Source organism: Geobacillus sp. 47C-IIb (genome assembly GCF_014679705.1).
In the GTDB taxonomy this organism is placed as follows: Bacteria; Bacillota; Bacilli; order Bacillales; family Anoxybacillaceae; genus Geobacillus; species Geobacillus thermodenitrificans.
On the sequence record NZ_CP061473.1, the window covers coordinates 998,682 to 1,056,352 of the forward strand.

General features: G+C 51.1%; 57 protein-coding genes, 1 pseudogene and 1 other annotated feature (1 of these 59 only partly in view). Of the genes and pseudogenes, 3 read left to right on the forward strand and 55 right to left on the reverse strand.

Annotated features, from left to right (window positions below):
• The 8 genes from ysxE to hemA form a co-directional block, all read right to left on the reverse strand.
• Positions 1 to 502, reverse strand: the 5' end (the start) of a protein-coding gene (gene ysxE, locus IC804_RS05080) for a spore coat protein YsxE (RefSeq protein ID WP_008881098.1). 530 nt of this gene lie to the left of the window's left edge; 502 of the gene's 1,032 nt are visible here — the first part of the coding sequence; the start codon lies at positions 500 to 502; its stop codon lies off the left edge, out of view.
• A gap of 43 nt (positions 503 to 545) precedes the next feature.
• Positions 546 to 1,610 carry a stage VI sporulation protein D gene (gene spoVID, locus IC804_RS05085; protein WP_008881099.1) on the reverse strand — a complete coding sequence of 355 codons (1,065 nt, stop codon included), beginning with the start codon at positions 1,608 to 1,610 and terminating at the stop codon, positions 546 to 548.
• A gap of 118 nt (positions 1,611 to 1,728) precedes the next feature.
• Entirely contained in the window at positions 1,729 to 3,018 is a 1,290-nt protein-coding gene (gene hemL, locus IC804_RS05090; RefSeq protein WP_008881100.1) for a glutamate-1-semialdehyde 2,1-aminomutase, read from the reverse strand.
• 15 nt (positions 3,019 to 3,033) lie between these two features.
• Positions 3,034 to 4,008 carry a porphobilinogen synthase gene (gene hemB / locus IC804_RS05095; protein WP_011887919.1) on the reverse strand — a complete coding sequence of 325 codons (975 nt, stop codon included), beginning with the start codon at positions 4,006 to 4,008 and terminating at the stop codon, positions 3,034 to 3,036.
• Complete coding sequence (locus IC804_RS05100) at positions 4,009 to 4,779, reverse strand: uroporphyrinogen-III synthase (RefSeq protein ID WP_008881102.1); 771 nt, start codon at positions 4,777 to 4,779, stop codon at positions 4,009 to 4,011.
• A complete protein-coding gene (hemC, locus tag IC804_RS05105) occupies positions 4,779 to 5,708 on the reverse strand; it encodes a hydroxymethylbilane synthase (RefSeq protein WP_008881103.1) in 930 nt (309 codons plus the stop codon). Before hemC ends, IC804_RS05100 begins: the two co-directional genes overlap by 1 nt.
• A gap of 15 nt (positions 5,709 to 5,723) precedes the next feature.
• Positions 5,724 to 6,539 (reverse strand): cytochrome c biogenesis protein, encoded by an 816-nt coding sequence (gene ccsA, locus IC804_RS05110; RefSeq protein WP_008881104.1) that lies wholly within the window; start codon positions 6,537 to 6,539, stop codon positions 5,724 to 5,726.
• Positions 6,540 to 6,549: 10 nt separating this feature from the next.
• Positions 6,550 to 7,917: a glutamyl-tRNA reductase gene (hemA, locus tag IC804_RS05115; protein WP_011887920.1), complete on the reverse strand. Its 1,368-nt coding sequence runs from the start codon at positions 7,915 to 7,917 to the stop codon at positions 6,550 to 6,552.
• Between the two features lie 164 nt (positions 7,918 to 8,081).
• Between hemA and IC804_RS05120 the strand changes: the two genes are divergently transcribed.
• Positions 8,082 to 8,567: a hypothetical protein gene (locus tag IC804_RS05120; protein WP_008881106.1), complete on the forward strand. Its 486-nt coding sequence runs from the start codon at positions 8,082 to 8,084 to the stop codon at positions 8,565 to 8,567.
• 73 nt (positions 8,568 to 8,640) lie between these two features.
• Here the strand turns inward: IC804_RS05120 and yihA are convergent, their stop codons facing one another.
• From yihA to IC804_RS05245, 25 genes are all read right to left on the reverse strand, one after another.
• Positions 8,641 to 9,228, reverse strand: a complete 588-nt coding sequence (gene yihA / locus IC804_RS05125; protein WP_008881107.1) for a ribosome biogenesis GTP-binding protein YihA/YsxC — start codon at positions 9,226 to 9,228, stop codon at positions 8,641 to 8,643.
• The gene (gene lon, locus IC804_RS05130; RefSeq protein WP_011887921.1) at positions 9,225 to 11,567 is read right to left on the reverse strand and encodes an endopeptidase La; all 2,343 of its coding nucleotides are present in this window, start codon (positions 11,565 to 11,567) and stop codon (positions 9,225 to 9,227) included. Before lon ends, yihA begins: the two co-directional genes overlap by 4 nt.
• Before the next feature lie 112 nt (positions 11,568 to 11,679).
• Complete coding sequence (locus IC804_RS05135; protein WP_158083257.1) at positions 11,680 to 11,823, reverse strand: hypothetical protein; 144 nt, start codon at positions 11,821 to 11,823, stop codon at positions 11,680 to 11,682.
• A gap of 13 nt (positions 11,824 to 11,836) precedes the next feature.
• On the reverse strand, positions 11,837 to 13,513 hold the full coding sequence (gene lonB, locus IC804_RS05140; protein WP_008881109.1) for an ATP-dependent protease LonB: 1,677 nt from the start codon (positions 13,511 to 13,513) through the stop codon (positions 11,837 to 11,839).
• 140 nt (positions 13,514 to 13,653) lie between these two features.
• Positions 13,654 to 14,919, reverse strand: coding sequence for an ATP-dependent protease ATP-binding subunit ClpX (gene clpX / locus IC804_RS05145; RefSeq protein WP_011887922.1), 1,266 nt, complete (start codon positions 14,917 to 14,919; stop codon positions 13,654 to 13,656).
• Between the two features lie 229 nt (positions 14,920 to 15,148).
• Entirely contained in the window at positions 15,149 to 16,435 is a 1,287-nt protein-coding gene (gene tig, locus IC804_RS05150; protein WP_008881112.1) for a trigger factor, read from the reverse strand.
• A gap of 165 nt (positions 16,436 to 16,600) precedes the next feature.
• A complete protein-coding gene (locus tag IC804_RS05155) occupies positions 16,601 to 17,584 on the reverse strand; it encodes a tetratricopeptide repeat protein (RefSeq protein ID WP_081156939.1) in 984 nt (327 codons plus the stop codon).
• Positions 17,585 to 17,938: 354 nt separating this feature from the next.
• A complete protein-coding gene (gene leuD, locus IC804_RS05160; RefSeq protein ID WP_008881114.1) occupies positions 17,939 to 18,532 on the reverse strand; it encodes a 3-isopropylmalate dehydratase small subunit in 594 nt (197 codons plus the stop codon).
• An 88-nt stretch (positions 18,533 to 18,620) separates the two neighbouring features.
• Entirely contained in the window at positions 18,621 to 20,036 is a 1,416-nt protein-coding gene (gene leuC, locus IC804_RS05165; protein ID WP_008881115.1) for a 3-isopropylmalate dehydratase large subunit, read from the reverse strand.
• A gap of 19 nt (positions 20,037 to 20,055) precedes the next feature.
• Positions 20,056 to 21,171 carry a 3-isopropylmalate dehydrogenase gene (leuB, locus tag IC804_RS05170; RefSeq protein WP_008881116.1) on the reverse strand — a complete coding sequence of 372 codons (1,116 nt, stop codon included), beginning with the start codon at positions 21,169 to 21,171 and terminating at the stop codon, positions 20,056 to 20,058.
• Positions 21,172 to 21,187: 16 nt separating this feature from the next.
• A complete protein-coding gene (locus tag IC804_RS05175) occupies positions 21,188 to 22,735 on the reverse strand; it encodes a 2-isopropylmalate synthase (RefSeq protein ID WP_008881117.1) in 1,548 nt (515 codons plus the stop codon).
• On the reverse strand, positions 22,722 to 23,747 hold the full coding sequence (gene ilvC, locus IC804_RS05180) for a ketol-acid reductoisomerase (protein ID WP_011887925.1): 1,026 nt from the start codon (positions 23,745 to 23,747) through the stop codon (positions 22,722 to 22,724). The genes IC804_RS05175 and ilvC overlap by 14 nt, the downstream gene beginning before the upstream one ends.
• Before the next feature lie 33 nt (positions 23,748 to 23,780).
• Positions 23,781 to 24,299 (reverse strand): acetolactate synthase small subunit, encoded by a 519-nt coding sequence (gene ilvN / locus IC804_RS05185; protein ID WP_008881119.1) that lies wholly within the window; start codon positions 24,297 to 24,299, stop codon positions 23,781 to 23,783.
• Complete coding sequence (gene ilvB / locus IC804_RS05190; RefSeq protein ID WP_029760640.1) at positions 24,278 to 26,011, reverse strand: acetolactate synthase large subunit; 1,734 nt, start codon at positions 26,009 to 26,011, stop codon at positions 24,278 to 24,280. The genes ilvN and ilvB overlap by 22 nt, the downstream gene beginning before the upstream one ends.
• Before the next feature lie 71 nt (positions 26,012 to 26,082).
• Positions 26,083 to 26,349: a binding site (T-box leader), on the reverse strand.
• 22 nt (positions 26,350 to 26,371) lie between these two features.
• Positions 26,372 to 27,271 carry a branched-chain-amino-acid transaminase gene (ilvE, locus tag IC804_RS05195; protein ID WP_081156926.1) on the reverse strand — a complete coding sequence of 300 codons (900 nt, stop codon included), beginning with the start codon at positions 27,269 to 27,271 and terminating at the stop codon, positions 26,372 to 26,374.
• Between the two features lie 282 nt (positions 27,272 to 27,553).
• Positions 27,554 to 28,063 (reverse strand): metallophosphoesterase family protein, encoded by a 510-nt coding sequence (locus tag IC804_RS05200; RefSeq protein ID WP_081156924.1) that lies wholly within the window; start codon positions 28,061 to 28,063, stop codon positions 27,554 to 27,556.
• Entirely contained in the window at positions 28,060 to 28,674 is a 615-nt protein-coding gene (locus IC804_RS05205; RefSeq protein ID WP_060476089.1) for an XTP/dITP diphosphatase, read from the reverse strand. Before IC804_RS05205 ends, IC804_RS05200 begins: the two co-directional genes overlap by 4 nt.
• A complete protein-coding gene (gene rph, locus IC804_RS05210) occupies positions 28,671 to 29,438 on the reverse strand; it encodes a ribonuclease PH (RefSeq protein ID WP_029760637.1) in 768 nt (255 codons plus the stop codon). Before rph ends, IC804_RS05205 begins: the two co-directional genes overlap by 4 nt.
• A gap of 228 nt (positions 29,439 to 29,666) precedes the next feature.
• On the reverse strand, positions 29,667 to 30,743 hold the full coding sequence (locus tag IC804_RS05215) for a GerMN domain-containing protein (protein ID WP_011887928.1): 1,077 nt from the start codon (positions 30,741 to 30,743) through the stop codon (positions 29,667 to 29,669).
• A gap of 105 nt (positions 30,744 to 30,848) precedes the next feature.
• Positions 30,849 to 31,643, reverse strand: coding sequence for a glutamate racemase (gene racE / locus IC804_RS05220; RefSeq protein ID WP_081156922.1), 795 nt, complete (start codon positions 31,641 to 31,643; stop codon positions 30,849 to 30,851).
• 9 nt (positions 31,644 to 31,652) lie between these two features.
• Positions 31,653 to 32,096, reverse strand: a complete 444-nt coding sequence (locus IC804_RS05225) for a MarR family winged helix-turn-helix transcriptional regulator (protein WP_008881128.1) — start codon at positions 32,094 to 32,096, stop codon at positions 31,653 to 31,655.
• 213 nt (positions 32,097 to 32,309) lie between these two features.
• Positions 32,310 to 32,534 carry a helix-turn-helix domain-containing protein gene (locus tag IC804_RS05230; RefSeq protein WP_008881129.1) on the reverse strand — a complete coding sequence of 75 codons (225 nt, stop codon included), beginning with the start codon at positions 32,532 to 32,534 and terminating at the stop codon, positions 32,310 to 32,312.
• Between the two features lie 259 nt (positions 32,535 to 32,793).
• Positions 32,794 to 33,555 (reverse strand): succinate dehydrogenase iron-sulfur subunit, encoded by a 762-nt coding sequence (gene sdhB, locus IC804_RS05235; RefSeq protein ID WP_008881130.1) that lies wholly within the window; start codon positions 33,553 to 33,555, stop codon positions 32,794 to 32,796.
• 1 nt (position 33,556) lies between these two features.
• Positions 33,557 to 35,314, reverse strand: a complete 1,758-nt coding sequence (sdhA, locus tag IC804_RS05240; protein ID WP_008881131.1) for a succinate dehydrogenase flavoprotein subunit — start codon at positions 35,312 to 35,314, stop codon at positions 33,557 to 33,559.
• Positions 35,315 to 35,480: 166 nt separating this feature from the next.
• Positions 35,481 to 36,089, reverse strand: a complete 609-nt coding sequence (locus IC804_RS05245) for a succinate dehydrogenase cytochrome b558 subunit (RefSeq protein WP_008881132.1) — start codon at positions 36,087 to 36,089, stop codon at positions 35,481 to 35,483.
• A 245-nt stretch (positions 36,090 to 36,334) separates the two neighbouring features.
• On the opposite strand from IC804_RS05245, the gene IC804_RS05250 reads away from it, so the two are divergent.
• A complete protein-coding gene (locus IC804_RS05250; RefSeq protein WP_029760636.1) occupies positions 36,335 to 36,787 on the forward strand; it encodes a YslB family protein in 453 nt (150 codons plus the stop codon).
• A gap of 99 nt (positions 36,788 to 36,886) precedes the next feature.
• Here the strand turns inward: IC804_RS05250 and uvrC are convergent, their stop codons facing one another.
• The 22 genes and pseudogenes from uvrC to zapA form a co-directional block, all read right to left on the reverse strand.
• Complete coding sequence (gene uvrC, locus IC804_RS05255) at positions 36,887 to 38,659, reverse strand: excinuclease ABC subunit UvrC (protein WP_008881134.1); 1,773 nt, start codon at positions 38,657 to 38,659, stop codon at positions 36,887 to 36,889.
• A 192-nt stretch (positions 38,660 to 38,851) separates the two neighbouring features.
• Positions 38,852 to 38,992 carry a hypothetical protein gene (locus tag IC804_RS05260; RefSeq protein ID WP_157663127.1) on the reverse strand — a complete coding sequence of 47 codons (141 nt, stop codon included), beginning with the start codon at positions 38,990 to 38,992 and terminating at the stop codon, positions 38,852 to 38,854.
• A gap of 76 nt (positions 38,993 to 39,068) precedes the next feature.
• Positions 39,069 to 39,221, reverse strand: coding sequence for a hypothetical protein (locus IC804_RS18470; protein ID WP_223812893.1), 153 nt, complete (start codon positions 39,219 to 39,221; stop codon positions 39,069 to 39,071).
• An 11-nt stretch (positions 39,222 to 39,232) separates the two neighbouring features.
• On the reverse strand, positions 39,233 to 39,415 hold the full coding sequence (locus IC804_RS18475; protein ID WP_223812894.1) for a hypothetical protein: 183 nt from the start codon (positions 39,413 to 39,415) through the stop codon (positions 39,233 to 39,235).
• A 205-nt stretch (positions 39,416 to 39,620) separates the two neighbouring features.
• On the reverse strand, positions 39,621 to 40,745 hold the full coding sequence (gene ssuD / locus IC804_RS05270; protein ID WP_029760634.1) for an FMNH2-dependent alkanesulfonate monooxygenase: 1,125 nt from the start codon (positions 40,743 to 40,745) through the stop codon (positions 39,621 to 39,623).
• 42 nt (positions 40,746 to 40,787) lie between these two features.
• The gene (ssuE, locus tag IC804_RS05275; RefSeq protein WP_008881136.1) at positions 40,788 to 41,303 is read right to left on the reverse strand and encodes an NADPH-dependent FMN reductase; all 516 of its coding nucleotides are present in this window, start codon (positions 41,301 to 41,303) and stop codon (positions 40,788 to 40,790) included.
• Between the two features lie 22 nt (positions 41,304 to 41,325).
• Complete coding sequence (locus IC804_RS05280) at positions 41,326 to 42,120, reverse strand: aliphatic sulfonate ABC transporter substrate-binding protein (protein WP_223812895.1); 795 nt, start codon at positions 42,118 to 42,120, stop codon at positions 41,326 to 41,328.
• Between the two features lie 189 nt (positions 42,121 to 42,309).
• Positions 42,310 to 43,092: an ATP-binding cassette domain-containing protein gene (locus IC804_RS05285; RefSeq protein ID WP_008881138.1), complete on the reverse strand. Its 783-nt coding sequence runs from the start codon at positions 43,090 to 43,092 to the stop codon at positions 42,310 to 42,312.
• A 34-nt stretch (positions 43,093 to 43,126) separates the two neighbouring features.
• Positions 43,127 to 43,912, reverse strand: a complete 786-nt coding sequence (gene ssuC / locus IC804_RS05290) for an aliphatic sulfonate ABC transporter permease SsuC (protein ID WP_081156918.1) — start codon at positions 43,910 to 43,912, stop codon at positions 43,127 to 43,129.
• Positions 43,913 to 44,198: 286 nt separating this feature from the next.
• Positions 44,199 to 45,195 (reverse strand): annotated as a pseudogene (locus IC804_RS05295) (sulfonate ABC transporter substrate-binding protein).
• Between the two features lie 247 nt (positions 45,196 to 45,442).
• Entirely contained in the window at positions 45,443 to 45,757 is a 315-nt protein-coding gene (trxA, locus tag IC804_RS05300; RefSeq protein ID WP_008881141.1) for a thioredoxin, read from the reverse strand.
• Positions 45,758 to 45,914: 157 nt separating this feature from the next.
• Positions 45,915 to 46,892 (reverse strand): electron transfer flavoprotein subunit alpha/FixB family protein, encoded by a 978-nt coding sequence (locus IC804_RS05305; protein WP_011887935.1) that lies wholly within the window; start codon positions 46,890 to 46,892, stop codon positions 45,915 to 45,917.
• A 74-nt stretch (positions 46,893 to 46,966) separates the two neighbouring features.
• Entirely contained in the window at positions 46,967 to 47,743 is a 777-nt protein-coding gene (locus IC804_RS05310; protein ID WP_008881143.1) for an electron transfer flavoprotein subunit beta/FixA family protein, read from the reverse strand.
• 65 nt (positions 47,744 to 47,808) lie between these two features.
• Positions 47,809 to 48,582 (reverse strand): enoyl-CoA hydratase, encoded by a 774-nt coding sequence (locus IC804_RS05315; RefSeq protein WP_008881144.1) that lies wholly within the window; start codon positions 48,580 to 48,582, stop codon positions 47,809 to 47,811.
• Positions 48,583 to 48,608: 26 nt separating this feature from the next.
• Positions 48,609 to 49,196, reverse strand: a complete 588-nt coding sequence (locus IC804_RS05320; RefSeq protein WP_008881145.1) for a fatty acid metabolism transcriptional regulator FadR — start codon at positions 49,194 to 49,196, stop codon at positions 48,609 to 48,611.
• 66 nt (positions 49,197 to 49,262) lie between these two features.
• Entirely contained in the window at positions 49,263 to 50,957 is a 1,695-nt protein-coding gene (locus IC804_RS05325) for a long-chain-fatty-acid--CoA ligase (RefSeq protein WP_008881146.1), read from the reverse strand.
• A gap of 82 nt (positions 50,958 to 51,039) precedes the next feature.
• Entirely contained in the window at positions 51,040 to 51,204 is a 165-nt protein-coding gene (locus IC804_RS05330; protein WP_008881147.1) for a hypothetical protein, read from the reverse strand.
• A gap of 15 nt (positions 51,205 to 51,219) precedes the next feature.
• On the reverse strand, positions 51,220 to 51,627 hold the full coding sequence (locus IC804_RS05335; RefSeq protein WP_008881148.1) for a DUF350 domain-containing protein: 408 nt from the start codon (positions 51,625 to 51,627) through the stop codon (positions 51,220 to 51,222).
• Positions 51,628 to 51,641: 14 nt separating this feature from the next.
• Complete coding sequence (locus IC804_RS05340; RefSeq protein ID WP_144038730.1) at positions 51,642 to 53,996, reverse strand: endonuclease MutS2; 2,355 nt, start codon at positions 53,994 to 53,996, stop codon at positions 51,642 to 51,644.
• A gap of 22 nt (positions 53,997 to 54,018) precedes the next feature.
• Positions 54,019 to 55,746, reverse strand: a complete 1,728-nt coding sequence (gene polX / locus IC804_RS05345; protein WP_008881151.1) for a DNA polymerase/3'-5' exonuclease PolX — start codon at positions 55,744 to 55,746, stop codon at positions 54,019 to 54,021.
• A 42-nt stretch (positions 55,747 to 55,788) separates the two neighbouring features.
• A complete protein-coding gene (locus IC804_RS05350) occupies positions 55,789 to 56,328 on the reverse strand; it encodes a CvpA family protein (RefSeq protein WP_008881152.1) in 540 nt (179 codons plus the stop codon).
• Complete coding sequence (gene zapA, locus IC804_RS05355) at positions 56,321 to 56,596, reverse strand: cell division protein ZapA (RefSeq protein ID WP_008881153.1); 276 nt, start codon at positions 56,594 to 56,596, stop codon at positions 56,321 to 56,323. Before zapA ends, IC804_RS05350 begins: the two co-directional genes overlap by 8 nt.
• A gap of 102 nt (positions 56,597 to 56,698) precedes the next feature.
• On the opposite strand from zapA, the gene rnhC reads away from it, so the two are divergent.
• Entirely contained in the window at positions 56,699 to 57,640 is a 942-nt protein-coding gene (gene rnhC, locus IC804_RS05360) for a ribonuclease HIII (RefSeq protein WP_008881154.1), read from the forward strand.
• The last annotated feature ends 31 nt before the right edge of the window (positions 57,641 to 57,671 follow it).

A 57,671-nucleotide genomic window follows, 5' to 3' on the forward strand; every position in this document is an offset into this window, starting at 1 on the left:
GAAAATACGTACAGCACTGCAGCTGAAACGGTGACATGTACCAGGCAGTTTCATACTGCTCGATCCGCTCTTCCCAAACCGTCCGCTCCCGCTGCCATTCCTCTTTTTTTTGTTTTCGATAAGCGGCGACCTCTTCCTCGCTCACTTCGACGGTGCGAACGGTAGCGCGATGGAGACGAGACAGTCCGTGAAAAAAGGCACGCACTGTTTCCTCCCTTGCTCTCGCTTCTCCATCCTGCCATGCGTGTAAATAATAAAGGCGGCCCCCCTCCGCCGCAAACAGCGACCGATGCCTCGTCCAATAAACCGGAGGGCAATGGCGGCCATAATAGTGAAGCGACTGCCAAATGGCGGCCGCCTCCTGCTCGCCGTCGAGCATTTTTAAGGCAAAAATACCGCGATCAGTGTACACTTTCGCCGCTTTGCCCCGCTGTTCGATGCGCTGTGGTTGAAGCCCATACTGATGAAGTACGGCGCGGTACGTTTCAGACCGTATGGCCATTGTTACGCCCCCTCACCGGCAAAAGAAACGGAAAGCGTTCCTTTCACGAGAAAGGACGGCTTCCCGCCAAGGCCGGAATATATAACAGCTGCCCTTCATGCACGTCCTCCGCGCTTTCCAAATCGTTGGCGCGCAAAAGTTGGGAGATCGTCACATCATACCGTTCAGCAATCTTGTCCAACGAATCTCCTTGTTGGACGATGCAAATTTTGACGGTTGTAAACTCTTCCGCTCCACTTTTGGCAAACAGCTTCGTTAAGTAAAGGGCGTTTTCACTTTTCACTTCCGTTTGTTGTTCTTCCTCGTCCTCTTCATCCATCGCTTTTTTGGCTGCGCCAATCGATACTTTCGCCTCCGTTGGCGGCGACAGATTATCAAGTTCCTCTTCTGCTTCCGCACTGACAGCTTTCGTTTCCGTCTCAATTGGCAAAAATGGCTCTTTTACGTCCTCTTTTTGATCAGACGGCGTTTCTTCATGGCGCACAGCCGCCAGTTCAAGCTCGGAAGACGGCGTTTCACTGACTGCAGCAATAGGCTGTTCGTTCACCTCATTAGCGGGGCGATCTTCCGATGCGAATGCTTCATCGTCGGTTGCCTCTTTGCGGGCGATTGACTCAAATGGGGTAAACAGCGGCTCCTCATCTTCGTCATCATCCGGTAAGTCATCGACGAGCGGCGCCTCACTAATCCCGCTGATCGAAATGTCTGCAGTCACAAGCAGCCTTCCGTTGTCACCTAAATCATAGTCGAATGATTCGACTGTCACGTATACATCGTCAAGTTCGCGAATACGGTTTTTCGGAATCGTAATATCAATTGGAAAACGGTGCAACAGTTCGCTAATGCCGTCTTCACGCACCGAAATGTGTTGAATGAATCGATAGCTTGCCGATTCAAACGTATCATCATCCACGTCCCTCTGCGGCGATTCGTCCGCTTGACGGAATTCTCCGCTTAACTCGAGCGCGCCGCGAATCGTAATATATTGGTCGTACTCGTCGACGGAAATGACCGGATCAAGAGAGATGGACAAAAACTCGGCGACTTCCTGTCCGCTTTTAAACCAGACTGATTCTTCCAATGAAAAACGCAAATACGATTGCTCCAACCGGGCTTCCTCCTTCCGTCCCCTCGACAAATAGTTTCTATGACATTATCCATTGTATGAACGGAAAAGAGGCGGTATGATAAAAAAATCGGGCTGCCCATACAGCAGCCCGATGGATTTAGCCGCGCAGACGAGCAAATACCCGCTCGGCAGCGGCGATCGTATATTCAATGTCTTCATCGCTATGAGCAGTCGACAAAAACAGCCCTTCAAATTGTGACGGCGGCAAGAAAATGCCTTCGTTCGCCATCTCCCGGTAATAGGCGGCAAACAGTTCCAAATCCGACGTTTTTGCCGTCTCGTAATTGATGACCGGCTCGTTCGTAAAGAAAAAGCCAATCATCGATCCAGCGCGGTTGATGGTATGCGGAATCTCATATTTTTCGGCAGCTTGATGCAGCCCTTCTTCAAGGCGCGCTGCCTTCCGACGAAACTCTTTATACGTTTCCGGTGTCAGTTGGCGAAGCGTTTCATAACCGGCTGTCATGGCAAGCGGGTTGCCGGACAACGTACCGGCCTGATACACCGGCCCGCTCGGTGCAACTTGCTCCATAATTTCTGCTTTACCGCCATACGCTCCAACCGGCAGGCCGCCGCCGATCACTTTGCCGAGGCACGTCAAATCCGGTTCAACGCCGTAATACCCTTGTGCACAATGGTAATCGACACGGAATCCGGTCATCACCTCGTCAAAAATCAATAGAGCGCCGTATTGTTTTGTCACGTCGCGCAGCCCTTCCAAAAAGCCAGGGACTGGCGGAACAACGCCCATATTGCCGGCTACCGGCTCGACAATCACCGCCGCAATGTCTTCACCAAACCGCTCAAATGCATAGCGCACGCTGTCCAAATCATTGTACGGAACGGTGATGGTATGCTGAGCGACTGATTGCGGTACGCCTGGACTATCCGGTAAGCCGAGCGTCGCCACACCGGAGCCAGCTTTAATAAGCAACGAATCACCATGACCATGGTAGCTGCCTTCAAACTTGATGATTTTGTTGCGCTTCGTGTAGCCACGCGCCAAACGGAGGGCGCTCATCGTTGCTTCCGTTCCGGAGTTGACCATTCGTACGATCTCGACGGAAGGCACCCGCTCGATCACGAGTTTGGCCAACTCGTTCTCAAGCAACGTCGGAGCGCCGAAGCTCGTCCCTTGTTCGGCTACCCGTTTTAACGCTTCAACAACTTGTGGATCGGCATGCCCTAAAATGAGCGGTCCCCATGACAACACATAATCGATATATTCGTTGCCGTCAATATCGTAAATTTTCGCACCTTGGCCGCGCGCCATAAAAATCGGCGTCATCCCGACCGATTTGAAGGCGCGAACCGGGCTGTTTACCCCACCTGGCATTAATGTCACTGCTTCTTCATAAGCCGCTTTCGACCGTTCATAACTTCGCACGATTCCGCCCCCTCTCTATTCAGCCAGCCAGCGAGCAACATCTTTCGCAAAATATGTGATGATTAAATCAGCGCCGGCTCGCTTCATTCCTGTCAGCATTTCCATCACAACTGATTTTTCGTCAATCCAACCGTTTTGCGCTGCCGCTTTCACCATCGAATACTCACCGCTCACGTTATAGGCAACAAGCGGAAGCGGAAACCGGTTTTTGATGTCGCGAATAATGTCCATATAGGCAAGCGCCGGTTTGACCATTAAGAAATCAGCGCCTTCTTTTATATCGGATTCTGCCTCGCGAAACGCCTCAAGACGATTGGCCGGATCCATTTGGTACGTTTTCCGGTCGCCAAATTGCGGTGCGCTGTCCGCTGCATCGCGGAACGGGCCGTAAAATGCCGAGGCGTACTTAATTGCATAGGACATGATCGGCACGTTCTCAAACCCCGCTTCATCAAGCCCATGGCGAATGGCGGCGACAAACCCGTCCATCATGTTCGACGGTGCGATGATGTCGGCACCAGCTTGCGCTTGGCTCACTGCCGTTTTGACGAGCAACTCGAGCGACGGGTCGTTGAGTACTTGCTCATTTTCGACGACGCCGCAATGACCATGGCTCGTATATTCGCATAAACATGTATCGGCAATGACGACCATCTCCGAACGTTCAGCCTTGATTTGCCGGATTGCTCGCTGGACGATCCCAGTTTCGCAATACGCCTGCGAACCGACTTCATCTTTTTCGTCCGGCACACCAAACACCATGACCGCCCGGATGCCAAGCTTCGCGATTTCATCGATTTCTTCCGTTAGACGATCAAGCGATAAATGGTATACCCCAGGCATCGATGGCACTTCGCGGCGAATGCCGCTTCCTTCGACGACAAACAGCGGATAAATAAGATCATCAACGCGAAGATGCGTCTCGCGTACCATCGCCCGAATGGCGGCTGTTTGCCGCAGGCGACGATGGCGGTCAAATGACAATGACATTTATCGTCCCTCCGTGGAAAAATATTGTTCCATCGCTTTCATTATACCATCAGCCGTGTAATCAGCTGGACAAATATGTACTGCTATGCCTTCCTGCTCGGCTGCCTTTTTTGTCACCGGTCCGATGCAGGCGACGGTGACTCCGGAGAGAAGCTCGTTCGCTTCTCCGCCAAGAAGACGGGCAAGGCTGCGGACTGCTGATGGGCTCATCAAAGTGAGTACATCCAACTTCCGTTCGCGCAGCAGTGTCAACAACTGCTCTTCTCCGCTCGTATCCGGCATGGTGCGATACACAATAAACTCATCAACTGTTGCCCCAGCCTCTCTTAACGCCTCAGGCAGCGTCGGGCTCGCCAAGTCCCCCTTGACAAACAGCACCCGTTCGCCCTGTTTCAAGCGCGGTGCAAGCATGGCAGCGAGCCGTTCAGCGGTGAAATCATCCGGCACGAGCACCGGTGAAACACCGTACTCAGCGAGGGCAGCTGCCGTCTTCCGTCCGACGACAGCGATATTCGGCAACGGCCGCGACAACGAAACGTGCGGAAAAAAGAAGCGAATGGCGTTCGCGCTCGTCAAGACGAGCCATCGGTATTCCTCAAGCCGTTCGGCGAGCGCGGCAATCGCTTCCGGTGTCGCCGCTGGCCGGATAGCTATGAGTGGGATTTCGATCGGCACCGCACCAGCGTCGCGCAGCTTGGCGGAAAACGATGCCGCCTGCTCCTTGTCACGGGTTACAAGCACTGTCTTGCCAGCCAGCGCACGATTGGTCATTAGTTGCCCAGCTCCTTTTTTACGCGCTCGATCAGCTCTTTGGCCCCTTGCTCACTCAGGAGGGCAGCTGCCTGTCGGCCGACCTCTTCCGGATCAGCGCCAATGACGATTTCTTTGTATTTCTCTTTGCCGTCTGGGGAGGCAACAAGCGCAGTAAGATGCACCATTCCCTCCTTCACTTCCGCATAGCCGGCAATCGGCACTTGGCATCCACCTTCCATCTGCTGCAAAAAGGCGCGCTCCGCCCGAACTGCTCGTTCCGTCTGTTCATCATTCAGACGGCTCAGCCACTCGCGCAACTCCACATCATCTTCACGGCATTCGACAGCAAGCGCTCCTTGGCCAACCGCCGGGACGCACACATCCGGCGACAAATATTCGCTGATCACGTCATCGCTCCAGCCCATACGCGCCAAGCCGGCAGCCGCCAGCACGATGGCGTCATAATCTTCGTTTTTCAGCTTCGCCAGCCTTGTGTCAATGTTGCCGCGGATCCATTTGATCGTCACATCCGGCCGATAGGCGAGCAACTGTGCCGAGCGGCGCAGACTGCTCGTACCGATGACCGCCCCGCTTGGCAAATCGGAAAGCGACAGATTCCCCTTGCTGACGAGCACATCACGCACATCCTCACGCCGCGGAACCGAGCCGATCACCAATCCGCTCGGCAGTACTGCCGGCATGTCTTTCATACTGTGGACGGCCATATCGATGCCGCCGGTCAGCATTTCATGCTCAATTTCTTTCACAAACAGCCCTTTGCCTCCTACTTTGGAGAGCGTGACATCGAGCACGCGATCTCCTTTCGTGACGATTTCTTTTACCTCAAACGTAAACGGCGCCCCGAGCCGCTTCAATTCGTTAATGACCCAGTTCGTCTGAGTCAAAGCAAGCTTGCTGCGCCGCGAGCCAACGACGATGTTTCGCATTTCGCTCCTCCTCAATTACGCATACCAAAAATGGAATTCTGACAAACTGCCAAACAAGAAAAAGTTGATAAGCAAAAATAAAAATGAACCGATATTCCATAGCGCGATCGTCTTCCCTTGCACCTGTCGGACGATCCGTTTGTAAAAATAGACGCCATAAACGAGAAGAACGACAAATGATCCAAGCACTTTCGCGTCATACCAATGGAAATAATCGATTTGAATATACGCCCAAATCATACCGAGAATAAGCCCTAATAACAACATAGGCAAACCGAGCAAATTTAAAACATACGACGAAAAATCGAGCTTCGACAAATCAGCCATCCGCCAAAGACGAGCGTTCCACTTTTTCTTTTTCAACAGACTGTATTGCAACATGTAAAGCACCGAGAAAAGAAATGACAGTGTAAACGCTGCATATGCCCCGAAGGAAAGGGTAATATGGATGACCAGCAGTTCGGAGACAAGCCGTTTGGCGACAGCCGGCGATTGCGAGGACGGCACGAACGTATGAATGGCCAAAATAAAAAAAGCGAGTACGTTCGTAAAAAAGACGATAAAATCAACACGCAACAGCCGGTTGATGACAAGCGACAGCGTGATAAGCAGCCAGGCGTAAAAATAAAGCCCTTCCGACATCGTTAAAATCGGAAAGCGCTTTGTTTCCATGATGCGGAAGGCGAATGTCAATGTTTGCAACAGCCAAACGACAGAAAGCAACCAGAAGGCGGTTTCATTCGCCTTCCGGTTTTGCTGCAAAAAATCGATAAAATAGAAAAGAATCGAAGCAATGTAGAGCAAAATAGACAGTTCATACAACGCCACCATCTATCCCACCTTACAGCTGCCATGATGGGCGGGCGGCGCGAACCGCTTCCGCTTGCTGTTCATCCCTCAACTGCACTTCTGCTCGCTGCGCGCTCCGTTGCTCTGCTTTGACTGCATCTTCGATATTAAAAATTTTCATAAACAGCTGAAGCGCTTCGTCAGCGTTCGGACCAGCGGCAAGTTCCTTCACCTGCAAAATCGGGTCGCGGAGCAGCTGGTTAATAATGCTTTTCGTATGTTTGTTCAACACTTTCCGATCGCGCTCCGACAAATGCGGCAACTTTCGCTCCAAGCTTTTCATCGTTTCCGCCTGAATGGCGAGCGCTTTTTCCCGCAGCGCCGCGATGACTGGCACAACGCCGAGCGTCTGCAACCATTGGCCAAACGCCACTAGCTCCCCTTCAATCATCTCCTCAATGAGGGCGGCAGCTTTTTGCCGTTCCGCCAAATTCGCTGCGACGACGTCTTGCAAGTCATCAATGTCGTACAAAAAGACCGTCTCTAGTTCAGCGAGCGCCGGGTCTAAATCGCGCGGCACGGCAATATCGACCATAAACAACGGGCGGCCTTTACGCATTTTCTCAAGCGGAGCCATCTCCTCTTTCGTTAACATGTAGCCTTTCGCTCCCGTCGAGCTGATGACGATATCCGCTTCAAGCAGTGCACATGACAATTCGCCAAGCGACTTCGCCTCACCGTCAAACTGCGCCGCGAGCTGCTTCGCTTTTTCAAGCGTCCGGTTGACGACGGTCACTTTACCGACACCGTTGCCGTACAAGTTTTGCGCCGCCAACGTCCCCATTTTGCCGGCACCGATAATCAAAACATGCTTGCCGTTGAGATGGCCGAAAATTTTCTTCGCCAACTCGACAGCTGCATAACTGACCGACACGGCATGCGCACCGATCCCGGTTTCCGAATGGGCGCGTTTGGCAAACGTCACTGCCTGTTTAAACAGGTGGTTCAAAATCGTGCCGCTCGTTCCAATCTCTTGAGCGAGCAAATAGCTCCCTTTCACTTGTCCTAAAATTTGCGTTTCTCCAAGCACCATGGAGTCAAGGCCGGCTGCTACGCGGAACAAATGCCCCGCGGCCGCTTCCCCTTCGAGCACGCGCAAATACGGGGCGATCGCCTCCGCTTCGATGTCAAACCATTCGGCTAAAAATGCTTTTATATAGTAACGGCCGGTATGCAGTTGATCGACGACCGCGTAAATTTCCGTCCGATTGCATGTGGAAACGATGACGTTTTCGAGGATGCTTTTTTGCTTGGCGAGCTGTTTCATCGCCTCGCCGAGCTCTGCCTCACCAAACGCCAACTTTTCACGAATTTCTACAGGGGCAGTTTTATAATTGACGCCAACTACGATGATCTGCACGGTGCAATCCCCCCTTCTTAGCCCAATCCCTTCCACTATTATACCATAAACGTCTATCATTCCGATTTGAAAAAATTGTGAACATCCCTCACGAGCTATGTTAAACTGTATACAGTGAACATTCTATCATAAACATGTCTAAATGGGAAACGGGGGGCACGATCGTGAAAAACAGAGCTGCTTTCTCCGGCATATTGTTCATCGGCCTCGGATTATATTTTCTTGCCGGACAGTTAGCCATTCCATTGCTCCGCTTCCTTCAAGGATGGCCGGCTTTGCTCGCCATTTGCGGCGCCGCCTTGCTTGGGCAGGCGTATTCGGCGCGCGAGTACCATTATGTTTTCCCGGGCTTTCTTTTGCTCGGCTTCGGTGTTGAGCTTTTGCTTGCCAGTGCCTTTCCGTCTTGGCCCCATGGCACAAACATCTTTTTTTTCATCATTGCACTCTCTTTTTTCGCCAGCAGTCGCAAGCAAAAAAGCGGAGCCGGCTTCGGCGCATTTTTTTTGCTTCTTGCTATTGTGCTGTCGTTTTCCGACCGCGGCCAGCCGCTGTTCCATCTCGTCCAAACCGGCCTTTCTTCCATCTGGAAGTTTTGGCCGCTCGGACTCATCGCCATCGGCATTTACGTATTATGGGCCAAACGGAGGTAGTTGGAGGTGAACAAAAGGTGTCTCGAAGGATCGAGACACCTTTTTCATCACCAAATATGAGAACACTTTTTTATCACTCGGTCAAAAACGGCAAGAGCGCCGCCCACGCTTCCTCTTTTCCTTGCCCGGTCTCGGAGGAAAACAAAATGAGGGAGTCACCGGCTGCCAGACGCAACGTTTCGCGTGCGATTTTCGCATGCTTTTGCTGCTTGCCACGCGGGACTTTATCCGCTTTCGTCGCAATGACGATCACAGGAATCTCGTAATGTTTGAAAAACTCATACATCATGACATCGTCTTTGGTTGGCGGGTGGCGCAAATCGACAAGCAACAGCGCCGCTTTGAGCGTCTCGCGCGTCGTGAAATACGTCTCCATCATTTTTCCCCATTTTTGCCGCTCCTGCTTCGACACGCGGGCAAAACCATAGCCAGGCACGTCTACAAAGTAAAACGAATCGTTAATCAAATAAAAGTTCAACGTCTGCGTTTTCCCTGGCTTTGATGAGGTGCGCGCCAAGTTCTTCCGATTGATCATTTTGTTGATAAATGACGATTTGCCGACGTTTGAGCGACCAGCAAGCGCCACTTCCGGCCGCCCACTATCCGGATATTGCTCGGGTTTGACAGCACTGATGACGAGCTCTGCTTTTGTGATGTTCATCGTTCCCACCCCACCAACGCATGTGGCAGCACCTCATCGAGATGGGAGACGAGCACAAAGCGCAAGTCGCGCTTTACTGTATCCGGAATGTCGGCCAAATCTTTTTCATTATCTTTCGGTAAAATGACCGTTTTCAGTCCGGCGCGGTGGGCGCTTAGCGTTTTCTCTTTTAAGCCGCCGATCGGGAGCACACGGCCACGCAGCGTAATTTCCCCGGTCATACCGACAAACCGGCTGACCGGCTTACCTGTTAAAGCGGAAATGAGCGCAGTCGCGATCGTAATACCAGCAGACGGTCCGTCTTTTGGCACCGCTCCTTCTGGAACGTGAATATGGATATCGTACGTTTCATGAAATTTCGGGTCAATGCCGAGCTCCTCGGCGCGTGAACGCACATAGCTGAACGCTGCTTGTGCCGACTCTTTCATTACATCTCCGAGTTTTCCGGTCAAGACAAGTTTGCCGTTGCCTTTCGCAAGCGACACTTCGATGGCGAGCGTATCACCGCCAAACGCGGTATACGCAAGACCGGTGGCTACCCCAATTTGATCTTCTGCCTCCGCCTGACCATAGCGGTATTTTCGTTTCCCTAAAAATTCTTCGATATTATTTTGTGTAACCACAACCCGCTTTTTCTCCCCAGAGACGATGAGGCGAGCCGCTTTCCGGCAAATGGCGGCAAGTTGCCGTTCAAGCTCCCGAACGCCGGCTTCGCGCGTATAATGACGGATGATATCCAACATCGCATCATCCCGAACCTGGAGCGCTGCCTTTTTCAGTCCATGCTCCGCCAGCTGCTTCGGCAGCAAATGCCGTTTGGCGATATGCAGCTTTTCGACCTCTGTATAGCCTGGAATGTGAATGATTTCCATCCGGTCCAACAACGGCTGCGGAATCGTCGCCAAATTGTTAGCGGTAGCGATAAACATTACTTTCGATAAATCGTACGGCTCTTCGATATAATGATCGCTGAACGTATGGTTTTGTTCCGGATCGAGCACCTCAAGCATAGCCGCGGATGGGTCGCCACGGAAATCGCTTGACATTTTGTCGATCTCATCAAGCAAAAAGACCGGATTGATCGTGCCTGCTTTTTTCATGCCTTGAATGATGCGACCCGGCATCGCTCCAACGTACGTGCGACGATGGCCGCGAATTTCCGATTCGTCGCGCACGCCGCCAAGCGACATGCGAACGAAACGACGGCCGAGTGCTTTGGCAATCGAGCGGGCAAGCGATGTTTTTCCGACCCCCGGCGGTCCGGCAAGGCAAAGAATCGGTCCTTTTAACGATTGGGTCAACTGCTGCACGGACAAAAATTCAAGCACCCGCTCTTTCACCTTATCAAGCCCGTAATGCTCCTCGTTTAAAATCGTTTCCGCGCGTTTAATATCGTGGATGTCTTTCGTTTCTTTTGACCATGGCAAAGCAATGAGCCAGTCTAAGTAGTTGCGGATGACCGCACTTTCCGCTGATGTTGCCGGAATTTTTTCATAGCGGTCGAGCTCCTTGAGGGCCGTCTCTTTCACATGTTCTGGCATGCCGGCTGCCTCGATTTTCTCTTTGAGCGCCTCGACTTCACCCGTTTTTCCTTCCTTTTCACCGAGCTCTTTTTGAATGGCTTTCATTTGCTCGCGCAAATAATACTCTTTTTGCGTCCGCTCCATTGACTGTTTGACGCGAGCGCTAATTTTTTTCTCGAGCTGGAGCACTTCTTTCTCGTTGTGCAAAATTTGAATAATTTTATTCAGCCGTTCTTTCACATCGATCGTTTCTAAAATACGCTGTTTTTCTTCGAGCTTAAGCGGCAAATGCGAAGCGATAATATCGGCCATCCGCCCCGGCTCATCAATGTCGACAATCGAGGCATAAATGTCCGCCGACAGCCGCTTGGATAAATTTATGTATTGCTCAAAATATTCGAGCATCGTCCGCTTGAGCGCCTCATCTTCCAAGTCTTTCGATGCCCGATCAGCGAATTTTTCCACCTTGACGGAAAAATACGGCTCCTCGCTGACGACTTCGGTGATGAGCGCCCGGGCAATGCCTTCGACAAGCACACGGAACGTGCCGTTCGGCAATTTCAACAACTGCTTAACGCGCGCAATCGTCCCCATTTTATATAAGTCGTCCATGTCCGGTTCGTCGATGGCGACATCTTTTTGCGATGTCAGCAAAATGATATGGTCCTCGACCATCGCCTGTTCGAGTGCTTTCACCGATTTCTCGCGCCCGACGTCCAAATGGAGTACCATCGTCGGAAACACAAGCAACCCCCGCAGCGGCAAAAGCGGAACGATCGTCTCCTTTTTCTTTCCGTTCACGCCGAACACCTCCATATCTCGCTTCTATTCGTTTATTGTATAGTACGACAGCCAGATTTGTAAAATTTGATGAATACCAAAGAGAACAGCATCTTATTTGCAGACAAAGAAAAATCGACTCCGGCGATCATCCGCTTGCGCCGAAGCCGTACACTGACAACTGGTAAAACCGTTGATCTGTCTCATAGTCGGCCGCACAATGCAGCGAGCCGTACACGAAACGGTATATTCCACAGCGGCAAAAACGGGCGGCTGCGCTCCTCTTTGCCATCGCTCCCCCTTTGTTACACGAGCTTTTTCCCTGAACGATCGGCGGCAGCAGCCGGCAAAAATGCAGTGCCTCGACGGAGTGTTTCTTCACCGAACACGTGGATGAGCGCTTCTTCAAGGCGGCGGACAGCGATAATTTGAATACCGCTCACTTCCCGCAACAGCGATTGCATGTTTTCAATCGGAATAATGACTTTTTTCGCTCCGGCTTGCTTGGCCGCTTTAATTTTAGCAAACACGCCACCGACCGGTTTGACGTAGCCGTGGATGCTAATTTCTCCAGTCATTGCGACGGTATGATCGACCGGCAGCTGATAAATGGCCGAATAAATCCCAACCGCGATCGCCACCCCGGCTGAAGGACCGTCGACTGGCACACCGCCTGGAAAATTGACGTGAATATCGTAACGGTCCGCCGGTACCCCCATCGCACGAAGCACGGTAATCACGTTTTCCGCCGAGCCGCGCGCCATACTTTTGCGGCGCACCGATTTTTCCGGACTACCAATGCTTTCTTCCTCGACAATGCCGGTCACATTGATTGATCCTTTTCCTTTCGCTGGCAAGGCAGTCACTTCAATTTCGAGAAGCGCGCCGGTGTTCGGTCCGTATACCGCCAGCCCATTGACAACACCGACTGCCGGAGCGGATCCAATTTTCTTTTCATAGCGCGGAGCCATTTGGCTTGAGTGAATGACCCATTCAATATCTTTATCCAAAATTTTCTCCCGGTTTTCCGTAATGGCAAGCCCGGCCGCAATTTGCATCATGTTCACCGCTTCCCGACCGTTGCGCGCATAAGCGGCAAGGAGACGAATGCCGCTTTCGGAAACATTCAAGCGGATTTTTTCCGCTGCTTTTTTGGCGATCAAGGCGATTTCGTCTTGATCCAATTCGCGGAAAAACACTTCTAAACAACGGGAACGAATGGCCGGAGGAATCTCGTTTGGCGTTCGTGTCGTTGCACCGACAAGGCGAAAATCGGCCGGCAGCCCGTTTTGGAAAATGTCATGGATATGGCTTGGAATTTGTGGGTTTTCTTTGCTGTAATAGGCGCTTTCAAAAAACACTTTCCGATCCTCAAGCACTTTGAGCAGCTTGTTCATTTGGATGGGATGGAGTTCGCCAATTTCATCAATAAACAAAACGCCGCCATGAGCGTTCGTCACCGCCCCTTGTTTCGGCTGGGGGATACCGGCTTGTCCCATCGCCCCGGCCCCTTGGTAAATCGGGTCATGCACCGAGCCAATGAGCGGATCGGCGATGCCGCGCTCGTCAAAGCGCGCCGTCGTCGCATCGAGCTCAACAAATACAGCATTTTTCTTAAACGGGGAGAGCGGATTTTTCTTCGCTTCTTCAAGTACCAACCGGGCTGCGGCTGTTTTGCCGACGCCAGGTGGTCCATAAATGATGACATGTTGCGGGTTCGGCCCGCACAGTGCTGCTTTCAATGCCTTGATGCCGTCTTCCTGACCTACGATATCGTCAAAACTTTTCGGGCGTACTTTTTCGGCAAGCGGCTCAGTGAGTGAAATAGAGCGCAGCTTGCGGAGCTGCTCCATCTCTTTGCGCGATTCTTTATCAATCGATACTTTTTGCACACGCTGTCCTTTTAACAAATTCCAAAAATAAAGGCCGATGACGACCCCAAAAAACAACTGAATTACAAGCACGATATTCGTCCAATTCATGCCCCGATATCCTCCTGCCTTCAAGTAGTATGTAGTATAATAGTATCTCCGCGAATTGGCGGGAATAAACAAAAAAAGCGCCGACTGGCGCCTAGGGCATGCAACAAAAAAGAAACCGCCGTAAAAGGCGGTTTCCCTCATTAAGCGGACGTTTTCCGTTCGTGCTCGACCACCGTGCCGTCATGGCGAATGAGTTTCGGTGGTTTTTTGCCGCACACGGTATCGACAGTAATGATACATTTTTGCACATCTTCGCGCGACGGAAGCTCAAACATGACATCGAGCATAATGCCTTCGATGATCGAACGGAGACCGCGCGCTCCCGTTTTCCGTTCAATTGCTTTTTTCGCGATTTCACGGAGTGCGGCTTCTTCAAACTCAAGCTCAACGCCGTCAAGCTCGAGCATTTTTTTGTATTGCTTCACAATGGCGTTTTTCGGCTTCGTCAAAATATCAATCAACGCTTGTTCATCGAGCGGTTCAAGCGTAGTAATGACCGGCAGGCGGCCGATGAACTCCGGAATGAGACCAAACTTGAGCAAGTCTTCCGGCAACACTTTCGACAGCAAGTTTTTCTCATCAACGTCAGCTTGGTTCATTTCAGCACCAAACCCGATCACTTTTTTGCCGAGGCGGCGCTTGATGATCGGCTCAATTCCGTCAAACGCCCCGCCGCAAATAAACAAAATGTTCGTCGTATCAATTTGAATAAACTCTTGATGCGGATGTTTGCGGCCACCCTGCGGCGGAACGCTGGCGATCGTGCCTTCCAAAATTTTCAACAGGGCCTGCTGCACCCCTTCACCCGAAACATCGCGGGTAATGGAAGGGTTTTCCGACTTGCGGGCAATTTTATCGATTTCGTCGATGTAAATAATGCCTTTTTCTGCCCGTTCGACGTCGTAGTCAGCCGCTTGAATAAGCTTCAGCAAAATGTTTTCGACGTCCTCGCCAACATAGCCCGCTTCCGTGAGCGATGTCGCATCAGCAATGGCAAACGGTACGTTTAAAATGCGTGCCAATGTTTGCGCCAAGAGCGTTTTCCCGCTTCCAGTCGGCCCGATCATCAAAATGTTGCTTTTCGACAGCTCTACATCGTCAATTTTGCTGCCGGAGTTAATCCGTTTATAATGATTATAAACGGCAACGGCAAGCGATTTTTTCGCCTCGTCCTGGCCGATGACGTATTCATCTAGAATTTCACGGATTTCCACCGGCTTTGGCACATCTTTAAACTCGAACTCTTCCTCATTGCCAAGCTCTTCTTCGACGATCTCCGTGCATAGCTCGATGCACTCATCGCAAATGTACACACCCGGCCCAGCGACCAACTTGCGCACTTGGTCTTGTGTTTTGCCACAAAACGAACATTTCAACTGCCCTTTTTCATCGTTAAATTTAAACATGTTATTCACCCCTTGTTAACGGAATCACGCCTGCGTTATGTATCGTGTGTCGCCATCCTTCGTTGCAAAAACGTATGTATTCGCTATTTTACCATAAGTGTTCCCGAAAAAGCGAATGAAAAAACTAAAATGTGTTAGAAAAGTTTGAAAACTCATCCTCCAATCGCCATTGATGAGATAAAGAACAAGGCACGAACGTTTCGCGCCTTGTTCCTTCCCTACTTCAGTATTATGCCGCAACCGTGCTGTGCTCTACAAGAAAATCGACCGTTTTTCGCCATTTTAAATCTTCTTTGACGCCGTCGAGGTTGCCGATCAGCTCTTTTAACTTGTCAACGCTCAAGTTGTAGGATGCGGCCATTTTTTCAAGCTCTTCATTCACTTCTTCGTCAGTCACGTCGATATTTTCTGCTTTGGCGATCGCTTCAAGCGTCAGTGCTGCGCGCACCCGCTTTTCAGCATCTTCTTTCATTTGTTCACGCAACGCTGCTTCGTCCTGGCCGGAGAATTGATAGTACAACTGCAAGTTCATTCCTTGCATTTGCAGACGTTGGTCAAATTCGCGAAGCATCCGGTCAGTCTCATTTTGCACCATGACAGCCGGAATATCGATTTCCGCGTTGGCCGCTGCTTTCTCAACAACTGCGTTGCGAACGGCCGCTTCTGCCTCGTTCTTCTTCGCTTCTTCTAAACGAGTGCGGATTTTCGACTTCAGTTCGTCAAGCGTTTCGACTTCTTCATCGACATCTTTTGCGAATTCATCGTCAAGCGCCGGCAGTTGTTTCGCTTTCACTTCGTGTACTTTCACTTTGAACGTCGCCGGTTTGCCCGCCAGTTGTTCAGCATGATACTCTTCCGGGAAGGTGACTTGAATTTCTTTTTCTTCTCCCGCTTTCATGCCGACAAGCTGATCTTCAAACCCAGGAATGAACGTTCCGGAGCCGATTTCGAGCGAATAGTTTTCTGCTTTGCCACCTTCAAACGGTTCACCGTCGACAAATCCTTCAAAGTCGATGACGGCCGTATCACCGTTTTCCACTGTCCCCTCTTCTTTGACGACCAGTTCAGCATAGTTTTCTTGCAGGCGCTTCAGCTCATTTTCGACATCTTCATCCGTTACCGTCGTATCGATTTTTTCAACCTCAAGTCCTTTGTATTGACCGAGTTTTACTTCCGGTTTAACAGTGACTTTCGCTTTAAAAATTAAGCTTTTGCCTTTTTCCATTTGCTCAATGTCGATTTCCGGCATCGATACCGGCTCAATGCCTGCTTCTTCGACCGCTTTCGCATACGCTTCCGGCAGCAAAATGTCGAGCGCATCTTGATAGAGCGCTTCAACGCCAAAGCGTTTTTCAAACAAGACGCGCGGTACTTTCCCTTTACGGAAGCCCGGAAGCGAGACGTTTTTCACCACTTTTTTGAATGCGGCGTCCAAGCCTTTGTTCACTTGTTCAGCGTCGACCTCAACGGTCAATACGCCTTCGTTGCCTTCAAGCTTTTCCCATTTGACTGACATACTGTTCCCTCCACCTAAAATCATTGCTAGGATCATGGCGCAATCTGCTTGTCCATTATCCTTTTATTATGTCCATATTATGTAGCCAAGTATGCGAAAACAGATACATAGCACAGCCATTATATTATAACATACAAAAGCTATGTTTCAATACAGAACCATCCATCAGAGGTAGGAAAGTTTCTCTATTTCGTTCAACTTTTTGCAAAGCTTCGCCATCTCCTCCACCGCTACACCGTAGCGGGCAGCCAACATACTCATATCAGCGTCCATACCTTGAAGCCGGCTTGCCATCCAATGAAGGGCAGCAAGCCATACGTCGGCATCGGCCGGCTCTGGCGGGAACGGATACAAGATGTACGCATAGCGAAGCCATATTTCCGCCGCCGTTTCATACAAGCTCGGGCTCTCCACCGTAAGTCGCTGCTCAAGCAGGCGCAACAGCGTTGAAGCGAATTCCGTTTCCGCCTGTTCGTTTAATGCAGATGGGACGACATCGATACGCTGGCCAAACTTCTCAACCGTCACTGTCTCATCAATCTGTTTCACCGTCAGAAGCCGAAGCAACATCGTTTTTGCTATCGGGCTTTTTTTCGGTTCACTTAAATATTGACTCAACAGTGACAGTACTGGAGCGATATCTTCTTTTTCCAGCTGTTTAATGAGCTGCATTTGCTCGGCGATATCCTCCGATTCAAGCAACCGTTTCACCCGCTTCCATTCCGCGGGCGGCAATGGGCGGACGTTCATTTTTTCACTGAATCGGAGCAGCTGGCGAAGCTGTTCACGCAATGAAACTGGCAGTGTCTGGCGACGCAAAGCGGAGCGGATGAACGTTTCCGCCTCCCGATATCGGTTCGTCTGTAACAGCAGGGCAACATACATTTGCAACAGTTCGCCATTGTTCGGTTGTTCATCAAGCAATGCGGCCAGGCGCCATTCCGCCTCATCGTAATCTCCCAGCTCGTAGCAGCAAACCGCAAGCCCGAGCCGGATCGGAAAGCTGCCGTCACCAAGCTGTTCGGCGGCACGCAAAAAACGGAGTGCTTCCTTGTACTGCTTCGCCTCGAGTGCTGTGAACGCCGCTTCGATCAGCCGTTCTTTCGTTTGTGGAAACATAATGATTTTTCCTTTTTTTCCGTTCCCCATCTTTGCCTGCTCCTATTTGCATTTACCACAAGTGTAGCAAGTTTTCCCTGGCGAAACAAGCCGCAGCAACATCATGACAGCCCACTCATCCCTCTACTGTTTGGTCAAAAACGGGGACTGACTGAAAGGGACGACTGTCTTCAAAAGAGGGAAGCTATAGCCTAAAAAACTGACAAAAACCATTACTCCTTCCATCCATCATTTTTCTCTCTCAATGAGCGAAACGCCTTTTTTGCTCCGTCACCAGCTCTAAAAGAACGATTCAGCGCATGTATACAGTGATGAAAAAGGGTGTCCCTTTTCTTTTAGGACACCCTCAGTTCGCCTTACATTGCCGTTCCGAACGCCAAGCGCTTACGGCCGCGGACAATGTTTTTGCTCGTAGGCAGCAATATGCGATTCGTATACAAACGTTAAATCAATTTCGTCCCAGCCTTTTAAGAGCAACTTCTTCCGGTACGGGTCGATGTCAAACGGGCGTGAAAACCCTTCGTCATCAAACACCCGCTGTTCTTCAAGCGAAACGGTCAGCTCGTAGTCAGCACGCTCGCTCTGTTGTAATAAATAGCGGACATCTTCCTGATCAAGCCGAATGGGCAGCAGTCCGTTTTTTAAGCAGTTATTGTAAAAGATATCGGCAAATGAAGGAGCAATGATCGCACGAAATCCATAATCCTGAAGCGCCCACGGGGCATGTTCGCGCGATGAACCACAGCCAAAATTGTCACCGGCGACCAAAATCGTTGCCCCTTCATTTTCCGGACGGTTGAGCTCAAACTCCGGATTCGGCGTACCATCGCTTAAATAGCGCCAGTCGTAAAACAGAAATTGGCCAAATCCGGTACGCTCGATCCGTTTTAAAAACTGTTTCGGAATGATTTGGTCGGTATCGATGTTCACCCGGTCGATGCCAGCAGTTTTTCCGCGGTGAATCGTAAACGGCTTCATCGTCTCTCCCCTTCCATCAGATGTATCAGTCACCGTTCCAAAAGCGGATGGCCCTAAGGTGGGATGCTGCGGATTCAAGAAGCATCCCTTACCGGACCGGTTCAGCTTCGAGCTGACGCACATCGACAAAGCGGCCGTAAATGGCAGCGGCAGCAGCCATCGCCGGGCTGACAAGATGGGTGCGCGCTCCTTTTCCTTGACGCCCTTCAAAGTTGCGGTTCGACGTCGACGCACAATGCTCGCCTTCCGGAATGATGTCCGGGTTCATGCCCAAACAGGCGCTGCAGCCAGCATCGCGCCATTCAAAGCCGGCATCAAGGAAAATTTGCGCGAGTCCTTCTTCTTCAGCCTGTTTTTTTACTTGCTGCGACCCGGGTACAACAAGCGCTCTGACACCAGGAGCTACTTTTTGGCCCTTGACGATTTTCGCCGCTTCGCGCAAATCGCTGATGCGTGAGTTCGTACAGGAACCGATAAATACATGCTGCACCGGAATTTCGGTAATCGACATGCCCGGCTTCAGCCCCATATACTCAAGCGCCCGGCGCACCGCGTTTCGCTCTGTTTCGCTTTCAAACTGTTCCGGGTCGGGCACCGTTCCATCAACCGATGTGCTCATCGATGGGTTCGTGCCCCACGTTACCATCGGGGCAATGGTTGAGGCGTCAATTTCGATCGTTTTGTCATACTCGGCCCCTTCGTCGCTGGCAAGCGCACGCCACCGTTCAACCGCTTGGTCAAACTCCTCTCCTTTTGGTGCATATTTGCGTCCTCGCAAATAGGCAAATGTCGTTTCATCCGGACTGATGAGGCCGGCGCGCGCCCCGGCTTCGATCGACATGTTGCAAATCGTCATCCGCTCTTCCATCGACATCCGACGGATCGCCTCACCGGTAAACTCGATAATATAACCGGTGCCGACGCCGACGCCGTAGCGGCCAATGATAGCCAAAATGACGTCTTTCGCCGTCACTCCTTTGCCGAGCTGGCCGTTGATGCGGATTTGCAACGTTTTCGGTTTATGCTGCCAAAGCGTTTGTGTCGCCAATACGTGCTCGACTTCACTTGTTCCGATGCCAAACGCCAAGGCGCCAAACGCTCCGTGCGTCGATGTATGACTGTCGCCGCAGACGATCGTTTTTCCTGGCTGAGTCAAGCCAAGTTCCGGACCAATCACATGAACGATTCCTTGTTCTTCGCTGTGCAAGTCAGCAAGCGGGATGCCAAACTCGCGGCAGTTGCGCTCAAGCGCAGCGATTTGGTTGCGTGCCACTTCATCAGTAATGACAAACCGGTTGACAGTCGGCACGTTATGGTCCATCGTCGCAAACGTCAAATCCGGACGCCGAACTTTGCGCCCGTTTTGGCGCAGCCCTTCAAATGCCTGCGGCGATGTCACTTCATGCACTAAATGCAAATCGATATACAGCAAATCCGGCTTTCCTTCTTCTCGATAAACGACATGGTTTTCCCATATTTTCTCGATGATCGTTTTTGGTTTCATTGCCTTCACCTCGCTCGTCTCATGCATAAACGGTCATGATTTGCGCGATCGCTGTATAGTCCAGTACAGCTGTTTTGATTTCCTCGATCATTTCATCTGTCGATACGACACGACCGTTGCTTTGCGCTAGATCAGCCGTTCGCAAGCCCGCAGTGAGCGCCTGCTGCACCGCATGCTCGATCGCTTCCGCCTCGGCGGTGAGCCCAAACGACAGGCGAAGCATCATGGCAGCCGACAAAATAGCAGCAATCGGATTCGCCTTTCGCATGCCAGCGATATCGGGCGCCGAACCGTGCACCGGCTCATACAAGCTCGGTCCGGAAGCCGACAAGCTAGCTGATGGCAACATCCCGAGCGAGCCGGACAACATCGATGCTTCATCGCTTAAAATGTCGCCAAACATATTTTCAGTGACGATCACGTCAAACTGCTTAGGCGCGCGGATCAGTTGCATCGCTGCATTGTCGACCAGCATATGTTCAAGCTCTACATCCGGGAATTGTTTAGCCACCTCTTCGGCCACTTCCCGCCATAAACGGCTTGAGGAGAGCACGTTCGCCTTATCGACCGATGTCACTTTTTTCTTCCGCCCACGTGCCAGCGTAAACGCCATGCGCACAATCCGTTCAATCTCTTCCTTTTTATATAAGAGTGTGTCAACGGCTTTTTCTTCCCCATTTTCAACAACGCGGCCGCTCGGTTGGCCGAAGTAAATGCCGCCGGTCAATTCACGAACGATGATAAAATCTACCCCTTGCACGAGATCGGATTTTAACGGCGAAGCGGAATCCAAACTGTCATAGCAGACGACCGGCCGCAAGTTCGCGTACAGCCCAAGCTGTTGACGGATAGCAAGCAACCCTTTTTCCGGGCGCAAGTGCGGAGGATTTTGGTCCCACTTCGGACCGCCGACCGCCCCAAGCAAGACAGCATCGCTTTGTTGGCAAAGGCGAAGCGTTTCTTCTGGAAGCGGCGTCCCTACTTCATCGATCGCCGCTCCGCCAATCAACCCGTATTCGAATGTAAACTCGTGGCCAAACCGGATTCCGACCGCTTTTAATACTTCCACCGCTCCAGACGTCACTTCTTTGCCGATACCATCTCCCGGCAAGACGGCAATCCGATAGTTTCCCATGCTCGATCCCCCCGTTTTATGGTGTTGTCACTTTTTCGTTTTCAGCACGCATCGCTTCGATCATAAACATGCGGTTCATCGCGTTAATGTACGCTTTAGCTGAAGCTTCCAACACATCTTGCGCCGTTCCGCGGCCGCTCGTTTCCACATCGTTGACGCGCACTTTGACAAACACTTGTGCTAGCGCATCACGGCCGCCTCCGACCGATTCAATCCGGTAATCTAACAGCGTCACCGCCGTTTGGAAACAGCGCTCCAATGTGTTGTACAACGCCTCGACGCTGCCAGCTCCAGTCGCTGCTTCTTGAATGGTGTTTCCTTTCCCATCTTTCAGTACAACAACTGCTGTCGGGATTTGATTTGTCCCGTATTGCACTTGAATCGATGACAATTGGTAGAAGTCTTTGAAATGGTCGAACTTCTCTTCGAAAATTAAAGCGATCAAATCGTCGTCCGTAACATCTTTCTTTTTGTCTGCCAACTCTTTAAAGCGGACGAACAGCTGGTTGATCTCTTCCTCTGATAGCGTATAGCCGAGCTCTTCGACCCGGTTGCGGAGCGCATGGCGCCCGGAATGTTTGCCAAGTACCATCGAATTCGACGACACACCGACGAGCTCTGGCGAGATGATTTCATACGTCGTTTTTTCTTTTAAAACGCCGTCTTGATGGATGCCTGATTCGTGAGCAAAAGCATTTTTGCCGACAACTGCTTTGTTCGGCGGAACGACCATGCCGGTCAGCTTGCTGACTAGATTGCTCGTGCGCTTAATTTCTTGCAAATTGAGACGCGTTTCCACTTGGTAATAGTCTTTGCGAATGTGAAGGGCGACGGCAATCTCCTCAAGCGCCGCGTTGCCGGCCCGCTCACCGATGCCGTTGATCGTGCATTCAACTTGCGTCGCCCCATGTTCGATGGCCGACAGTGAGTTGATGACCGCCATGCCTAAGTCGTCATGACAATGGGCGGACAAAGAAATGTTTTCAATATTCGGAACATTATTTCGTAAATAGAGGAAGATCTCCCCATACTCTTTTGGTGTAATATAGCCGACCGTATCCGGGATATTGATCACTGAAGCGCCGGCCTTGATCACTTCGGTCACGATTTTGGCTAAAAACGGAAGCTCGCTCCGACATGCATCTTCTGCCGACCATTGAACGATCGGGAAGAAGCGTTTGGCATATTTCACCGCTTCCACCGCCGCTTCAATCACTTGCTCCGGAGTCATCCGCAACTTGTGCACCATATGGATCGGCGAAGTGGCGATGAACAGATGCAACCGCGGTTCAGCGCCGCCTTTTAATGCCTCCCACGCTGCGTCAATATCACTTCGGACCGAGCGCGACAGCCCGGTGACCGAACATGTTCTCACCGTCTCAGCGATTTGTTTGACTGCTTCAAAATCGCCTTTGGACGAGGCGGGGAAGCCCGCCTCGATAATGTCGACTTGCAGACGCTCGAGCTGGCGGGCGATCTCCAATTTTTCTTGCAAGTTCAAGTTGACACCAGCCGATTGTTCCCCGTCGCGCAAGGTCGTATCAAAAAACTTAATTTTTCGCACCTGGCACCACCACCTCTTTTTGTTTTGCCTTCACAAACGGCATCATGCTCCGCAATTCGCGTCCGACGACCTCGATCAAATGCTCATTTTCGCGCTGGTTGATGGCGTTGAATTCTGGACGATTCGCCTGATTTTCTAAAATCCAGCCTTTTGCAAATTTGCCGGTTTGAATGTCATGCAAGATGTTTTTCATTTCTGCTTTTACTGCTTCGTTAATGACACGCGGTCCGGATGTAAAGTCACCCCATTGTGCCGTATCAGAAATCGAGTAGCGCATCCACGACAGTCCGCCCTCATAAAGGAGATCGACGATGAGCTTCATCTCATGCAAACATTCGAAATACGCGACTTCCGGCTGATATCCAGCTTCAACAAGCGTTTCAAATCCGGCTTTAATGAGTGCCGTCAATCCGCCGCAAAGTACCGCCTGTTCGCCGAATAAGTCAGTTTCTGTTTCTTCTTTGAACGTTGTCTCAAGCACTCCAGCCCGAGCGGCACCGATCGCTTTGGCATAGGCGAGCGCCGTTTCCTTGGCATGGCCGGTCACATCTTGGTAGACGGCGATGAGTGCTGGTACGCCCGCCCCTTCGACGTATGTGCGACGCACGAGGTGGCCTGGGCCTTTTGGTGCGACTAAAAAGACGTCAACGTGCTCCGGCGGGACGATTTGGCTGAAATGAATATTAAAGCCATGGGCGAAGACAAGCGCGTTGCCCGGTTTCAGTTCTGGTTCAATTTCTTCCTTGTAAACAGCAGGCTGCTTTTCATCTGGCAGCAGCACCATCACGATATCAGCTTTTTTCGACGCTTCACGCACCGAATATACATCAAAGCCGTCTTGTTCCGCTTGTTCCCATGATCTGCCTTTCCGCAATCCGATAATGACGTGAACACCGCTGTCACGCAAATTTTGCGCATGGGCATGGCCTTGCGAACCATAGCCGATGATAGCAACTGTTTTTCCTTGCAAGTATTGTTCGTTTGCATCTCCGTTATAGTAAACTTTTGCCATGATTACCCTCTCCTTTTATTAGTGTAATAATTGTTAAATGATGAATGCTGTTTTCTGATTGGATCCCGCTTTTTGCGCCCCGCGGGTAAACGCAGTCGTTCCGGTGCGTGCGACTTCTTTGATGCCGTACGGACGGAGCAGTTCGATTAACGCCTCGACTTTTTCCGGCTCGCCGGTCACTTGAATGACGAGGCTGTCTTTGCTCACATCCACGATCGAGGCACGGAACGGTTCGATGAGCGTATAAATTTCTTGGCGGGTCGCCGGGGCGGCCGCTACTTTTACGAGTGCCAGCTCTCGTGCGACGATGGCTTGGTCAGTAATGTCACTTACTTTTAGCACATCGATTTGCTTGTTTAGCTGCTTAATAATTTGCTCAGCGATCCGTTCATCATCAACATTGACGACGAACGTCATCCGCGATACCCCATCGATTTCCGTATGGCCGACGGTGATGCTTTCAATGTTGTAATGCCGCTTCGTAAACAGCCCGGTGATGCGATTTAATACGCCTGGACGGTTGTTGACGGTCATTGTGATAATTCTTCGCATGCTTTCACCCCCACCATTTCATGAAGCCCTTTTCCGGGCGCGACCATCGGATAGACGTTTTCGTCGGCGCAGACATGGAAGTCAAGCAGCACCGGACCGTCGATGGCAAATGCTTGTTTTAATACTTCGGCGGCTTCCGCTTCCGTCTTCGCCCGTAGCCCCGGCATGCCGTAAGCTTCGGCTAATTTCACGAAATCCGGCTGGTTCGGAATGAGTGAATGGGAGTACCGTTTGTCATAAAACAGTTCCTGCCATTGCCGCACCATGCCGAGCGCCTGGTTGTTGACGATGACGACTTTGATCGGCAGCTGCAGCTCTTGAATGACCGACAGCTCTTGGCATGTCATTTGGAAGCCACCGTCGCCGACGATCGAAACGACCGTGGCACTCCGGTCAGCAAGCTGGGCACCGATGGCCGCTGGAAGCCCGAAGCCCATTGTGCCGAGTCCCCCGGATGTGACCCAGCGGTTCGGCCGATTAAACTTGTAATATTGCGCCGCCCACATTTGATGTTGGCCGACATCGGTCGTGACGATCGCTTCGCCGCCCGTTACCTCATAAATCATCTCAATGAGCTTTTGCGGTTTGATCGCCCCGGCTTCCGGCTCGTAATGAAGCGGGAAGCGCCGCTTCCATTCATTAAGCTGCGCGAGCCATGCCGCGTTGTCAGCCGGTTTGCCTTGCTGTTCAATCAGCTCTTGCAAGGCCGCCTTCGCATCGCTGACGATCGGGATTTTCGTTGGTACGTTTTTGCCGATTTCCGCTGGATCGATGTCAATATGAGCGACCGTCGCCTTTGGTGCAAAATATTTTAAATTGCCGGTGACCCGGTCATCGAAGCGGGCGCCGATGTTAATAAGCAAGTCGCACTCATACAGCGCCATATTCGCCGCATACGTGCCGTGCATGCCGGCCATGCCAAGGAAAAGCGGATGATCAGCTGGGAAACCACCGAGGCCAAGGAGCGTATGGGCGACCGGAATGTTTTGTTGTTCTGCATATTGCTGCAATTCATCGGCTGCGTTGGCGTGCAAGACGCCGGCACCGGCTAAAATGACCGGCCGCTTCGACTGGCTGACCGCCTCGACGAGCCGGCGGATTTGCCAATGGTTTGGCTGCGTCGTCGGTTGATAACCTGGCAGATGGACATCTTGGTTGTAGTCAAATTCCCCTTCGGCGATCGTCACATCTTTTGGAATGTCAATCAACACCGGCCCTGGCCGCCCGGTCGTCGCAATATGAAACGCTTCTTTGATGATTTTCGGAAGTTCGCTGATGTCACGCACTTGGTAGTTATGTTTTGTGATCGGCATCGTAATCCCGACAACGTCTGCTTCCTGAAACGCATCCGAACCGATGACGTTCGTCGCCACTTGCCCGGTAAAGACAACGAGCGGCAGCGAATCCATCATCGCATCCGTCAGCCCTGTGACGATGTTTGTCGCTCCCGGGCCAGAAGTGGCGATGACAACCCCAGGTTTTCCGGAAATGCGCGCGTACCCTTCCGCCGCATGGATGGCGCCTTGCTCATGGCGCGTCAACACGTGAAACACACCGGCTTTGTACAGCTCGTCGTAAAGCGGCAACACCGCACCGCCCGGATAGCCGAAAATGACTTCGACATTTTCCGCCTTGAGCGCTTCAATCAACATCAGCGACCCGCTCATTCTCGCCTTCGTCTTCGCTTGTTCCTCCACCTTCATCTTTGCCATCGTCGATCCTCCCCGTTGTTTGTCATCCATAATAAAAACCTTTTCCCCCTCCATGGCCGGCCTTACCCAGCCAAAGGGGCGAAAAGGTTTCCTTTCCGCGGTACCACCCTTCTTCACGGCCATTACGGCCGCCTCAGGAGCAGCTAGCCAAAGCCAGCCGCTCATTTTCGTAACGAGTGAAGCGCGCGTCTCCACCCGTCCAACCCTACTAGCCGTTTGGCGTTCAGGCTGGCGCTCAGAGGTGAGTTCATCAAGCGGCAACATCACCGGTTCCCAGCTCCCCCGGCTCTCTGTGGATGTTGGCCCCGCTGATTACTTGTCCTCATCAACGCTTTTTCCCTATGCAGTTGTCATTGTCTCTCAACCGACATTGGCTTTGGTCGGATATACTTTGACTCCTTCCGCGATCACGCGGCGCCGGAATTCTTCAAGAAGCCGCTTCGTATGCGAACCAGGTGTTCCATCGCCGATCGTCCGGCCGTCCACTTTAATGACGGAAATGACTTCAGCCGCCGTCCCGGTTAAAAACACCTCATCAGCGACATATACATCATGGCGGGTAAATGGCTCTTCTTTGACCGTATAGCCAAGCTCCTCAGCAATTTCGATAATCGCTTGGCGCGTAATGCCTTCAAGCGCTCCGACATATCCCGGCGGGGTGTAAACGACGCCGTTTTTGACGATGAAGATGTTGTCCCCGGAACCTTCCGCTACATACCCTTGATCGTTTAAAATAAGAGCTTCACTAACATTGGCCAAATGCGCCTCGATCTTCACAAGAACATTGTTCAAATAGTTGAGCGACTTGACTTTTGGGCTCAACACGTCAGAGCGGTTGCGACGTGTTGCCACTGTCACGACTTCGATACCCGTTTCATATAAATGTTTCGGGAAGAGCGCCAGCGGCTCAACGATAATCACGACTTGCGGTGATTTGCATTTATACGGGTCAAGCCCCAAATCGCCAACCCCGCGCGAAACGACAAGGCGGATGTACGCATCTTGATATCCATTGCGACGGACGGTTTCGAGCACGTGGTTGATCATTTCATCTTTCGTGTATGGAATGTTCAGCATAATGGACTTAGCTGAGTTATACAGACGATCTATATGTTCTTCTAGGCGGAATACGTTGCCGCTATAGACGCGAATACCTTCAAACACGCCGTCCCCATACAAAAATCCATGATCATAAACTGATATTTTTGCGTTTTCTTTTGTTACAAATTCTCCGTTTAAAAAAATCCATTGTTCTCCCATTTCGGTTCCCCTCTTCCTTGATCAGTCAATGGTTGCTTTGAACGGCTTGATGATGAATTTAAGTCGTTCCTCTTATTTGAAAATTATAATAATCCTAAACCTTCTTGGCGTCAATAATGTTTTTTGAAAATTTTGATTGGTCAAAATAATTGTATACGCTTACAATGTGATAGAATCAAGGGTTTGCTGATTTTAAAAAAATTTTTTCTTCTCGCAACAAATCGGGGGAGTTGGAGAGGAGGAAGGGGCACGAATGCATAAAAAAAGCGGACATTTGTCCGCCTAGAAGGAAAACGTTTGTGCCAAGCCGGGGATTGGATGACCCGTGACATCATAAAATTGAACAAAGGCCTGGTCTTTGTCAATCGTCAGCACCGCATATGTTTTTTCTTTTCTTCCCCGCGGCAAGGCGATGCTGCCGGGATTGATGAACAACACCCCATTGATTTGCTCAGCACCAGCAAGGTGGGAGTGGCCGAAGCAAACGACGTTGGCTTCTGTTTCTTTCGCCCGGTAGTATAAACGTAAAAGCGACGTTTTCACGCCGTATAAATGGCCGTGGGTGACAAAGAAGCGGACGCCATCCGCCTCCTCGATCCGCTCATCGGGAAACGCGGCTTTCCAATCACAATTGCCGCGCACGACTACAAACGGAGCAAGCTCATCCGCTTCCGCCGGCAGCTCGGAATCACCGCAATGAATGAACAAATCCGCTTCATGGCGATGACGCGACACAATTTGAGCGAGTTCGGCAGTCAGCCCGTGGCTGTCACTGACAATGACGACGTTCATTCCGTCCGCCCCTTTTCGCCCATGATCTCGTCCCATTGCTCATTTAACTTCTCCAGCGCCTTCGCTCGATGGCTGATGGCATTTTTCTCTTCTGGCGTGAGCTCAGCCATCGTTTTCCCACGCTCCGGAAGATAAAAGACAGGGTCGTATCCAAAACCACCCTCCCCGCGCGGCGCTTCGGCGATATAGCCGTCACACGTTCCCTCGACGATGGCAGTCGACTGCCCGGGAATGGCGACAGCCAACGCACAATGAAAGCGGGCGGTCCGTTTCTCCATCGGCACTCCGTCAAGCTCATGAAGCAGTTTGGCGATGTTGCGTGCATCATTTTTGTCTTCACCGGCGTAGCGGGCTGAATGAACACCCGGTCGGCCCCCGAGCGCATCGACGGCAAGTCCGGAATCATCAGCGATGACTGGCCGCTGCAAACGTTGGCATACCGCTTCAGCTTTTAATTTAGCATTTTCGACAAAGGTGCTTCCTGTTTCTTCGACATCGGGGACATCCGGAAAATCGAGCAGCGATTTCACTTCGATGCCTCGCTTGGCAAACATGGCGGCAAACTCGCGCACCTTGCCTGCGTTTTTCGTGGCAATGACAATTTCCTTCACTCTGATTTCCCCTCCTGTTCTACTTTCTCTCCGATGAGGGCTGCCTGCTCCCCCAATACACGGCGCTGAATGGTGATGAGCTGTTCAATACCTAGTTGGGCCGTCTCGAGTAATTCCTCCAGCTCAGCGCGCGAAAAAGACGCTTCTTCCCCGGTGCCTTGAATTTCGACAAACCGGCCGGCTCCGGTCATGACGACGTTCATGTCGACTTTCGCCCGTGCGTCCTCGCTGTAATTTAAATCGAGAATAACCCCGTGTTCAGGATCGATGCCGACTGACGTGGCAGCGAGAAAATCGCGAACCGGGAGCGACTCAAGCTTCCCTTCTGCAACCAGTTTGGAGAGCGCCAACACGAGCGCCACATACGCACCAGTGATCGACGCCGTTCGTGTTCCACCGTCCGCCTGAATGACGTCACAGTCAATCCAGACGGTCCGCTCGCCGAGCTGTTCCAACTCAACGACCGAACGGAGCGCCCGGCCGATCAGACGCTGAATTTCCATCGTGCGTCCCGACACTTTCCCTTTGCTTGCTTCCCTCGCATTCCGTTGTTCTGTCGCTCTTGGCAACATCCCATATTCGGCCGTAATCCATCCTTTCCCGCCACCGCGCATAAACGGCGGTACTTTGTCTTCAACCGTCGCCGTGCAAATCACTCTCGTGTCGCCGATTTCAATCAGCACCGAACCTTCAGCATGCTTGATATAATGCGGTTGTATATGTACAGGGCGCAGCTCGCGGTTATTTCGTCCGTCCGTTCTCATCGACAGTCCTCCTTTTTCCTCCTTGGATGGCTTCCGCTTGACAGCCAAGTGTCAGCCTGCTCCTTCAAGCGAATCCCAAGTGGTCCCAAACATCGTTCCTGCTTTTATCGCACTCCCTAGCAGAAGCTTCCACCGCTTTGATAAAAAATAAAGGGGCGGAATACGTTTCCACCCCTTTGTTATACCACAAACAGTCTCTTCGTTTCCAGCTTGCCCAACGTCAACTGGTTAAAATGCTCCAGTATTGACGTTTTGCGGCCGAGTAACCGGCTTTGTGAGTGGTTTCCCATCCTCGGTGACGAGATCGGCTTTGCCGTTGACGGTGATTGCCACGCTGTCAACTCCGTTTTGCTCGGTGAGCGATAGCACAAGCGAATTTAACACGACATCAGAAATGACATTTTTCTTGTTACTGCCATAAATGCCTTCGTTAAAGTTAAGTGTCACTTTGCCGTCTTCATATTTCGGGGCATCGACAAGTTTTGCATCCGGCTGGAAGGCGCCAACAAGCCCGCTGCCGTGGTCCGGCCCTTGAATGAGCTCATTGACCGCTGCAGCGATATTGTCCTTCTCTTTATTGGGGACGCGTCTTGTCACCGGTACGTAATACGTATGATCTCCCTGCTGTGCGACGAAATAAACCGTAACCGGGTGTGTATTCGTAATGTCCGGTACACCACTCGCCTCGATATTGATGCCGTCCGCACGGCTGACTCCATCTTGGATCGGTGTTTTATTGACCGGCATCACCTCTTGGTCATAGCCGTTAATCCGAATTTTGACACGCTTAATATTGTCAAATTGGGTCAATGTCCACGTAATGGCTTGCAAAATCCGCTTTTCATCTTCTGGTTTGTATTGCTTAAATTCCGGCGAAAAATCGGCGATTAGCGTCCCATCTTTTTCTAATTTTGTTCCAAGCACAGTCGTTCCCGCTGGAATGACGGCGCGGAAGCCTGTTGGCAAAATTTCGGACACAGGGCCGTCCTCAATCAAATATTCGAGCACTTGTTTCGCAACCGCCTGCGTTTTCGGCAACTCTACTGTTTGTGGCACGACAAAGCCATTTTTGTCAATTAAGTATAATTCCCTCTTCACCGTCTCAGTAGCCTTTGCTTTCTCTTTCTCTTCTTTCTTGTCTCCCGTTGCCTCTTGAAGCGCCTGGCCGTCTTTAACGTAGTTCGTTTCTTGCGGCGGATCGATCTCCTTCACCGCTTCATCATTGCCAAACAAACCGCAACCGCCAAGCAGCAAAAGAGAAGCAAGCACTGGTGCTGTCCATCTATGAGCCGTCCGTTTGCCCATTGACGTTCCCTCCTACTCGTAGTTTGTACTACTATGTATACGAGCTGGTTGCCAAAATAGAATAAAAAAATCCTTTAGCGTCCACACGCTAAAGGATTTTTTTGGTCACAAGCGAATCGCCTCGACTGTGCCGATCGATTTGCCAAACCATTTTCGTGAAATCTTTTCAAACAATTCTTTTGATCCGGTTGTGAAAAACAAATGTTCCGGTTCACATCCGCCAGTGTAAAGAAGGTGGCTATGATGCAAAATCGCGCTCACTTCACGGGCTGTTTCATCCCCGGAGCAAATCAGTTTCACCTTTTTGCCCATATACTCACGAATGAGCGGGGCAAGCAACGGGTAATGCGTACAGCCTAAAATGAGCACATCAATGGGTCGCGGACGCAGCGGAGCAAGCGATTCGGCGACAATCGCCAACGCCTTCTCCCCTTCAAAATCGCCGCTTTCGACAAGCGGAACGAACTTCGGACAGGCCAAACTTTCGACATGAACGTGCGGGTTGATCGATTGAAGTGCTTTTTCATACGCTTTGCTTCTGACTGTCCCGACAGTGCCGATCACGCCGATGTGCCCGTTTTTCGTCGCCTTTAGGGCAGCGCGGGCGCCAGGATGAACGACACCAAGAACAGGGATGTCAAGCTTCGCACGCACCTCGTCAAGCACGACAGCTGTCGCCGTGTTGCAAGCGATAACGAGCATTTTCAGCGGGTATTGTTGCAAATAATGAATCATTTGCCACGTAAACTGGCGGATTTCTTCGATCGGACGTGGCCCGTATGGGCAACGGGCGGTGTCGCCGAGGTAAATGATTCGCTCTTTCGGTAACTGACGAATAATTTCCTTGGCAACTGTTAAGCCGCCAACTCCTGAATCAATAACACCAATTGCTCTTTCCAAGTGATCGCCTCATTCTTTGTTCATTTCTTGATGTAACTTGCGTAAACAGCGTTCCAAAAAGACGATTTCCTCGTCCGAAAAGTTCTCCAATACTCTTGCCAAATCACGTTGGCGTTTTTCAATGACTTCCTCGATGATGCGCTCGCCTTTTTCCAACAGATGGATGCGGACGACACGGCGGTCGTGTTCATCCCGGACTCTGCTGACAAGGCCGTTCCGTTCCATACGGTCAATCAAATCGGTCGTCGTGCTGCACGCCAAATACATTTTGTTCGATAATTCGCCGACCGTCAAGTCCCCTTCTTCAAGTAACCATTGCAAAGCGACAAACTGCGGGGGGGTAATCGGATAATTGGTTAAAATTTCACGGCCGCGCTGCTTTAAGTTAGCGGCGATATAGCGAAGCAATTTTTCTAATTCGGCAACCGTTTTTTCGTTCATCGCAGACGGCATACAATCTCCCCTTGATCATTTTCGCGGCCTAGCCATGAATCACCGGCTTGTGCCAATACGATATTCTATTTTTCATTTTACAACACCCCGGGACATAATCAATACAAAAATGCGGCTTCCACTACAGACGAAGGCTGGACGGGCAACAAAGCCTCGTCCGGCCACAAAAGGAGATAACAAACAGCCATTCGAAAAGGGAACATCGGCATCGTTTTATAGTTCAAGTTCGCCCATTCGAAGCAATTCGATGACAGCCTGTGAGCGCCCCTTGACTCCAAGCTTTTGCATCGCATTCGAAATATGGTTGCGAACGGTTTTCTCGCTGATAAACAGCTCTTTAGCGATTTCTTTCGTCGTCTTATCTTGGACGAGCAATTCAAAAACTTCTTTCTCTCTCTTTGTCAACAGCGGCTTCGATTGAAACGATTTATCCTTCAACGGTTGTAACCCTCCTTGCTCTCAATGGGCCCGAACTGCCGGATGGGTATTTACTCACCATATAGTATGTGAGAGCAAGGGCGGCGGTGACGAAAATTTGCTTATCTAATAGAAAAATGGGTCTTTTTTCTTCACTTTTTCCATGCGCTAGGACAAACGATCAGCAGGCTGCATCCGCCCGACAGGCGGTATCCATCCGGCACCTAGGACAAGAAATCCCCTTCATGGCTGACCATGAAGGGGATGGATATCGTCCTCATTATACTTCGTCGCTGCCGAAGAAATCGCGGAACATTTGAATCGTCGTATCACGGTTTAAAGCGGCGATCGATGTTGTCAGCGGAATGCCTTTCGGGCATGATTGCACACAGTTTTGTGAGTTGCCGCAGTTCGCCAAGCCGCCGTCGCCCATAATAGTCCGCAGCCGTTCCGCTTTATGCATCGCTCCGGTCGGATGGGCGTTGAACAGCCGCACTTGCGACAGCGGCGCCGGGCCGATAAAGTTCGACTTGCTGTTGACATTCGGACACGCCTCAAGGCACACGCCGCACGTCATGCATTTTGACAACTCGTATGCCCACTGCCGTTTCCGCTCCGGCATGCGCGGGCCAGGACCTAAGTCATACGTCCCGTCGATCGGGATCCACGCTTTTACTCTCTTTAAGGCGTCAAACATCCGGCTACGGTCGATCGCCAAGTCACGGATGACTGGGAACGTGCGCATCGGCTCGAGGCGGATCGGCTGCTCAAGCTGGTCGATCAAGGCCGCACACGCTTGGCGCGGCTTGCCGTTAATCACCATCGAACATGCTCCGCACACTTCTTCCAAACAGTTCATTTCCCAAACGACTGGTGTTGTTTTTTCCCCTTTGGCGTTAACCGGATTGCGGCGAATTTCCATGAGCGCCGAAATGACGTTCATGTTCGGACGGTACGGGATGACAAACTCTTCTTCATATGGTGCAGAGTCCGGACGATCTTGGCGCGTAATGATGAATCGAACCGTTTTGTTCTCGCTCATCTTACTTCACTTCCTCTTTCTTTTTGCTGTAGTCGCGTTTGCGCGGCTTAATCAACGAAACATCGACGTCTTCGTAATGGAACGACGGACCGTCTGGCGTATAGCGAGCCATCGTCGTTTTCAGCCACTCTTTGTCATTGCGCTCCGGAAACTCCGGTTTGTAGTGCGCTCCGCGGCTTTCATTGCGATTGTACGCGCCAAGTGTAATGACACGGGCGAGTTGCAGCATGTTGTACAGCTGACGGATAAATGTTGCCCCTTGGTTGCTCCATTTTGCCGTGTCAGTGACGCTAATGTTTTTATACCGCTCCATCAGCTCTTGAATTTTTTCGTCCGTCTTCAGCAGCCGGTCGTTGTAGCGGACGATCGTCACGTTCGCTGTCATCCATTCGCCGAGTTCTTTATGCAGCACATAAGCGTTTTCCGTGCCGTCCATCGACAGGATGTTTTCCCATTTTTCTTGTTCTTGTTTGACATAGCTGTCAAAGAGCGTCGACGGCAACGCATCGGCCGATTTTTCAAGGCCGCGGATGTAACGAACAGCATTCGGGCCGGCGACCATTCCGCCATAAATAGCTGAGAGCAGCGAGTTCGCACCAAGGCGGTTCGCGCCGTGAATAGAATAATCGCACTCACCTGCGGCAAACAACCCTTTAATGTTCGTCATTTGATCATAATCGACCCATAAACCGCCCATCGAATAGTGAACGGCCGGGAACACTTTCATCGGCACTTTGCGCGGATCTTCGCCCATGAATTTCTCATAAATTTCAATAATACCGCCAAGCTTAACATCCAGCTCTTTCGGATCTTTATGGGAAAGATCCAAATACACCATGTTTTCGCCGTTAATGCCAAGCTTCAAGTCGACGCACACATGGAAAATTTCCCGAGCGGCGATGTCGCGTGGCACTAAGTTTCCGTAAGCCGGATACTTTTCTTCGAGGAAGTACCACGGTTTTCCGTCTTTGTACGTCCAGACGCGTCCGCCCTCTCCGCGCGCCGATTCGCTCATCAACCGAAGCTTGTCATCGCCCGGAATCGCGGTCGGATGAATTTGGATAAACTCACCGTTTGCGTAATAGACACCTTGTTGGTAAGCGATCGATGCGGCCGAACCAGTATTGATGACCGAGTTCGTCGATTTTCCAAAGATGATCCCCGGACCACCGGTCGCCAAAATGACCGCATCAGCCGGAAACGCTTTAATTTCCATGGACCGCAAGTCTTGTGCGACGATGCCGCGGCAAATTTGTTCATCATCTAAAACAACACCCAAAAATTCCCAATGCTCATATTTCGTGACAAGGCCTGCTACTTCATGGCGACGCACTTGCTCATCAAGCGCATACAAAATTTGCTGACCAGTCGTTGCTCCAGCGTAAGCAGTGCGGTGATGCTGCGTTCCCCCGAAACGACGGAAATCGAGCAATCCTTCCGGCGTGCGGTTGAACATGACACCCATCCGATCGAGCATGTAAATGATGCCCGGCGCCGCCTCACACATCGCTTTGACCGGAGGCTGGTTCGCCAAAAAGTCGCCGCCGTAGACGGTATCGTCAAAATGTTCCCACGGCGAGTCACCCTCACCTTTCGTATTGACCGCTCCGTTAATGCCTCCTTGGGCACAGACGGAGTGAGAACGCTTTACTGGAACGAGTGAAAACAACTCGACAGGCACTCCTGCTTCGGCGATTTTAATCGTGGCCATCAAGCCGGCCAATCCGCCGCCAACAACGATGATTTTTCCTTTTTTCATGGCTACTCACTCCCTAGAAAATTGCTGCTTTTGCTTCAATATCCACGGTTTGCTCCGCCGATTCGCCCCATCGACCAAGCGGTCGTTCGACGAACGGCTGCAACGCGATCCGTTATCAGCCAACGCAGCGGTTCATCATCAAAACGTCTCGAATGAAAGGATTGTCCTACGCAAATGCTAAAATGGCGCGAATACCGATAATCGAAATTGCGAAAAAGATAATCATCGTAATGTACGTAAACACTTGTTGTGAACGAGGAGACACGATTAACCCCCAGCTGACAAAGAACGACCATAAACCGTTAGCGAAGTGAAACACGGTTGATAAAATTCCGACAATATAAAACCAAAGCATGATCGGATTATCGACGATATTCGCCATCATATCATAGTTCACTTCGGCACCAAAGGCAGCTTGCACCCTTGTTTCATACACATGCCAGACGACAAAAATCAACGTAATAATCCCTGTGATCCGCTGAAGCATAAACATCCAGTTACGGAAATAGCCGTACTGACGGGTGTTGAATTTGGCTGTAAACGCAATATAAATACCGTATACAGCGTGGAACACCAATGGAAGAAGAATAACAAAAATTTCTAAGAAAATACGGAACGGCAAATTCTCCATAAATGCAGCCGCTCGGTTAAACGCTTCCGGCCCACGCGTCGCAAAATGGTTGACGATCAAGTGCTGCACTAAAAAAATGCCAACGGGAATAACCCCAAGCAGCGAATGGAGCCGGCGGTAATAAAACTCGCGATTCCCTGCCATATGTAAGCCCCCTTTTGACTAGTAATAAAATGCGTGCCCCCTCGCTAAAGAATGGAAACAGAAACGCCTTCCATTTCCATATTCGCTTTGTCACATTCATTGTACTCCCACATCGTACAAGCGTCAAGAAAACATCGTCACAAAATGTTCAAACATTCTCATATTTATCCTTTCTTTAAGAAAGGGCGTGCACGCCGCCATCAGTTCAGCTATAATGAGGAAATGGATAGAAAGAGGGGAAGATGATGAAACAGCCATCATTAGACGAACAGTATCAAGCATTTGAATCCATCGCGCTTTCCGCATTTGGCACCGAGCTGCTCCGCCATTCACTTCTTCCCGAGCTGTTCGGCAAAGATAGCGCAGGGCTTTTGTATTGGGCCGGCAAGCAGCTGGCGCGCCGCTATCCACTTGCTACCCTAGAAGACATCGCCGCTTTTTTTGAACGGGCCGGCTGGGGAACGATATCGATTGGCGAAGAGCGGAAAGATGAACTGCATATCGAGCTGTCCGGTCCGATTATCTCTGCCCGCCTTTCCTTATACGACGACTGCACATTTCAGCTGGAAGCCGGATTTCTCGCCCAGCAAATTGAGCAGCAAAAACGGTTCGTCACCGAAGCAGTCGAAATGCCATCAAAGCAGGCCGGCAAGGCGCGCATTTTAGTAAAATGGGATCGAAAGCAATCGATTGATTGATTGCCTCACGTTTTCGACAACAAACACAAAAGGCTTCTCCGACAAGGAGAATCAAGTGAACAAAGGGCGTCCCAACCCTCTGGGACGCCCTTTGCGCCATTATTCGTGCAGTTTTTCATAAATTTTCTCCGCCACCGACCGCGGGATGTTTGCCCGCTGCAGCTCTTCCACCGTCGCCTCTTTCATTTTTTTCACGGAGCCAAAATAGTTTAATAACGCCTTTTTTCGCTTTGCCCCGACACCAGGGATGTCATCAAGAATGGAATGGAGCATCGTTTTTTGCCGCGTCTGACGGTGGAACGTCACCGCAAACCGGTGCACTTCATCTTGAATGCGTTGCAGCAAATAAAACTCTTGGCTTTGCCTGTCAAGCGGCACAACGGCTGGCGGGTCACCAGCAATAAGCTCCGATGTGCGATGTTTTTCGTCTTTCGCCAGCCCGGCGAGCGGTACATCGAGGCCGAGTTCGTTTTCAAGTACATCGCGCACTGCGGACAAATGGCCTTTTCCGCCATCGATAATGATCAAATCAGGAAGCGGCAGTCTTTCTTTCAGCACGCGTGTATAGCGTCGGCGCACGACTTCGCGCATCGACTCATAGTCGTTCGGCCCCTCGACCGTTTTCACCTTATATTTCCGGTACTCTTTTTTCGCCGGCTTGCCGTCAAGGAAGACAACGAGCGCTGAGACCGGATCGGCTCCGTATATGTTCGAGTTATCAAACGCCTCAATGCGGCGCGGCGTCGGAATGCCGAGCAGCTCCCCGAGCCGTTCGATCGCTTTAATCGTCCTTTCTTCATCGCGTTCAATAAAATAAAACTTTTCTTTCAAGGCGATGGCAGCATTTTTGTTCGCCAGCTCGATCAGTTCTTTTTTCTTCCCTTTTTTCGGCTGAACGACATGGACGCCAAGCAGCTCGCGGACGAGCTCACCGTCGATGTCGGTCGGCAAGACAACTTCTTTTGGCTTTAAATGGTGTGCCTTCGTATAAAACTGACCTAAAAATGTGAGCATTTCCTCATCCGGGTCTTGGTAAAGAGGGAAAATGGACACATCGCGCTCAATCAGCTTCCCTTGGCGAAGGAAAAACACTTGTACGCACATCCAACCTTTGTCATATGCATAGCCGAACACATCGCGATCGATGAAATCGTTGAACACGATTTTTTGTTTTTCCATCGTCATCTCAATCGCCGCGATTTGGTCACGGTATTCTTTCGCCCGCTCAAACTCGAGCGCTTCGGCCGCCTGATGCATTTTTTCCGTCAGCTCCCGCTTTACCTCTTGATAGCCACCGTTTAAAAAACGAACGACTTGCTCGACCATGGCTTTGTTTTGCTCATCCGACACCGGGTAAACGCACGGAGCAAGACACTGTCCCATATGGTAATATAAGCAAACACGCGAAGGCAGCGTCGAGCATTTGCGGAGCGGATATAAACGGTCGAGCAACTTTTTCGTTTCGCGGGCCGCCTGCACGTTCGGGTACGGACCGAAATATTTGCCGCCGTCTTTTTTCACTTTGCGGGTAATAAGCAATCGCGGATGCTTTTCTGCGGTAATTTTAATAAATGGATAACTTTCATCGCCTTTCAGCATGACGTTGTATTTCGGGTCATGCTTTTTAATCAAGTTCATTTCCAAAATGAGCGCCTCGGCATTTGATGAGGTAACAATATATTCAAAATCGGCAATTTCCTCGACAAGTCGCTGCGTCTTGCCTTCGTGCGTCCCGGTAAAATACGAGCGGACGCGCGCTTTCAGCGACTTCGCCTTGCCGACGTAAATGACCGTTCCGTGTTTGTCTTTCATTAAATAGCAGCCCGGCTGCTCTGGCAGCACGGACAGCTTTTCTTTCAGCCGGTCGTTCATGGTCATCACTCCATCCTATTCCTCGACCCATTCGCCCAGCGTAATCGTCCCATACACCGGATCGTCGAGCGAACTTGAACGATACGTTTTCCCTCTCCGCACATAGCTGGATAGGTCGGCCCTCTGGACGCGAAACCTGCCCACAACATGGTTTGCTATATCAATTGTAGCATGGCGACCGTTCTCTTTGTCTTACAAATAATAGAAGAAAAAATGGAATACATATTTATACGGAAACAGCACGCCAAATCGTCGAATATAATCGTATCTTCCCATATACATACCACAAACGGCTGTGTCATGCACGTCATAAGCGGCACACCGATCGCTCATGTTCGTGCGCCTACGCCATCGCCCGCGTCCGGGCCAACCCTTCGACAAACGGCGCCCTCGAATCGTAGCCAAACGCTCATTTCGCCTTCGTAATATTCGCCCACGTCACTTTCCCTTCGCCTTTTCGTTCCAGCATCCGCACAATTTTCATGTCCGGGAAATGCTGTCGCAGCTCGATGAGCAGTGCATGACGGACTCTCGATTCTCCAGCTGCAGTGACGTTTCTCATAATCAATATGCTTAAGCCAATACAGCACGCCTGGCAGCGCGGCCAAATGAAAGACGATATCGGGGGAAACTTTTCGTCTGTTCCCCATCAAGCAAGTCCAAGCGAACTCGCGGCACCCAGCCACTGGTAAGCACTTGAAACTGCCGCTCTTTCCTTTCAACAGAATAGTATGGATGGAAACTATCAATTTCCATTATTCTTGCAAACATGCGGCCAAATGGCTGCCGATAAATTCCGTTCCTCCGGTCACCGCCGCTTTCGTTGATTTCATCTCGTTATTCATTTCTATCATCCATTAGCATCGTACCATAAGCCACTAGAGAAAGTCGCGAAGAATCCGTAAAAAACAAAAAGATGGAGGAATTCTCGACTTGAGAATCCCTCCATTCTGAAAAATGCTCACACTTTAATAAACGTCGGAAAAAACTCATTCCCTACCACTTCACCTTGGATCGCAGAACTGGTGCGACGAGACGTCAGCGGCAACAGCGGGAAGAGCAGTTCTGCTACCCGATACGCTTCCTCTAAATGTGGGTAGCCAGATAAAATGAAATACCGGATTCCCAACTGCTCGTACTCACGCAGTCGAGCAGCCACTGTTTCCGGATCGCCGACGAGAGCCGTGCCCGCACCCCCGCGCACCAATCCTACCCCAGCCCATAGATTTGGACTGATCTCCAACGAATCCCGCTTTCCGCCGTGCAGCTGCCGCATCCGTTGCTGTCCCACCGAATCGTAGCGAGCAAATACCCGTTGCGCCTCTTCAATCGTCCGGTCATCGACATATCGAATCAATCGCTCTGCCGCTTCCCATGCTTCTTTTTCCGTCTCACGAACGATGATATGGAGACGAACGCCAAATTCGATTTTTCTGCCTTCTTGACGAGCAAGCTCCCTTACCCGTTCGATTTTGTCTTTCACCTGTTCAGGAGGCTCGCCCCAGGTCAAATACACATCCGCATGGCGCGCCGCAACCCGTTGGCCGGCATCCGACGATCCGCCAAAAAAGATGGGCGGATACGGCTTTTGCACCGCTGGAAATAGCAGTTTGGCTCCCTTGACCGACACATGTTTTCCACTCAACGTCACTTCTTCTCCTGCAAGCAATCGGCGCCAAACCGTCAAAAATTCATCGGTTGCCTCATACCGCTCATCATGGGATAAAAATAACCCATCACCTGCGAGCTCAACAGGATCTCCCCCCGCCACAACGTTAATGAGCAGCCGCCCATCCGAAATGCGGTCCAATGTAGACGCCATGCGGGCAGCCAACGTCGGCGTCATCAATCCGGGACGGACAGCGACAAGAAAGCGCAAACGGTTGGTTTCAGCCGCCAATGCCGAAGCGAGCAGCCAAGGATCTTCGCACGATTTGCCGGTTGGAATGAGCACGCCCGTATATCCTAAGCGGTCGGCTGCTTGGGCGACTTGTTTGAAATAACTGTACTCAGGAGAGCGACCGCCTTTAGTCGTTCCTAAATATCGCCCATCACCATGAGAAGGAATGAACCACAGCAACTCCATCATTGGTTTCCCCCTTATTTAAATAACCGTTTTTTCGTTTATCTAAGAAACGGAATGAATGACTTCTTCCATCCGCGATAGTAAGTCATCAGAAAGAACAAGGCGTCCTTCGCTATCGTGCCCCAACGTCCAATCTAAAATAAAGACCCCATGCAGAATTTCCCGCGCACCTAAAATCGAGAAAATCGGCTTGAGTGCGTATTCGATCGCCAACAGATGCGCAATCGTTCCCCCAGTCACAATCGGTACAATGAGCTTCCCGGCAAATGCTTTTTCCGGCAGCAAATCCAAATACGCTTTTAAAATGCCCGTGTAACTTCCTTTATAGACCGGACTAAGCACAATGACCGCTTTGGACTGGTGGATCCATTGATGCGTTTGGGCAATCGGGTCACTCGATGAGCGAGCATAGAGCAAGTCCTCAGCAGGCAAATCGCGCAAGCGAATGAAATGCACCGTGTGACCGAGCTGTTGCAATTGCCCCTTCACCCATTCGGCCACCTGATTCGTTTTCGACGTGTGTGACGGGCTGCCAGAAACAATCGTTACCACTGCCATTCCGTTTTCCTCCCATCGTTTTTTATTGCTCGGCAATGACCGCATCCCGCACCTTGATTGTTTTCGGAATAAGCCCGAGTTCATAAAATCGATCAGCGATACGCTGTTGGGCATCGATCACCTCCTTTGTCAGCGGAAACACCCCGTATCCTCTCCGACTTAATGTTTTTTTCCAAATGTCTTCACCGATTTTTGTTTCTTTGGCCAGTAGACGGGCCGCTTCATCCGGGGAGGATTGAATCTCTTGATGGACTTTTCCTAACTCCTTGATAACCACATCCGCCACTTTCCGATATTGCTTGACATACTCTTTCCGTCCAACAATCAATCCGTATTGCTTCGGCAACCCATTTGCATCAATCAAAACACGCGCTCCGCCATTCACTTCCGCATCAGCCAAAAACGGATCCCAGATGGCCCAAGCATCAACATCACCACGCTCAAACGCCGTACGCGCCTCAGCCGGTTGCAAATATACCTGGGAAATATCATCCAACGTGAGCCCGGCTGTTTCCAATGCAGTCAACAGCGTATAATGGGCGCTAGATCCTTTTCCAAAGGCCACTCTTTTCCCTTTCAAGTCCGCCACTGTACGAATCGGTGATGTTTTCGGCACAATAATCGCCCGCGCCACTTCTGGTTCATATGCAATATAAACCAATTTTGAACCTGGATTTGCCTGCGCCAACACAGCGGGTGCTCCTCCGACATAGCCGATGTCGATTTGCCCAGCATTTAATGCCTCGAGCAACGGAGGGCCAGATTGGAATTCAAACCATTTCACTTGCACCCCATGCTTTTGCAGTTGTTTTTCCAAGTACCCCTTCTCTTTCAAAAAGAGAGAAAATGATGATTTTTGAAAGCCGACGTGCAATTCTTTCGGCCAAGAATCCGTCGATGCCGACTGTTTAGGAGAAGACAAGGAAGCAGAACGTTCTTGGCCGCAAGCTACCAACAACAGGAATGCACTCAACACCGAAAACAAAAGGAGCCTTCTTTTCACTGTCTATAGCGCCCTCCTTTTCTCACTCATCGAAGACGCGGCGATGACTTTCTCATCAGATTCTGTGCTTAAAATGCGGCGCAAAATTGTATCGACCAAATCAGCAAACGCCGCATCGCCGCGCTGACGCGGTCGCGGCAAGCGCACAGGCAAATCAAGCGCGCATTCCCCGTCCTCAATGAGCACGACGCGGTCCGCCAACATCACTGCTTCATCAACATCATGCGTGACCAACAAAGCCGTAAAGCGTTGTTCTCTCCATAATCGTTCGATCAGCCGCTGCATTTCAATTCTCGTCAACGCGTCAAGCGCACCGAGCGGTTCATCAAGCAATAACAACTGTGGACGGCTGATCAATGCGCGGGCGAGCGCCACCCGTTGACGCTGGCCGCCGGATAACACCGATGGCCAATCCTTCGCGCGGTCTGCCAAACCGACTTGTTCGAGCACTGTGATCGCTTGTTCTTTCCAGTCACCTTTCAACCCGAGGCCGACATTGTCGATGACGCGCCGCCATGGCAACAGACGAGCATCTTGAAACATGACGCGAGCTGCTGTATTCAACCCATGAAGCAACTGTCCATCCAGCTGAATCATGCCGGAAGTCGGCGTCTCCAATCCGGCAGCCAAGCGCAATAGTGTGCTTTTTCCGCAGCCGCTGCGACCAATAATGGCGATAAACTCCCCCGGTTTGACCGTTAAATCAATGCGGCGCAACACTTGTTGATCGCCAAACTGTTTGGCCACTTGCACAAATACGAGCTCTGCTCCTCGTCCTGTTTCCATCTCTCGCTCTCCTTTCCCACTCCGTTTGTGTCAGTTACCGATTTTGATAGTTGACATTCCAGCGAAGCCAGCGTTTTTCCAAAAAGCGGGCAATGCTGTCTGCGAGCTTGCCAAACAGCGCGTAAAGCAAAATACTGAACACAACGACATCCGTTTGCATAAATTCACGTGCATTCATGGCCAAATACCCGATGCCGCGGTCAGCAGCGATCGTCTCCGCTACGATTAACGTCAACCACATAATGCCCAGCGCATAGCGCAGACCGACCAAAATCGACGATAACGCGCCCGGCAGCCAAATACGCCAAAACAACTGCCACGGGCGAAGCCCATAGACACGACCCATTTCCAACAATCCCGCATCCACATTGCGAATGCCATGTAATGTATTGACATAAATTGGAAAAAGCACCCCGATGGCAACGAGAAACACTTTCGCTTCTTCCCCAATGCCAAACCATAAAATGACGAGCGGAATCATCGCCAAATGCGGAATATTTCGAATCATCTGGATTGAAGTATCCAACAATCGTTCGGCCGGCCGAACGACCCCGTTGAGCAAGCCAAGAACAAAGCCGAGTGACCCGCCGATAGCAAATCCAATCAATGCACGCCCAAAACTGATCGATAAATGTTGCCATAACTCTCCTTTTTCTAAGAGATCCCAAGCAGCCGCCACCACGTCAGTCGGAGCCGGCAGCACTCTTGAAGATAGCCATCCCGCCTCCACTGCCCCCTGCCATGCAACGAGCAAGACGATCGGCAGTCCCCATGGTACCACCTTTTCATGAATCCATTTCACCTTCTTGGACTCTTTCATTCTTCCATCACTCCCTTTCCTCTTCTCATCCAGCCCCCATCCTACGAAACCTTAAAAGGCTAGTGAAAAACAGCCATTTCCCCCAATAAAGTGCTCTCGTGTAAAGATGAGTCATCATTTTTAATAAGGGCTGATCAGCATTGTCTACTAAAATCACCTACTTTTAGGTGGAAAAACCGTCATAAAGTGATGTTCAAGGAAAGCGAAAGTCACGGTTTCTTTATGTTGATAAGCTGCATTCCCCGCTCATTCATTAACCCTTTTAGGCGCACGAAGATGCTTTCGTTCAACGGCTGTCATGCCAAACTGCGTCCTTTACCATCAGCTTTTTGGGCAACAGGCCGAGTGTATGAAACTCGTCGGCGATGATTTGCTGTTGGGAAATCACTTCATTCGTGATCGGTTCAATCCCATAAACGTGGCGTCTCGAGGCCGTTTCCAGCGCCTGTTCATCAATGCCGAGTTCGGGCGCTAAAAATTCAGCCACACCTTTCGGATCATTGTTTGCCCACTGCTCTACTTTTTTCAATTCTTCGAGCAAGACTTGAATCAACTCTGGCTCGCGTTTGGCGAATGAACGTGAAGCGAAGAAAAATTCACGGTTCGCTACCAATCCTTGGCCGTCAGCGAGCACTCGAGCCTTTCCTCCCTTTTCAGCGGCGGCGTAAAACGGGTCCCAAATGGCCCACGCATCAACGCTCCCCTGCTCAAATGCAGCGCGAGCATCGGCTGGTGGCAAATAGACCGGCTGAATGTCAGAAAGTGTCAATCCCGCTTTTTTGAGCACCTGCACAAGCAAATAATGGACATTCGATCCTTTGTTTAACGCCACCTTTTTCCCTTTCAAATCCGCCACTGTCTGAATGGACGAGTCCTTTTTGACTAAAATGGCCTCGGACACAGGATTGGGAGGTGACGTCGCTACATACAAGAGCGGTGTACCAGCCGCTTGAGCAAATACTGGCGGCGCTTCACCGGTATGGCCAAAATCGAGGCTTCCGGCATTCATCGCTTCCAACAGTTGAGGACCTCCCGGAAATAACGCCCATTGTACGGTGTAGCCTAATTTTTTCAGCCGTTTTTCCAAGTCACCACGCGCTTTTAACATGTTGAGTGTCCCGTATTTTTGATAGCCGATGCGGATGACTTTGCTAGATGGCGGAGAGGATGACGATGATTTGGCGTTCGCAGACTCGTTATGTATTGCATCCAGATGCCATCGCCAGCCATAAAGCGACCGCTAACATTCCACCCAATGTTTTCCAGAACACTTTGTTTTTCATGATCGCTTTTCCCTCCTTTGTTCATTTCTTGCAATGCTTTCACACACGTACGTGATCGTCATTCTTGATCTCCCTCTTAATTAGAACTAAATAGATAGAAAAAGTATGAATAACAGGCGTAAAACAAACTTAACCACTAGGAATTGTTGGTTATAAATATAAAGAATTATCTGCCATCTGTCAACCATTTTTCAGCAAAAAATAAAAATCCAGAGGAAGAGGCCTCTGGATTTTTCCTATGCCATCACTACACATGTTTGCCGACAAGCTGAGCAAGTGCTTCTTTCGGTTGGTAGCCGACGGCTTTATCAACGAGTTCGCCGTTTTTAAACACGAGCAGCGTCGGAATGCTCATCACCCCGAACTTTGCTGCTGTTTCTTGGTTTTCATCAACGTTGACTTTGACAATTTTCACTTTGTCGCCCATTTCTTGATCAAGCTCCTCAAGCACCGGGGCGATCATACGGCATGGACCGCACCATGGCGCCCAAAAGTCGACAAGAGTGACGCCGTCTTTCGTTTCCGCGGCGAACGTTTGGTCTGTCGCATTGATAATGGCCATGCGAATTCCCTCCCATATTCTAGAATGCTGTAAGCACAGTATACCATGGAAATTTAAAACGACGCGAATATTTTGCCTCGTTTCTAATATTCGCTTCGCGGTTCAATTTATCCAAGAAAAAACGGGCAGCGCATACCACGCTACCCGTTTGAATCGATTACGAATGCACTTTCAGCTTTTTAAACTCTTCCGTGAGGAGAGGAACGACTTCAAACAAATCGCCGACAATGCCGTAATCAGCGACTTTAAAGATATTGGCTTCCGGGTCTTTGTTAATGGCGACGATCACTTTTGAGTTCGACATGCCTGCCAAATGCTGAATAGCACCTGAGATACCGCAGGCGATGTAAAGATCTGGTGTTACGACTTTCCCGGTTTGCCCGATTTGCAGCGAGTAGTCACAATAGCCGGCATCGCACGCTCCACGTGACGCACCGACTGCGCCGCCCAACACTTCCGCCAGCTCTTGGAGCGGCTTGAAGCCTTCCGCGCTTTTCACACCGCGGCCGCCAGCGACAATCACTTTCGCTTCCGTCAGGTCGACCCCTTCAGCGGTTTTGCGGACGACTTCTTTGACGATCGCGCGCAAATCTTTAATTTCGACCGCCAATGATTCAACGCTGCCGGAGCGCGATTCGTCACGCTCAAGCGATGCGATGTTGTTCGGACGCACCGTCACAAACATGATGCCGTCGGTGACGATTTTCTTTTCAAACGCTTTACCGGAGTAGATCGGGCGCGTGAACACAATGTTGCCGCCTACTTCTTCGACTGCCACCACGTCGGAAACAAGACCGGCGTCAAGTTTAACGGCCAGCTTCGGCGACAGGTCTTTGCCAAGCGCTGTATGACCAAAGACAATGGCTTCTGGCTGTTCTTTATCGATCACCGCTTTTAACGCTTGCGAATAGCCGTCGGACGTATAAAATTTCAAGTTCGGATGCTCAACGACAACGACGCGATCCGCCCCGCGGAAAATCAGCTCATTTGCATGCGCTTGCACTTGATCGCCGACAAGTGCCGCTACGACTTCCCCGCCTTCAGCGATCGTTTTGGCTGCTGCGATCGCTTCAAACGAAACGTTCCGCAGCGATCCGTCGCGAACTTCTGCTAATGTTAATACTTTGCGTGCCATGTTTCAGTCCCCCTACCCTTTTGTTCATGTTTTCCGTCCGTTAGAGAGCGCTAACAACCATACCGTCTGCCGCTTTAAACGACTTTCGCTTCGGAACGGAGCAGCCCGACAAGCTCTTTGACTTGATCGGCAATCTCACCTTGCAAAATTTTGCCCGCTTCCCGCTTCGGCGGCAAGAACACTTCGATCGTTTTCGTTTTCGCCTCGACATCGTCCTCGTCAAGATCCAAGTCATCGAGCTCGAGCTCGTCAAGCGGTTTCTTTTTCGCTTTCATAATGCCTGGTAACGACGGATAGCGCGGCTCATTCAGCCCTTGTTGAGCGGTAACAAGGAGCGGCAGCGACGTTTCGATCACTTCCTCATCCCCCTCGACGTCACGCACAACGGTCACTTTACCGCCATCGGCAATGTCAAGCTTCGTAATCGTCGTCACGTATGGAATGCCAAGCAATTCAGCCACGCGCGGTCCGACTTGCCCCGAGCCGCCGTCAATCGCCACATTACCAGCTAAAATCAAATCCGGGTTTTTATCTTTCAAATATTCAGCGAGCACTTTCGCCGTTGTATATTGATCTTGCTCTTCGACGTCATCCTCAATATTGATGAGCACCGCTTTGTCGCAGCCCATGGCGAGCGCTGTGCGCAACTCTTTTTCCGCTTCCTCGCTGCCGACGGTGACGACCGTCACTTCACCGCCATGTTTGTCGCGCACTTGGATCGCCTCTTCAATGGCGTATTCATCGTACGGGTTGATGATGAATTCAGCACCTTCCTCATTGATTTTGCCGTTATTGATGGTAATTTTCTCCTCGGTGTCGAACGTGCGTTTCATCAAAACAAAAATGTTCATGTCATTCCCCTCCTCAGTTTGATCCAACATTATTTCAGTTGCCAAGATTCCGACATTTATAGCGATTATTTCCCTTGAAAGACGGGGGGACGTTTTTCTAAAAACGCCTGCACACCTTCTCTCCCATCCTCGGAAACAAACACACGGCCAAACCATTCCGCTTCGTCGCGCACCGCCTCAGCGAACGATTTTTCTTTCGCCGCATTGAGAAGCTCAATCGTGGCGCGAACGGAAAGCGGGCTTTTTGCAGCGATTTTGTGCGCTAACTGTTTCGCTTCATCAAGAAGCCGCTCTTCAGGCACCGCCTTGTTGGCCAGCCCCCACTGCACAGCCTCTAAGCCGGTGATCGGCTCGCCTGTCCACATCATTTCCGCCGCCTTGCCGAACCCAACGTAGCGCACGAGCCGCTGCGTGCCGGCAAACCCTGGAATGATGCCAAGCTGCAGCTCTGGCAGGCCAAGCTTCGCATTTTCTGTCACCAAACGAATATGGCAGCTCATCGCCAACTCAAGTCCTCCACCCAACGCGGCGCCATGAATAGCAGCAATCACCGGCTTGGAAAACCGCTCAATCCGCTCTACAACCAGCTGGCCGTTGCGCGACAAAGCGGACGCTTCCTCGGCAGAAGCGACGGACGTAAACTCTTTAATATCCGCGCCAGCCGAGAAAAACCGGCCTTCACCATGCAACAGCACGACACGCACGTCCGAGTCGGCCTCGAGCTCATCCAAGATATTTGAAAGCTCTTTCAAAACAGCAGATGAAAGAGCATTCGCCGGCGGCCGCGAAAACGTCACGACAGCGACGAATTCCTCTTTTGTCAAGCGAAAATGCTCCATGATGCCTCTCCCCTTTCTGCCTTCCATCAACGCCCAGCAGCGCACCCTTTGGCAAGCAATTCGTACACTGGCTCGGCGAGCGCAGCCAAGTCGTATTTTTGCTCATTCATGACCCATGTCGTCACCGTCTCGTCGATCGTGCCGAAGATCATTTGCCGGGTGAGCCGGACGTCTAGATCATTTCGGAATTCTCCTTTTTCCATTCCCTCGATGATGATGCTGTCGATGAGCCGCAAATATCCTTTCAGCACCTCATTGATGCGTTGGCGCAGCTCTTTGTTCGACTGGCGCAGCTCAAGCTGCGTCACGACCGCCATATGCGGATCATCAGCCAGGGCGGAAAAATGAGTTCTCACCAATACATACAATTTCTCTAGCGGACTCGAAATTCCTTCTATTTCTTGCTCGATTTTCTCGATAAACGACCCCATTTTTTCTTGGAAAAGCGAGATTAAAATATCTTCTTTGTTTTTGAAATAAAGGTAGATCGTGCCGTCGGCGACACCAGCCTGCTTCGCGATTTTCGACACTTGCGCCTGATGATAGCCATGTTCGGCGATGACGACGACGGCTGCATCAATAATTTGCTTAAACTTCGGTTTCTCCCTACGCAATCGTCATTCTCCTTTTCTCAACATCACCTGTCACCAACTGAATGAATAATCATTCACAATCCTATTTTACGGACTGTTCTGTCGATTTGTCAAGCTCTTTTTTTCTTCCTCCACCAGAACGCGCCGTAAAATTTTTCCGACCGCAGTTTTCGGCAGCTCGCTTCGGAACTCATATAGGCGCGGCACTTTATACGCGGCTAGGCGCTCGCGCATAAATGCATCTAGCTCTTGTTCGCTGCACTCCTCTCCTGGTTTCAAAACGATGAACGCTTTTACCGTCTCACCGCGATATGGATCAGGAACGCCAATAACGGCCGCTTCCTGCACTTTCGGGTGTTCATACAGCACTTCCTCGACTTCGCGCGGATAAATGTTGTAGCCACCGGCGATAATAACATCTTTTTTCCGGTCGACAATATAAAAATAACCGCGCTCATCCATGTAGCCGATATCGCCAGTGTACAGCCAACCATCACGCAGCACTTGCTCGGTCTCTTCCGGCCGATTCCAATAGCCTTTCATCACTTGCGGACCGCGCACAACAAGTTCCCCTATCTCCCCCGGCTTTACCTCCTCACCGGTTTCCAATGAAACGATTTTCGCTTCGGTATCCGGCCAAGGCACACCAATGCTTCCTTTGACCCGCTCGCCATCCCAAAGAAAATTACTGTGAGTGACGGGTGATGCTTCTGTCAGACCATATCCTTCAATCAATTTTCCGCCAGTCACCCGCTCAAACTGCTCCTGCACTTCGACAGGCAACGGCGCAGAACCGCTAATACATACATTAATGGAGGATAAATCATATTTCGATAAATCCGGGTCGTTCAGCAGCGCAATATACATCGTCGGTGCACCTGGAAACATCGTTGGCCGCGTGCGCTCAATCGTTTTCAATGTTTGTTTTACGTCGAATCGAGGCAGCAGCACCATTTTGCTTGCTTGCATGATAGCCAAATTCATCACCGTCGTCATCCCATATACGTGGAAAAACGGCAAGATACCAAGCACTGTTTCTTTTCCTTTTTCACATTTATACACCCAATGGGCGCACATCAATGTATTTGCGATCAAATTGTGATGCGTCAGCATGGCCGCTTTCGGATGACCTGTCGTGCCACCTGTATATTGAAGCAAGGCGATATCTTCCATCGGATCAATCGCGACCTGAAGAGGCGCTGTCTCAAGACGACTGACGATGGAACGGAACAAGTGAACCGACTCTCCCTCATCCACCCGCACTGACGGCATCTTTTGCTTCCACCGAACGAGCGGATATAACCATTTTTTGATCGTCGGCAAATAATCTTGCATTCTTGTCACAATCCAATGTTTGACCGCCGTTTTTCCTTTCATAGCTATCGCTTTCGGATAAAGCAAATCCATCGTCACCAACACGGATGCGCCGCTATCATTCAGCTGATACTCCAGTTCATATTCGGTGTAGAGCGGATTTGTCTGCACGACGATGCCGCCGGCCAGGAGCGTCCCGTAATAGCTGATCACTGCCTGAGGGCAGTTCGGCAGCATCACCGCTACCCGATCGCCTTCCTTGACACCTAGCCCCCGCAAATAGTGGGCAAACGTCATTGCCTGCTCATACAGCTCGCGAAACGTCACCGTCTTCCCTAAAAAATCGATCGCTATTCGGTCCCCAAACTGTTCCGCTGTCTCTCGCAAATAATCAGGAAGCGTTTTCATCGGATAATCCAAGGTGTGTGGGATTTCCGGTGGGTAATGAGCGAGCCATCGTTTTTCCATCACAATCCCCCCTTACTCCTATTTTATTTTATTATTTTTAATTTTTCATCAAAAAAAAAGAACGCCAGAACTACGTCTGGCGTCACCAAAACCAATACATCAACCCCATCAAAAGAAAACACGCACAGATGGCAAACAAAATTTTTGCCAGCACATCCATCGATCGGTTGCGAACCGCCATATAAACAATGCCGGCGACCAGCAGCAGACCGACTATGATTAACAGCCCTTTCACTACTGCGTCCATCGCTTTTGTTCCCCTTTACTGAATGCCTTCACCGATCACAAACGACAAGCCAACGGAAATCACCATCGAAATAAAGCCGACTGCTCGGTTGTCATTGGCAATTTCTTCATCAATATCAAACTTTGGCGTCAAAAACTCATAGATAAAGTACGCCGCCAATAAAAGTAAAAATCCATATAAGCCCCAGCCAATCATCGATAACAGCGACTCATGGCGGTCAAGCGCATAGCGGAAAATGTTGGAAATCCCAAAAATCTTTCCGCCTGTCGCCATCGCGACCGCCACATTGCCGTTGCGGATTTCCTCCCAATTTTTATATTTCGTCACTAGCTCAAACAAGGCTAAAAACACGACGATGCACAATACTGCGACGCTAAAATTGGCTGCCGTCCTCACCATGTCGTGCTCCCAAAACGGCATCATCGCTCTCTCCCCTATCATTTCAGTTCGACGACCGTCACCCCGGTACCGCCCTCATTCGCCGCACCGAACCGGAAGCTTTTTACCGCCCGGTGCTGTTTTAAAAACTGCTGGACTCCTTGGCGAAGCGCGCCTGTTCCTTTACCGTGGATGATCGAGACGCGCGGATAGCCGGCAAGCACGGCGTCATCAATATATTTTTCCAGTCGGACAAGGGCGTCTTCGTAGCGCTCACCGCGCAAATCAAGCTCTAGGCTGACGTGGGCGTCCTTGCCTTTTACAGTCGCAATCGGCGTCACTTCTTTGGCCGGTGCGCTGCCAATATACTCCAAGTCGCGCTCATGAATTTTCATTTTTAAAATGCCAAGCTGCACTTGCCATTCATCCTCTGACACTTTTTCGAGCAAATACCCCTTTTGGTTTAAGCTTGTCACTTTCACTTCATCACCCGATTGGAACGCATGGCGTGCAGTCGCTTTTTTTGTTTTTTTCCGTTTTTCAACTACGGGCACAGCGGCAGCAAGTCGCTGTTTCGCGGCAATGAGCTCATGCTCCTTCACTTCTGCCTGCTTTTCTTTTTGCAGACGACGCAACTCGTTGATAATCCGCTCAGCCTCGCGCTCGGCAGCGCGGATGATGTCGGTTGCCTTTTGCGCCGCTTCCGCGAGCTGCTCTGCTTTTTTGTCTTCCAGCTCTTCAAGTTTTTGTTCCCACTCAGCCCGCAATCGTTCCGCTTCTTCACGTGCCGAGTGCGCCCTTGCCTCATCTTCCTCTGCTTGCTTTTTGCTTCGTTCCAGTGAAGCGATCATGTTTTCCACGCTATGGCTTTCTGCGCTTACTTGCACTTTCGCCCGCTCGATAATCCGCTCATCGAGCCCAAGACGGCGCGAGATGTCAAAGGCGTTGCTGCGGCCGGGAATGCCGATCAACAATTTATACGTCGGACGAAGCGTTTCGGTGTCAAATTCGACGCTGGCATTTACCACTCCGGGACGATTGTAACCGTACGCTTTCAACTCCGGATAATGCGTCGTCGCTACCGTCCGCGCCCCGCGTCCGTGTACTTCATCCAAAATAGCGATAGCCAGCGCGGCTCCCTCTTGTGGATCGGTACCGGCCCCCAGCTCATCAAAGAGCACGAGGCTTTCCTCATCAACATGACGCAAAATATCAACAATATTCACCATATGGGAAGAGAACGTACTCAAACTTTGTTCGATTGACTGCTCGTCACCGATATCGGCGAAAACAGAGCGGAACACTGCTGCCTCCGACCCGTCCGCCGCCGGGATAAACAGCCCGGCTTGCGCCATGATGGTCAACAGGCCGACTGTTTTTAACGTCACCGTTTTCCCACCGGTGTTCGGCCCGGTAATAACGATCGTCGTGTAATCGCCGCCCAACACAATATCATTCGGCACCGCTTTATCTTGGTCAATAAGCGGATGGCGCGCTTGCAAAAAGCGGAGGTAGCCGCGGTTGTTGACCGCTGGCTTTGCCGCTTGCTGCCGGCGCGCGTATTTCGCCTTGGCAAATAAGAAATCAAAATGGGCAAGCGCCTCCACAGCTCGTTTGAGCGGTTCATCGTGTTCAGCCACTTTGGCTGAGAGTTCGCGCAAAATGCGTTCGATTTCTTGCTTTTCTTTCGCCCGCGCCTCGCGCAGTGCATTATTCAGCTCAACGACCACCTGCGGCTCGATAAACAGAGTCGCTCCGGAGGCTGACTGGTCATGGACGATGCCGCCGTAAGCGCTGCGGTATTCTTGCTTGACCGGGATGACATACCGATCGTTGCGGATCGTAATGATCGCGTCCGACAGCCGCTTTTGCGCTGATGGCGAGCGGATAATGCTTTCAAGCTTCTCGCGGATGCGCGCTTCAGCCGCCCGGATTTGCCCGCGCAGCGAACGAAGACGGTCGCTGGCTGTGTCCAACACCTCGCCGTGATCATCGATCGAGCGGCGGATGTCCTCTTCAAGCGCCGGCACCTCGGCAAGCTCATCCGCATAGTCGGCCAGCCGCGCGAGCCCGCCGTGCTCATCGTGAAGCGACATGATCAACTGCTTCATTTGGCGGCTTGCGGCAGCCGTCGCCGCGACTTCCAACAGCTCAATCGGACTGAGCACACCGCCGATGGCCGCCCGTTTCAAATGCGAACGGATGTCGACCACCCCGTCCAGCGGAACGTAGCCGCGCAGCCGCAACACCGCAGCCGCCTCATCTGTTTCCTCAAGCCAAACCGCCACTTCATCCAAATCAGACGATGGAACGAGAGCGGCGATTTTCTCTAAACCGAGCGCGGATGACGCATGCTCGGCCAACTGTTCTTTCACTTTATCGAACTCTAGGATACGAAGCATTTTTTGCTGCACGTATTCAAACCCCCATGCCTCATCATGTTTGCTTTCGTTTGTCGCGCAAAAACTGTTGTAACTTCTCAAGCGGCCATGTATTGATCACCGTCTCTTTTTTGATCCATCCTTTCCTTGCCGTCGTCACACCAATGACCATATCATCAAGCATGTCCAAATGGTGGGCGTCCGTATGAATGGCAATATAAGCACCTGCTTCTTGCGCTTTTTTCACGTAAACAGCCGACAAATCGAGGCGGTTCGGATTCGCGTTGAGCTCGAGCACCGTGTTCGTCTCGACCGCCAACTCGATTAATCGTTCAACGTCGACGTCATAGCCGTCACGCTGGCCGATGAGCCGGCCGGTCGGATGGGCGATGACATCCACATACGGGTGGCGAAGCGCCGCTTCGAGCCGCTTCATAATTACCTCGCGCGGCTGTTTGAACGCAGAATGAATGGCGGCAATGACAAAATCAAGCTCCTTGAGCACGTCATCATCGTAATCGAGCGTCCCGTCAGGCAAAATATCCATCTCGATGCCAGCTAAGATCGTAAAATCAGAATAGCGTGCATTCAACCGCTCAATCTCCTCGCGTTGACGCCGCAATCGATCTGGCGTCAAGCCGTTGGCGACTTTCAAATATTGAGAATGATCCGTAATGGCCATATACTGGTAGCCGCGGCGACGGCACGCCTCAGCGAGCTCCTCGAGCGAACACGCCCCGTCGCTCCATGCCGAGTGCATATGCAAATCGCCTCGGATATCGTCAAGATGGACAAGCGGATAATCCGAAGAATATCGCTCAACTTCCGTGCCGTCTTCGCGCAGTTCAGGCGGAATGTACGGCAACCCGAAGTAAGCATAAAACGCCGGTTCATCCGAGAACGTTTTTACATCCCCTGTTGTTTGGTCTTCAACGCCGTATTCGCTAATTTTCTCCCCACGTTCTTTGGCAAGCTGGCGCATGCGGACATTATGTTCTTTCGATCCAGTGAAATGATGAAGCGCTGTCGCAAACTCAGCCGCACTGACGAGCCGGAAGTCGGCGGCGATTTCATCCTCATACTTGAAAAGAAGCGACACTTTCGTTTCCCCGGCAGCGATGACTTCACGGATGCGCGAAAGACGAAGGAGTGCCTCGCGCACCTCGGCCGGGCGATCGGTAGCGATGACATAATCCAAATCTTTCACCGTTTCTTTCAAACGCCGCAAACTGCCTGCTCGCGCGAAGCGGATGATGCCATCGATCTCTTGCAGTTGACGTTCAATGTCCTCGGCGAGCGGCAATACCCGAGCGAGCGGCAGCCGCTCAGGACGTTTTCCCGCCTCTTCGAGAGCCATAAGCAGCTTCTCTTCCGTTTTCACCCCAAATCCAGGAAGCTCCCGCACCTTTCCGGAAAGACATGCTTCCTTCAATCCATTCATATCCACAATGCCAAGCTCCTGATGCAGCTTCGCGATTTTTTTGCCGCCAAGCCCCGGGAGCTTAAGCAAAGCAAGCAATGTCTCCGGAATGTCGCGCCTTAATTCCTCTAGCACCGACGATGAACCGGTTTGGACAAACTCGGTGATAATCGCCGCCGTGCTTTTGCCGATGCCCGGGATGGCAGTGAACTCTTCGATTTCCGACAAACTCCGTTCATCTGTTTCCAGCGCGGCCGCCGCCTTGCGAAACGCTGTCACTTTAAACGGATTTTCTCCTTTGATCTCCATATATAAGGCGATCGTCTCTAACAGGCGGATGACATCTTTTTTGTTCACGTTCATGCCGTCCCCTCCCTTTTCCGAAACACCGCGGGCCGCGCTCCGTTAGATGCGGCCATGAATCCACCAGTTGCTAAGCATCTCCGACAAGATTGGTGTATGTTTCACGATGACCGTCGCCATGAGCGACTGCTGCAACTGCTCTTGCACGCTATCGATCGGCACGAGCGCGCTCACATACAAAAGCAAAAACACAAACAAATACACTTCAGCGAATCCGAGCGCTGCCCCCGCTACACGGTTGACGCTGCGCAACAGCGGCAGTTGGGCGACAAAGTCGAGCATCGAACCGACGATTTGAAGCACAATTTTCACGGCAAAAAATAAGAGTGCAAACGAAATCGCCCGATAATACGCATCATCTAAATGCGTGCTTTGAAACAACAACTTCACTGTCTCCGGATCGCCAAACGTCGGATACGGAATCCAAAGGCGCAATGTCGGCACAAATCGATCATAATACTTATAAGCGACAAAAAAGGCGATGAGAAACCCTGCCATATGGATAAATTGAAGAATAAAACCGCGCTTTAGTCCGATCATCGCGCCTAACAGCAGGACAAATAAAAGCACGACATCAATCATCGTCTTCCCCACCCTTTTCCCGTCTCAACTTGGCTGCAAGCCGATCGTATTCTTCCTTCAGCTTTAAGTATTCATTGGCGATATTGACTGCCGTCAACACAGCCAACTTCGGCACATCAAGCACCGGGTTCCTTTCGCTGAACTCGTGCATTTTATCATCAACGAACGCCGCCACGAGCCGGATATGAGCCGGGCTTTCCGTGCCGACGATCGTGTAATCTTGACCGTAGATGCGGACGCTTACCCGCGTTTTTGGCTCGTCTGTCAACCTGCTTCCCCCATTTCGCAAAATCCTACTGTTTATCATATCATGAATGCTGGTATAATGGAAAGATGCGGCCCAAAGAGACAATAAAGGAGCGATCAAACGTTGTCAAACTATGTGATTCACGCCGACCAAAAATTGCTTGCTACGTTGCGCGCCTACTATAAAGACGCCTTATCCGACCGGCTTCCGGCCGGGGCGCTGTTTGCTGCAAAGCGCCCGGATGTCACGATCACTGCCTACCGCTCAGGCAAAGTGCTGTTTCAAGGGAAAGCGGCAGAACAAGAGGCGGCAAAATGGATGGAGAATCACACAGCGCCTGAAAACAAACAAAAGGATCAGAACCGAGCAAAAACAACCGCCCTGTCGGAACAAGAACTCGGGAGTCTTTCCGCCATCGGCTCCGATGAAGTCGGAACCGGCGACTATTTCGGCCCAATCGTCGTTGCCGCCGCTTACGTTGACCGGGGTCATCTCGATCGAATCGCGGCGCTTGGCGTCAAAGATTCAAAGCAATTGAATGACGAAACGATCACGCGAATCGCACCGACCATCATGGAAACCGTGCCTTACGCCGTCACCGTGCTCACCAACGCCGAATACAACCGCTGGCAGCAAAGCGGCATGCCGCAGACGAAAATGAAAGCGTTGCTCCATAACCGGACGCTCGCGAAACTCATTGACGACATCGCGCCCATCGAACCAGAAGCGATCATCATCGATCAGTTTTTGGAACGCAATTCATATTTCCGCTACCTCGAAGATGAAACGCGCATCGTCCGCGAGCGGGTGCACTGCCTGCCAAAAGCAGAAGGGGTGCACGTCGCCGTCGCCGCCGCCTCGATCATCGCCCGCTATATGTTTTTAGCGGAGATGGACAAACTATCCCGCACCGTCGGCCTTCCGCTCCCGAAAGGCGCGGGCGCTATTGTCGATGAAGCCGCCGCCCAGCTTATCCGCCAACAAGGGGTTGGGGCGCTTGAGACGTGTGCCAAGCTTCATTTCGCGAATACAAAAAAAGCGCTCGACATCGCCAAACACTCGTAATGGTTCGCCCCTTCCCTTCCTCCGATTGCCA

Bases quoted from the DNA above. Each gene is read 5' to 3' on its own strand.
- ssuC (WP_081156918.1), bottom strand. From the start codon at position 43,912: ATGAAAGAGTCCAAGAAGGTGAAATGGATTCATGAAAAGGTGGTACCA.
- IC804_RS05260 (WP_157663127.1), bottom strand. From the start codon at position 38,992: ATGAGCGATCGGTGTGCCGCTTATGACGTGCATGACACAGCCGTTTGT.
- IC804_RS05225 (WP_008881128.1), bottom strand. From the start codon at position 32,096: ATGCCGTCTGCGATGAACGAAAAAACGGTTGCCGAATTAGAAAAATTG.
- lonB (WP_008881109.1), bottom strand. From the start codon at position 13,513: ATGAATTGGACGAATATCGTGCTTGTAATTCAGTTGTTTTTTGGGGTC.
- ssuE (WP_008881136.1), bottom strand. From the start codon at position 41,303: ATGGCAGTGGTAACGATTGTTTCTGGCAGCCCGTCACACACGTCGAAA.
- rph (WP_029760637.1), bottom strand. From the start codon at position 29,438: ATGAGAACGGACGGACGAAATAACCGCGAGCTGCGCCCTGTACATATA.
- leuB (WP_008881116.1), bottom strand. From the start codon at position 21,171: ATGGGAAACTATCGGATTGCCGTCTTGCCGGGAGATGGTATCGGCAAA.
- IC804_RS18475 (WP_223812894.1), bottom strand. From the start codon at position 39,415: ATGGAAATTGATAGTTTCCATCCATACTATTCTGTTGAAAGGAAAGAG.
- clpX (WP_011887922.1), bottom strand. From the start codon at position 14,919: ATGTTTAAATTTAACGATGAAAAAGGGCAGTTGAAATGTTCGTTTTGT.
- ssuD (WP_029760634.1), bottom strand. From the start codon at position 40,745: ATGGAGTTGCTGTGGTTCATTCCTTCTCATGGTGATGGGCGATATTTA.
- sdhA (WP_008881131.1), bottom strand. From the start codon at position 35,314: ATGAAAAAAGGAAAAATCATCGTTGTTGGCGGCGGATTGGCCGGCTTG.
- ilvB (WP_029760640.1), bottom strand. From the start codon at position 26,011: ATGGCAAAGATGAAGGTGGAGGAACAAGCGAAGACGAAGGCGAGAATG.
- ilvN (WP_008881119.1), bottom strand. From the start codon at position 24,299: ATGCGAAGAATTATCACAATGACCGTCAACAACCGTCCAGGCGTATTA.
- ilvC (WP_011887925.1), bottom strand. From the start codon at position 23,747: ATGGCAAAAGTTTACTATAACGGAGATGCAAACGAACAATACTTGCAA.
- hemC (WP_008881103.1), bottom strand. From the start codon at position 5,708: ATGCGAAACATCGTCGTTGGCTCGCGGCGCAGCAAGCTTGCTTTGACT.
- yihA (WP_008881107.1), bottom strand. From the start codon at position 9,228: ATGAACATCACAAAAGCAGAGCTCGTCATCAGTGCTGTCAAACCCGAG.
- IC804_RS05250 (WP_029760636.1), top strand. From the start codon at position 36,335: ATGAAACAGCCATCATTAGACGAACAGTATCAAGCATTTGAATCCATC.
- IC804_RS05330 (WP_008881147.1), bottom strand. From the start codon at position 51,204: ATGGACGCAGTAGTGAAAGGGCTGTTAATCATAGTCGGTCTGCTGCTG.
- ccsA (WP_008881104.1), bottom strand. From the start codon at position 6,539: ATGGTGGCGTTGTATGAACTGTCTATTTTGCTCTACATTGCTTCGATT.
- polX (WP_008881151.1), bottom strand. From the start codon at position 55,746: ATGAACGTGAACAAAAAAGATGTCATCCGCCTGTTAGAGACGATCGCC.
- IC804_RS05325 (WP_008881146.1), bottom strand. From the start codon at position 50,957: ATGGAAAAACGATGGCTCGCTCATTACCCACCGGAAATCCCACACACC.
- lon (WP_011887921.1), bottom strand. From the start codon at position 11,567: ATGGAGGTGTTCGGCGTGAACGGAAAGAAAAAGGAGACGATCGTTCCG.
- IC804_RS05245 (WP_008881132.1), bottom strand. From the start codon at position 36,089: ATGGCAGGGAATCGCGAGTTTTATTACCGCCGGCTCCATTCGCTGCTT.
- IC804_RS05200 (WP_081156924.1), bottom strand. From the start codon at position 28,063: ATGAACGTCGTCATTGTCAGTGACAGCCACGGGCTGACTGCCGAACTC.
- IC804_RS05285 (WP_008881138.1), bottom strand. From the start codon at position 43,092: ATGGAAACAGGACGAGGAGCAGAGCTCGTATTTGTGCAAGTGGCCAAA.
- IC804_RS05305 (WP_011887935.1), bottom strand. From the start codon at position 46,892: ATGGCACGCAAAGTATTAACATTAGCAGAAGTTCGCGACGGATCGCTG.
- IC804_RS05350 (WP_008881152.1), bottom strand. From the start codon at position 56,328: ATGATTGATGTCGTGCTTTTATTTGTCCTGCTGTTAGGCGCGATGATC.
- IC804_RS05335 (WP_008881148.1), bottom strand. From the start codon at position 51,627: ATGATGCCGTTTTGGGAGCACGACATGGTGAGGACGGCAGCCAATTTT.
- leuC (WP_008881115.1), bottom strand. From the start codon at position 20,036: ATGAAACCAAAAACGATCATCGAGAAAATATGGGAAAACCATGTCGTT.
- ilvE (WP_081156926.1), bottom strand. From the start codon at position 27,271: ATGGGAGAACAATGGATTTTTTTAAACGGAGAATTTGTAACAAAAGAA.
- IC804_RS18470 (WP_223812893.1), bottom strand. From the start codon at position 39,221: ATGAGAAACGTCACTGCAGCTGGAGAATCGAGAGTCCGTCATGCACTG.
- trxA (WP_008881141.1), bottom strand. From the start codon at position 45,757: ATGGCCATTATCAATGCGACAGACCAAACGTTCGCCGCGGAAACGAAA.
- IC804_RS05215 (WP_011887928.1), bottom strand. From the start codon at position 30,743: ATGGGCAAACGGACGGCTCATAGATGGACAGCACCAGTGCTTGCTTCT.
- uvrC (WP_008881134.1), bottom strand. From the start codon at position 38,659: ATGAACGACCGGCTGAAAGAAAAGCTGTCCGTGCTGCCAGAGCAGCCG.
- IC804_RS05315 (WP_008881144.1), bottom strand. From the start codon at position 48,582: ATGGAGCATTTTCGCTTGACAAAAGAGGAATTCGTCGCTGTCGTGACG.
- leuD (WP_008881114.1), bottom strand. From the start codon at position 18,532: ATGAAGCCGTTTACGATTCACCGCGGAAAAACTGCTGGCATCGACCGG.
- hemB (WP_011887919.1), bottom strand. From the start codon at position 4,008: ATGTCATTGTCATTTGACCGCCATCGTCGCCTGCGGCAAACAGCCGCC.
- IC804_RS05100 (WP_008881102.1), bottom strand. From the start codon at position 4,779: ATGACCAATCGTGCGCTGGCTGGCAAGACAGTGCTTGTAACCCGTGAC.
- tig (WP_008881112.1), bottom strand. From the start codon at position 16,435: ATGTCAGTCAAATGGGAAAAGCTTGAAGGCAACGAAGGCGTATTGACC.
- sdhB (WP_008881130.1), bottom strand. From the start codon at position 33,555: ATGAGCGAGAACAAAACGGTTCGATTCATCATTACGCGCCAAGATCGT.
- IC804_RS05310 (WP_008881143.1), bottom strand. From the start codon at position 47,743: ATGAACATTTTTGTTTTGATGAAACGCACGTTCGACACCGAGGAGAAA.
- IC804_RS05135 (WP_158083257.1), bottom strand. From the start codon at position 11,823: ATGGCAAAGAGGAGCGCAGCCGCCCGTTTTTGCCGCTGTGGAATATAC.
- IC804_RS05155 (WP_081156939.1), bottom strand. From the start codon at position 17,584: ATGGGGAACGGAAAAAAAGGAAAAATCATTATGTTTCCACAAACGAAA.